We start from the raw sequence: 57671 nt of genomic DNA, 5'->3' as shown, positions 1-57671 counted from the left end.
TGGGAAGGCAAATACCGCGTAGCCGAGTTGTTCTGCGGTGCGTAGTTGATCATAGAACCACGGCTGTACAATTTGCCCCAACAAGGCACTGTAAGCCATACCCTCAATTTCGGTATAACCCGTCGGCACATAGACGGCGGCCAGCGCTGCGTCAGAGCTGCTACCTAGCCGTTCCATATTGGCAAGTTGGGCTTTATCAACAATGACATCCTCACCAGTCCACCAGGTTGTTCCAGTCAAACTGAGTTGTTTTTTCAATGACTCGGCCAGAGATGTCACCTGCTCGGCAGTCATATTGCCTACCGCTAAGACTTCTACCGCAGACTGCTTGAGCAGGTCATCGCGATAAGTCACAACATCTTGCACGCTGATGCTGTCCAGCAATTTACGTCGCTCGCTACGTTCTGAATAAGGGACATGAGACAGTAACTTCGCTGGCTGAATAGCCAATTCATAAGCTTTCCCCTTCTCAGCGACTTCCAATTGCTCACGATACCAAGACTTAGCTTGTGCCAATCTCTCTTTTGTTGGCGTGAAACTGGAATAACCTTCAACCAAAGAAGTCAGCAACTGCGGCATCCGCTGAGTGAAGCCATTAGCACTGACATACAAGCCATTATTCGGCGATGTTGAGAAGCTGATCCCACCGATTGAGGCCTGATAACTCAGCTCATCCAGTGACAGCCCAGCCAGATAGTCAGTCAAAGCAAAAAGAACCTGATGACGGGCGGTGTCCAGAGCATGTGGATTACGGAAAGCAACGGAGATATCGGCTTTCGGTTCGTCAGCAAAATACTGACTTGGCATATAGAACACCCGCAGCCCTGGTTGTTCAGCCACTTTCTGTGGTCGGGTGATATTTTTATCAGCTTTGATTAAAGAGAAGTTATCCGGAATATAGGGGTTAAGTGCCGGTAAACTCAGCGTGATATCTTTCCCCAACTTCTGCCATTCTTGCATCTCTTGCGGGCTGATTTTGTTGACCTGATAAGGAGCATCAACAAAATAAGCGACTTTGTTATGAGGTTCTTCCGGGCTGACAAACCAGATACGGGCATTTTCCGGTGTCATTTCAGCCAGTCGCGCAGCAATGGCTTTTGGATCATACTTGTCAGCCAGATAAGGGGCATCAAGCACATGCTCAACAGGCACCCGCAGCATCATATCCACCAGCCACTCGATGTAATCCATATCCCGCGTGATTGAGGGATAGCGGAAATCCAGATTTAATACATGGGCGATTTCATCAAAATAACTCTTTTTAATGCCATCTTTGTGCAGCATGTTGATGTAATCAAAAATGGCCGCTACCACGACATCCCGATTAGCCAGGCCTTTATCGGTAAGGGATACTGAAATAGAGAATACGCCGCCATTTCTGTCTACCATCGGGTCAGCACCTGCATTGATTGCATCAGCCAACCCTTGTTTTTGTAACCAGTCAGACAAGGTATCTTTGCTACGATTACCTATTAAGTAACTGATATAGGTATCTGTTTTACTGCGAAATTCTGCACTGTTATTTTCAATGCGGAATTCGACTTTCAACTGTTTACGCGGTTGAGCTGGTACATAATGAATAATAATACCGGTTTGGTCCGCGGTGACTGCAGGTACTGTAATCGGTGGTACTTTTGCATCCCGATTCGGAATTCGACCAAAGGTATCAGCGGCTAGTTGTGCTAATTGCTCCAAAGATTGATTACTATACAGTACCCCCACCATCAGATTGGCCGAGTAATACCGATGATAGAAGCTCAGAAGCTCATCATGCAATTTACCATCGGGTTTGTCTTTAAGTGTGTCCAGATTGCCACCGGAGAAACGCGCGCTGGGGTGAGCTGGATTAAGTGTTTCCGCATTCACCTGCGCCATCCGCATTCCATCGCGTGAGCGTGCCATCGTCAATTCTGCATTCACCGCATTGCGTTCACGATCGGCATTAATGGGGTCTAACAGCGGCTCTGCAATAGCATCAGCCAAGCGGTCAACCGCCGGGGCTAATGCATCATTTTCAATTTCAAGATAATAAGCGGTTCGATAAGAAGCCGTACTCGCATTGTGGCTACCACCATGCTTTTTCAAGAATTCAGAAAAACTACCTGGCTCTGGAAAACGCTTAGACCCCATCAGTAACATATGTTCTAAATAATGGGCTAATCCCAGTTGGTTATTAGGATCTTCCAGTGATCCAACAGGCAATGCCAGAGCAGCTAAAGACTTAGGCGCTTGTTCATCAGAGACCAACAACACCGTCATACCATTAGGCAATTTTATTGCCTGATATTTACGCAGGTCATGTTCACTTTTGTGAATGACTTCTGCCAGTGGTTGCCATGCAGGAGCGTCAGCCCAACTCAATGGGGCCAGCAAACCTAATAAGAAAAATATGCCAATGATGCGGGCAAACTGTTTATGCATTCCGTTTCTCCCCTAACCCCTTTAAAATTGCCGCTAAAACATATATCCGGCTTCTGGTATTCAATCTGCACTAAAATCTGGTTTGGTCATGCACAGCTATCACGCCTTATTATGGCGAGCTATTGGTAATAAATAACGTTCAGTTTCATTTAATATCATGTCGAGATGTTGGTTATCCATCAGGCGGAATACCCTTTGTATATAGTTATCCTCACCCTCTCCGGCAATCCGTTGGTCACCTTGCCAAACCTGTAAAAGTTTCATTCGGGCTTTGGTTTGTATTTCTTCATCCCACAAAATTTGACCAGACTCGCGATCAAAACACTGACTCAACCATGCCCAACCGCTTTTACTCAGTAGGAGTAAAGGTTCGCACATACCTTGCTGATAGCCACTGATTAACTGCTGTAAATATTGCCGTGCTTCATCGCAATCCAGTGGCGCATAACGCCATGCAGTGCCTTTACGCCCATACATCCGGCTTTCACCCTCACCGCCTGCGGCGCAATACACCAAATGTTCAATCCACAATAAAAGCCCATCAACCGCCGTAAGTGCCGCTGGTCGCCAACGAACTAAGCCATCTTCCTGAATTTGATGCATCCATCCAGTCAAGGTGGTATCCCCAGACTCAATGTTTAGCTCAATACTGTGACTCTCTTTGCGTTCAGTTCGAATTTGTTCAGCTAATGGCAGCATTTCTTCTTGCTGATTTTCCCAGTAAAGCTCGCCGAAAGAACCATAAGGAAGGTTGCCCGCCGCACGGGCACGGGTGAAGACAGTATTGATATCACTTTCTTCTATCAATGCATTCAATAATTGAGTATTAAACTGATAACGGTTGAGGTTATCCAAAGTAAAAGGTTCTTCATCAGGTAGCTCCGTTTCTTCAATAACGAAATTCACCCCCAACCGGAGTTGGAAAAAAGCCCTCACAGGGTGGCGATAGAAGCGGATTAATTCATCAAGAGTGATTTCAGGTAAGGGTTCTGGTGGCAGAGGCTGATTAAATTCTGGGTGTGCCGCCCCTCTGGACTCAGCAGCAGGTAACCATTCAGCGGCATAACTTTGTAATTCACTATCTTGGGTAAAATTCTCTGCTGCAAACGGCATACGCGCATGCCAGCAGAGTAAATGTTGTATGACCCGTTTGGCACTGTCATCTGCACTGAGTTCTTCATCACCTGGCAAGTGATAACTTTGTGAAATGTATTCAATCAACTCGCTAACCAGAACTGAAGGATAGCGCTTACTGTTGTCTTGAATCGAGCGCCCGATATAACTGATATAGAGCTGCTGCTGGGCGGAGAGTAATGCTTCGAGGAACAGATAGCGGTCATCATCACGGCGGCTACGGTCACCGCGCCGAACCTGTTTAGCCATCAAATCAAAACCCAACGGTGGTAATGTTCGTGGGTAAACACCATCATTCATCCCCAATAAGCACACCACTTTAAACGGGATTGAACGCATCGGCATCAGTGTGCAGAAATTGATTGGCCCCGCGAGGAAACGCTGGCTAATTCGTTCATTGTCCAGGCGCGAAGCCAGTTCATCCCGTAACAGATTCAGTGGCACGATATCCGGATATTGGGCAGCAATACCATAGCTGATAACCTTCTGCCATTGCTGTTCAATCAAAACCAGCACCGCTTCAGTATCATTATCGGGCTCAAAGAAGGTATCTAATAATTGACGGCATAATGGTAGCCATTCACTGAGTGAACGAGATTCGCTCAATTGCTGTCGCCACTGGCTCAATTGCATCAACATATCCGCTAATTGCCCGGCAAGCTCAGCCGCTAAACCACTGGATTCGTCATAGGGCAAAACCCCTTGCCAGTCACCGGCATTGCTGTCCATAGCATAACCCAGCAGCATACGAGTCAGGCCAAAATGCCAGGTATGCTGACCGGTTGCGGGCAGAGACAACTCACGCACATTGTCATCATCTAATCCCCAGCGGATACCTGACTCGTCAACCCATTGCCGCAAACGACGCAATCCATCTTCGGTAATACCAAATTTATTGGCTAAAACAGGCACTTCCAGCAGGGCTAATACCTGCTCAGAAGTAAAACGGCTCTGGGGCAAATCAAGTAGAGAGATAAAAGCCTGAAGTGCAGGATGTGCCTGGCTAGCCTTGCGGTCTGAAATCGCAAATGGCAAATAGCGCTCCCCTGTAGCATTCCCAAATGTGGCCTGAATATAGGGGGTATAGCTATCAATGTCAGCGACCATGACAATAATGTCACGCGGAGTCAGCTCAGGGTCAGCCTCCAATAATCGCAGCAGATTATCTTGTAAGACTTCAACTTCGCGCTGAGGGCTGTGGCAGACGTGTATGCTTAGGGAGCGATCCCTGAGATCTAATACTCGCTTTTGGTGGCTATGCGCTAATGTCTCTGGCGTAGTACCAATAATGGCGTGGTCTTCAAGCTCCAGCATATCGTGTTGAACACCATGTAATAGGTTATCGGGTTCGATATCAACAAATGCATGAACCTCTTGGATCTCATCAACCTGGGATAACAGATACATGTGGTCACGACCAAGTCGCCCCCATGAAGCTAATAACGGGTTACTAAGGTCTTGTTCACCATCAGCATTAAATAGTTGCTCCGCCTGCTCAGGGTCACGGAACAGTTTTACTTCCACCGACTCACGATAATGTCTGCGTTTTCGGCTTTGCAGCTTGGCCAGAAAAGCATAATCCTGAATGTCTCCCCAGAAATAACGGCACGGATTAGTAAACATCAAATGGATATCAATGTGTTTACCCAGTGCTTGTAAGGCCTGTAAATAGATTGGGGGTAAAGCGGATATGCCACAGATGAATACTCGTTTGGGCAGCCCTGTCGGACAAACATCGGATTCGAGAAGTGTGCGAATAAAACGCTGATAGAGATTGGCGCGATGCCACTCCGGTTGTTCTAATTGGCGGGTATAGCGCGTTAATTCAACCCACAGTAAAGCTTGCCACTGCTGGGCATCATCCAAATTATCAATAAGTTGACCTCGTTCCCAACTCTCAAGCCATTCTGGGCGGTACACCAGATATTGGTCAAAAAGGTCAGCGACTCGTGCCGCAAGTTGGTGAATTTTACGTTTATCGCTATCATCACTTAAATAGCGTTTCATCGCAGAAAATACCGGATTCTCCAATAGGTCAGGCAATAACCACATGAGTTTCCATGTCATGGCATCTTTGCTAAATGCGCTTTCTTTTGGGATGCCGGGTAACACGCGGGTAAACATTTCCCAGATAAAGGTCGCAGGCAATGGAAATTCAATATTAGCTGCAATGCTAAATTGTTGAGCCAATTGCATTTGTAGCCATTGGGCCATACCTGGGCTTTGCACCAGTACCACTTCTTGCTGAAAAGGGTTATCCAACGGTTCTCGTTCTATCAGCGCAGTTGTTAGCGCTTTGAGTAAATCCAATTGATTAGAATGATAAACCGTGAACATGATGACTCCCTTAAGGCACTATGGAGAATATCCATAAATGATTAAACCAGCTGATTATCACTTGTGGATAAATCCTGAGGTTTAATACTCTAACTTGATAATGAATGAGCGCAATAGGTTATCGTCATTATCCTATTTATAGCCATACAACTAACTCCCTTCACTCGTATTACAAAACCAGCGACTTAATTCCGCCTGCTGCTTCGGTTGTATTCTCAGGGTAAATGTAAACTCCGTGCACTCCCCATCAATTCGCTTTATAAACTGATGGTATTGCCAGTGAGGTTTGATTCCGGAGATAAGTGCCTTAGCAGGCTTGTCACCACCACTGTCAATATGTTGATTAAGCAAAGACCACGCCTGGCGTTGCTGCCATAAAGAAGAAAAACCCTGCAAAAGTGCCTGATGGTATTGCAGCAATCCCAGCAGCGAGACTGAGAAAAAAAGTGCTGCAATTAAGGCCTCTGGCAGGCTAAACCCCTGTTCAGTATGATTTTTAGCATACCGTCGCCAGACACAATATCTTATTAAAGGCAAAATTTAGCATCCTTGTCCGGGCAAAAATCCAGCCAACCATGAGCAGCTTTCACCAATCGATACTGTCCTTTATTTCCTTGTTCTGCATTCAGTTTAGTTCGTTGGTAAAGCATCAAAGGCGGCTGAGTTCCGAAAGATTGGCTTTCTCCCCTAAGAATAAAAAAGCCAGCCAGCGATGACGGTCTAATGCAGGCTTTTAAGCCATATTGTGGCTGCTCATGACAATGCCATACTCCCCTCCTCTGCCACGGCAAGCTGAATGACCAATTCTGGGTTACTCCCCAATTCAATGATGATGTCGCCTGATTAAAGGCACGCAAGTGGCGCTGTTCCTCCGCGGTAATTTTATGAATATTATCCAATTGTCGATGTAAGGCTGACAGCAAAAATAAGCCCAGCGCAAAAAGGGTAGCGATAGCAGCCAAAGTACTCGCCCCCCGCTGTTGCTCCAGTCTCATAAATTACCCCCATGAATGGTATAAGTCAGTTGACGGTGTATTGTCGGATTACCTCTTTTTTGTCCCGCCAATTGCACGCGATAAACCTGATCTGAGGTTTGCTGTGGCAATCGGCTAACAGAAAAATGCGTAATAGTGATGTCTTTCGGATCAAGCAGCTTTTCCCAACCACCGCCAGAACAATTCAACTCTCCGCGTTGGCCTTCTAATATTTTTTTACGTAGCCGATAACCAAAGTATTCGGACTCCTGATGTTTTGCCCCTTCCCACCGGCCATTGCGGTTGAGGTCATAAGCAACAATCAGGCAAGAGTTTGAGGCTTCACTTGGGTAACTAGCTGTTGTAATTGCCTTTCCCTGACACTCGCCATGACAAAATCCCGCCCGCCGAAGATCCTTTTCCACTACCGCCATAACCTGACTGAGAGCTAACTCCAGATGATAATGTTGCTGCAATATTGATATTTGCTTGTGTAATTGGGGAAAAACTTGTGTGGCGGCCATAATAATCATGCTGCCAACACTCAGTGCCAGCATCATTTCTGGCAAGGTAAAACCGGCCCTGTATTTCTGCGAAAAATAACCTGGTACGGAAGCATCCAGCTTCTTTGCTATTTCTGGCATAAATGAATCCCTGCTATTGATTGCCCCTCACTACATAGCCGGATTCGCCCACGGCTGGAGATAATTAACCGGATATGCCCCACCGGATTACTGAGCATAATATTTCCTGCCTGCGCCGTGTTTCTGATGCCATAAAAACCAATTTCTTTATTTAAAGAAATCGTAATAGAAACATCAGGGTAAGGTGGAATAAATATTTCCCCCTCTAATAAAGAACAGGCTATTGTTGGCTTATTACCACTGCCTAAACACCCCTGTTTGTCTTGCCGTACCCACAATAATGTCGTGCTATTGCTGCGATTAGCCTTGGCCTGTAAATGTGTTAGAAAGGCAAGTAACTGGCGAGCACTGTCCGCGAGCCTCTCCCGTTGCCGGTACTGGTGCCAACTCTGCGCCCCCCATACTGTCATGATACCGGCCAAGGCAATGACTAATAGCAGCTCAATAAGGCTAATACCTTTTTGTTTTTTAATAATATTTCCGCTGATCAAACGCAGTTTATTGAGTCGTAGATTGGTTTTCATGGCGTGAGTTTACGTCGTGAAAAATTGAGATCCAGTAGCCATTAATTAAGGCTGGAAGTGGTACGCAAAATTTTATTTATAGCGACATAAATACCAATAAAGGTACGGCGCGCTTCGCAATTCTTTGCCAATAGACGTAGTAGATAAAATGAAAGGAATGGCTATTAGAGGGGGTGTTGCAGGCTAAAAATTAGTATACCGGAGCCAAATGGCTCCGGTTTAACATCAGATAGCAATCGGGGCTTTGATACCAGGGTGAGGGTCATACCCTTCAATTTCAAAATCTTCGAAACGATAGTCAAACAATGAAGCAGGTTTACGTTTGATAATCAGTTTCGGCAGCGCCCGTGGTTCACGGCTTAATTGCAGATGCGTTTGCTCAATATGGTTGCTGTATAAGTGGGTATCGCCCCCCGTCCAGACAAAATCACCCACTGCCAAATCACATTGCTGCGCCATCATATGTACCAGTAATGCATAGCTGGCAATGTTAAATGGTAAGCCGAGGAACACATCGCAAGAGCGTTGATATAGCTGACAAGACAGCTTGCCATCAGCCACATAAAACTGGAAGAAAGCATGGCACGGTGCCAAAGCCATTTGATCCAACTCACCCACATTCCATGCAGAAACGATGATACGACGGGAGTTTGGGTCTTGCTTAAGCTGTTGCACTACCTTACTCAGTTGGTCAATCTGGCGGCCATCAGCAGCGCCCCAAGCGCGCCATTGCTTACCATAAACCGGGCCAAGATCACCGTTTTCATCAGCCCACTCATCCCAGATTGAGACGTTATTTTCCTTCAGATAACCAATATTGGTATCGCCGTTGAGGAACCATAACAACTCATGAATGATGGAACGCAAATGGCAGCGCTTGGTGGTTACCAGCGGGAAACCATCTTGTAAATTGAAACGCATCTGATGCCCAAAAATTGACAGCGTCCCAGTACCGGTGCGGTCATCTTTAGCAGTGCCTTCTTCCAGCACTTTTTTCATCAAATCCAGATACTGTTTCATGTTACCTCACGAAAGTTGTTGCGCAGGACGGCGATACGCCCAAATCATCATAATGATACCGGCCAGAATCATAGGTACAGAGAGGATCTGCCCCATGCTGATCACGCCGTCGAACAAGCCAAGCTGGGCATCAGGCTGGCGGAAACATTCCACAATAATTCGGAACGCGCCATAACCAATCAGGAACAGGCCTGAAACACTGCCCATAGGGCGCGGCTTGCGGATAAACAGGTTCAGGATGATAAACAGCACCACCCCTTCCAGAATCATTTCATATAATTGCGAAGGGTGACGTGGCAATACACCGTATTGATTGAAGATTGCCTGCCATTTAGCAGGGTCTGCGGCAACAATCGCAATATCTTCGCCCCGAGAAGTCGGGAACAGCATCGCCCATGGAGTATCCGTTGTGACCCGGCCCCACAGCTCGCCATTGATAAAATTGCCCAGACGGCCAGCGCCTAATCCAAACGGAATCAGTGGAGCAATAAAATCAGCAACCTGGAAGAAATGGCGTTTGGTGCGGCGAGCGAACCACAGCATCACACAGATAACACCAATCAAACCGCCGTGGAATGACATGCCGCCATCCCACACCTTAAACAGGTAGAGTGGATTATCGAGGAACAGCGGCAGGTTATAGAACAGAACATAACCAACACGACCACCGACAAATACCCCGAGGAAGCCGGCGTAAAGGAGATTTTCAACTTCTTCTTTGGTCCAGCCACTGCCCGGCTTATTGGCCCGACGAACCGCCAACCACATAGCGAAGACGAAGCCCACCAAGTACATCAGGCCATACCAATGCAGGGAAACCGGGCCAATTGAGAAAATGACCGGATCGAATTTAGGAAACGCCAGATAGCTATTGCTCATCTATCACCACGAAATGTCTCATATTTTGAGAGAATTAATGTTCTTGCCCGGTTAGGGCTTCAGGTTGCGCATAATAGCATAGCCTGGGGGCACTCAGGGGAGCTACAGTAGGTAAAGTTCTGTAACATTACTTTCCACCGCGAATCAAACCGCCTAACCCTCTACGCTCCATAAATGCCGCTGTGAGATGGCGTACATCCGTGGTCATTTGGGCGTTTAATACCCGCTCAGCCAAGGCTTGTGCATCCACTAAGTCTATATTACGCAGCAGATATTTAATGCGCGCCACACTGCGACCATTCATACTGAGGTTGCGATACCCCAGCCCAACCAGCAGCAAAGCACCCATCGGGTCGCCCGCCATTTCACCACATAAACTCACTTGCAGGCCAGACTGTGTCGCCTGAGTTAAAATGTGGCTCAACACTTGTAGCATCGCCGGATGCAAACTGTCATACAGTGAAGCAACTCGTGTGTTATTACGGTCTACCGCCAGTAAATATTGCGTCAGATCGTTGGTGCCAACCGAGATAAAATCGACTCGCGATTTCAGATACGGAAGCATAAATATCATGGCCGGCACTTCAACCATCACACCCAATTTGGGCTGTGGCAATTCGTAGCCCAAAACTTCCTGAACTTCACGGCCAGCACGATCAATCAGGCGTTTTGCCTCATCGACTTCTTCCAAACTGGTGATCATCGGCAATAAAATACCCAGATTACCGGTTCCGGCATTAGCCCTAAGCATCGCTCTGACTTGGATCAAAAAGATCTCTGGCTGATCGAGCGTGACACGGATACCGCGCCAGCCCAGGCAGGGGTTCTCTTCACTAATCGGCATATAAGGAAGCTGTTTATCCGCACCGATGTCCAGTGTTCTGAGTGTGACCGGTTTGTTCGGGTAAAGCTGTAACATGCCTTGATACTGTGCCACCTGCTCTTCCTCGGATGGGAAGCCACTTTGCAGCATAAAGGGAATCTCGGTGCGATAGAGGCCCACGCCATCCACTCGCCCACCCAGCAGTTGTTCATGTTCCGGGCTAAGGCCCGCATTGAGCATCACCTGGATCCGCTCACCACTTTTCAGCGCGGCAGGTTGCTCAACATCATCTTCAGCCAGCTTACTAAGTTCAATCTCTTCCGTGACCAGCCGTTGATACTCTTTGACCAGCACCGGCTCAGGATCAACCAGCACTTCGCCGCGATAACCATCAACGATCAGTAACCGCTGGTTCAGCAACGCAGGTTGAATATCTGCGCCCATTACCGTCGGGATCCCCATAGCGCGCACCAGAATGGCGGCATGGGAGTTAGCTGCACCATCCCGCACCACCACACCGGCGAGGCGATCTTGTGGTACTTCAGCCAATAATGTGGCGGTTAACTCATCGGCAACCAGAATAAAACGCTCAGGCCACTGGCTGGCACCAGAAGTGCTGTCGTCAAGATGAAACAGCAAGCGCTGACCCAATGCCCGCAGATCACTGGCGCGCTCGCGCATATAAGTATCTTGCAAGCTGGCAAACTGCGCGGCAAATTGTTCGACAACTTGCTTAACCGCCCATTCCGCCACTGATCCGGCATCAATTTGAGCGAAGAGTTCACGCTTTAGGCGAGCATCATTAAGCAAGTGAGAATAGAGATCGAAAATCGCCGCGCTCTCTTTTTGTGAGCTGGCGGCGAAGCGCTTACTAAAGCGACGGAATTCAGCTGCGGCTTCCTCCAGCGCTTGTGTTAGGCGTTCACGCTCTTGGGCAGTATCGAGTGTCGAGGCCTCGTAAACCAAATCGAGGGAAGGCTGCGAAGTATCCTGCCAGCCCTCAGCAACCGCAACCCCGGGTGCCGCAGCGAGTGCGCGGATCCGCGTTTGTCGGTATTGGCCAAAAATGGCATTGAGTTGAGATTGAGAAAGAATGCCCGCCAGTTGTGTTGCCAGCGTGACCATGAATGACTCTTCGCTCTCATCAAACTGACGATGTTCACGTTGCTGAACCACCAGCACACCAAGCAATTGGCGACGATAAATAATAGGCACCCCGAGGAACGCCCGGAAGCGATCCTCTTTAACTTGGGGAACATATTTAAAACTGGGGTGACTTTGTGCATCAGCCAGGTTAATAGGCTCGGCCAGGCGCCCTACCAACCCGACAATTCCTTCGTCAAAGGCTAGCGTAATGGTGCGACCACGGGGCTTTTTCAAACCCCGTGTTGCCATTAGGTAGTAACAACGGCGGTCATTATCTGCCAGATAAATCGAGCAAACTTCCGTGTCCATCGCCAGACAGGTTTCATTGACCAACAGCTCTAACGCATCCGTTAGGCTAGTTGCCATCGCCACTTTCTCAACTATTTCTCGCAAACGCGTGAGCATGATCGGCTTAACTTAACCTCTTTTACGGCGATAAGCTGGCGGTACCCGTGGCGGAGCTGCCTCCTGCACAGGCATTACGGTTGGAGCAAATTCTTTCATCACGCGACGATAAACATCCCGTTTAAAGGACACCACCTGACGCACCGGATACCAATAACTGACCCATCGCCAGCCATCAAACTCCGGAGTACTGCTGCGTTGCATGTTGATATCGGCTTCATTACACATTAACTGTAGTAGAAACCATCGCTGTTTTTGGCCGATGCATACCGGCTTTGTATCCCAACGCACCAAACGTTTTGGTAATTTGTAGCGTAACCAGTTACGGGTTGAAGCCAGAATTCGGACATCCTTTTTGTTAAGTCCTACTTCTTCAAAAAGTTCACGATACATTGCCTGCTCTGGTGTTTCACCGGGGTTTATCCCCCCTTGAGGAAACTGCCAGGAGTGCTGACCGTAACGCCTGGCCCACAACACTTCTCCCTGCCGATTACAAATTACAATACCCACGTTCGGGCGGTAGCCATCATCATCGATCACCGGACTACCTCGATAAGCTTAAAACTCAAAGATGCTCTGATTGTTTCACACTAGCAACAGGCGGTAAACCACTGCTTATCCGCCAACGAAACCTGATAACTCTGGGATAACTCACAGATATTGGCAAAGTTATAAACACCCTGAGGACTGCGCCCCCTATTTTATTCACTTTTTCTGTGGATATAGGTGTGCAGAACTCTAGGGAAAAGCAGGTACAACTCATTTTAACGTAATTATACGCCCAAAATATCTAAAAAAATAAGTGATTAATTTCAACAAAATAACAGGTTTCCCACAGGTATTCACGCCACTAAAATGTGATCTACATCCGTTTTAGATCTGAAGCTGGCTAAAGATCCATCAATGTGGTTTTTATCCACAGATAATGAGGCAAAGTTATGCAAAAAACAGCAAAACACGCAAAATAACCTGCCGTCAAGGCTGTAAATTGAACCAGTGATCGTGATTTATTGGGGTTATCCAATAAATCTGTGGATAAATAGGTGTAAGATCCTGTTCATTATTCCTGTCAGCAGGTGCACAAGATAGTCAGAGTAAAAGTATTTACCGGGCGGAAGGAAAGAAAACTTCCGTTAAATCATGCTATTATTTGTTTCTGCTGGACGGGATGACAATACATTTACGGTCACTTTTATTTCAGCTCACTTTTTAACCGACTTTAGCAGGTTTCCATTTTATGTCTGTTTATTCACTGCCCCCGGCACCGCCCACTGATGAACATCAACTTTTTCAACGTGCTGAAGCACTCTCAGGTTTTACTCTCGGCGAATTGGCAAGCAGAGCGGGCTGGAACATTCCAGCGGATTTAAAACGGGTAAAGGGCTGGGTGGGTATGTTGCTGGAATTCTATCTGGGGGCCAGCGCGGGCAGTAAACCTGAACAGGATTTTGCCAATATTGGTATCGAGCTGAAAACTATTCCTATCAGCGCCCAAGGCAAACCGCTGGAGACCACTTTCGTCTGTGTTGCCCCCCTGACCGGTAATAGCGGCATCACTTGGGAAAGTAGCCATGTACGGCATAAATTGGCCCGCGTGTTGTGGGTGCCCGTTGAAGGTGAACGCCAAATTCCGTTAGCACAGCGCCGGGTTGGTGCTCCTTTATTGTGGAGCCCGAATGAGGAAGAGGAAGAATTACTGCGCCGCGATTGGGAAGAGTTAATGGATCTTATCGTTTTGGGCAAAGTTGAAACTATTACGGCTCGTCATGGCGAAGTCTTACAATTGCGCCCGAAAGCCGCCAATAGCCGCGCATTAACTGAAGCCATCGGCGAACACGGACAGCCCATCATGACCTTACCGCGCGGTTTTTATCTGAAAAAAACCTTTACCGGCCCGATGCTGGCCCGTCACTTTTTGCTTTAACAGATGAATCCTATTATTCCGCTTAACCAATAAACGCGTATAATTGTATCTTTGTGTTTCCGCAAACTCCGTAATTTCCGTAAGGTGTAAGGCACAATGTTTGAATGGATTGCCGATCCAAATGCCTGGTTGGCGCTAGGCACACTGACTATCCTCGAGATCGTTCTCGGCATAGACAATATTATTTTCCTTTCTTTAGTGGTCGCTAAATTACCTAAAGCGCAGCAAAACAAAGCCCGTCGTCTTGGCTTGGCCGGTGCGATGCTTATGCGTTTGGCATTACTGGCTTCTATCGCTTGGGTTATCCGCCTGACTGAGCCGCTATTTACGCTGGCAGGTCATGGTATCTCGATGCGGGATATCATTTTGCTGTTGGGTGGCTTGTTCCTGATTTGGAAGGCTAGCAAAGAAATTCATGAAACCATTGAGGGCAGTGATACTGACCACAGCAGTAATGTCAGTTCTTTCTTTGCGGCTATCGTGCAAATCATGCTGTTGGATATCATTTTTAGCCTGGACTCGGTGATAACTGCGGTAGGGCTGTCAGATCATCTGTTCATTATGATGGCCGCAGTCGTCATTGCCGTGGGCGTAATGATGTTTGCTGCCCGGCCGATTGGTGAGTTTGTTAACCGCCATCCTTCCGTCAAAATGCTGGCATTATCTTTCCTGATTTTAGTCGGGTTTACCCTGATGTTGGAAAGTTTCCAGATTCATATTCCGAAAGGCTACATCTACTTCGCCATGTTCTTCTCAATGGGTGTTGAAACCCTCAACCTCATGCGCGGAAAGAAAAATAAGCCAGTAAAATAAAAATATCGCGGGTGCGATTCGTCGCACCCCTTTCCCACTATTTTCTGCACTTTTTCTTTGTCCTCTTCCCCCTGCCGCAGTGCTTAGTTATAGTCGGATAAGGCGGGTTTGACTTAGCCTGATAACTTCAGACACAAAGGAAGGTCGGCAATGCAATATCATCGTATCCCCCACAGTTCATTAGAAGTAAGCCTGCTGGGTCTGGGCACCATGACTTTTGGTGAACAAAACAGTGAAGCCGATGCCCATGCTCAACTGGATTATGCCGTTGCAGCCGGTATTAACTTAATTGATACCGCAGAAATGTATCCGGTTCCCCCAAAACCTGAAACCCAAGGGTTAACCGAGCAATACATTGGTAGCTGGATAAAAGCCCGCGGTAGTCGAGACAAAATTATTTTAGCCAGCAAAGTCTCCGGGCCGTCACGCGGAAACGATAAGCCCATTCGCCCGAATATGGCACTGGATCGAAAAAACATCCGTGTTGCGCTGGAAGATAGCCTCCGACGCCTCAATACCGATTATATTGATATTTATCAGTTACATTGGCCACAACGAGAAACCAACTGTTTTGGTAAACTGAATTATCGTTACAGTGAACAAACCGCTGTTGTCACCTTGCTTGAGACACTGGAAGCGCTGAACGAGCAGGTGCGCGCTGGTAAAATCCGCTATATCGGGGTTTCGAATGAAACACCTTGGGGCGTGATGCGTTATCTGCAACTGGCAGAAAAACATGATTTGCCGCGTATTGTGTCAATTCAAAATCCCTACAGTTTGCTTAACCGCAGTTTTGAAGTCGGTTTGGCTGAGATAAGTCAACACGAAGGAGTGGAACTGCTGGCTTACTCTAGCCTGGCGTTTGGCACTCTGAGCGGTAAATACCTCAATGGTGCACAACCTGCCGGGGCGCGTAATACCTTATTTAACCGATTCACCCGTTATACCGGGCCACAAGCTCAATTAGCCACAGCTGAATATGTGGCGTTGGCAAAACGTCATGGGCTGGATCCCGCACAGATGGCATTGGCTTTTGTACGTCAGCAACCTTTTGTTGCCAGCACATTGCTGGGTGCAACCACGTTGGAACAACTGAAAAGCAATATTGATAGCCAGGATGTGGTGTTGAGTCAGGAAGTATTGAATGCATTGGAAGAGATTCACACCCGCTTTACCTTCCCTGCGCCTTAATTCTGTCTCTCTTCAAATAGCCAAAAGGCCGCTGGATGCGGCCTTGAGGTTAATGACAAAGTGCCCGTAGCGATGAAAACAGGCAGATCGTAAAGACGCAGTCAATACGTCCATGTAGGCTCGACCCGCGCCATCCCTGGCGCGGACGCTTTACTCTTCTGCCTGCCTTCACCTTGCAAAATCGAGTTGTCGAGGTTTGTCTGTAGACAGCTTAATGTAACCTTTCAAATCATTCAGTCGCTTTACGTCGCTGTTGACGCCACTGCCAGCCCCAAAGTAACGCGATTGCCAGTGCGAATATCACGCCGAAGCCAACCCCCACCGCTATCACCGGCACGCCAAGTTTCACCACCACTGAGAATAAGCCCAGCATCAGCAGCATCGCGGTGTTTTCACCGAGATTTTGCACTGCAATAGCATTACCGGCACCGACGCTATTCTTGCCGCGCTCCTGCAGTAAAGCATTAAGCGGAACCACAAAGAATCCGCCCAAAATCCCGATGATAATCAGCAGCAGATAGGCCATCGGCATACTGTGTTGCAGAGCAAAAATCGCCACCGCCACACCAATGAGTACACCAGCCGGTAAGCAACGTTTCACGGTTTTCAATGTGACGAAACGGGCCGCAGCTCCCGCCCCCACAACAATACCAATTGCCACCATCGCATTTAGCAGTGTGGGAGTGGCATTATCCGTAATCCCTAGCGCAATGGGTACCCAGAGCACTAACAGGAAACGCAGAGTAACCCCAGCGCCCCAAAATAGACTGGTTCCCGCCAGTGAGAAGCGAGTTTCACCATCGCGCCATAAAACCCGGCAAGCGGTAAAGAAGCTGCCGGTCATTGCCCGAGGTCGCCATGAGCTGCCTGAACGAGCAGCAGCTAGCTTTGGGATAAACATATTAGCGACCACCGCAATGGCATACACCAGTGCGCACACACCCAATGCCGCGCCCAAGTGCCAGTCTGCCAACACGCCCCCCGCGACCGAGCCGAGTAAAATAGCGGCTATGGTTGAAGCTTCCATCATACCGTTGGCTTTAACCAACTGTTCGCCAGAGGTGATTTCACCCAAAATGCCATATTTAGCGGGTGAATAAGCCGCAGCCCCCACGCCCACCAGGCTATACCCCAGAAACGGATTAAAACCAAAACAGATAACCAGCGCACCGGCCAGCTTCAAGCCGTTCGCCACCATCATCACCCGCCCTTTGGCAAAGCTATCGGCAAATTGCCCGACAAACGGGGCCAAAACGATATAGGTCGCGACGAATGCCATTTGTAAAATAGGCTGACTCCAGTCGGGATATAACTGCTGCTTAATTAATGCCAGGGTGGCAAAAAGCAGTGCGTTATCACCAAAAGCTGAGAAAAACTGCGCACATAGAACCGCGATCATCCCTCTGGATAACAACGGCTTATCTGCTAATGCTTGCTGACTCATGCGCTCATCTCCGGATCTTCCGCCATTTTACTTAATGTCACAAAGTCAGGTTTACCGCTCCCCAACAGAGGCAAGGCTTTCACCACCCGAATGTCGCGCGGTACCGCCAGTTCAGGCACACCGCTTTCCCGCGCTGCTTTAACTAATTTCTCGCGAGTTATCTCACTGTCGGTGGTAAACAGCACCAAGGCTTCCCCTTTGGCGCTATCTGTTTTCGTGGCTGCCGCATGTTGCCCTTCTGGTGAAATTCGCAGTACCAGCTGCTCGACACTTTCCAGTGATACCATTTCTCCGGCTAATTTAGCAAAGCGCTTCATACGACCACGAATGGCGCAGAATCCTTGTTCATCGATAGCTACAATATCACCGGTGTCATACCAGCCCGCCTCCTGCTCACCCTGCGTATTTTCAGCGGAAGGTTGCTCCAGCACGCCCGGTTTCTCTACTCGCAGGTAGCCGCGCATAATATTCGGACCGCGCAATTGTAAGCGCCCGCCCTGTTCGATTCCCGGCACAGGGATCAGGCGAGATTCCATGCCCGGCAAAATGCGGCCCACAGTATTCACTTTTGCCGCCATCGGCACGTTAATTGCCACGACTGGCGCGCATTCCGTCACACCATAACCTTCCAAAATACGAATACCAAACTTGTCCTGCCAAATCTGTTTGGTGCTATCAGCCAGCTTTTCAGCACCAGCCACCACATAACGCAAGCGGGCAAAATCGTATGGATGGGCAAAGCGGGCATAATTTCCCAAGAAAGTGGACGTACCAAATAACACGGTACAGTTACGGTCATACACCAGTTCAGGTACCACTCGATAATGCAGTGGGCTTGGATAAAGGAATACACGGCTGCCGGTCATTAACGGTGTGAATAAACCGACAGTCAGGCCAAAAGCATGAAACAGTGGCAGTGACGACATAAAACGATCACGCGGCGTAAAGTCGGCAATGGTGCGGATCTGCTCAACGTTTGCCAATAAGCTGGCATGTGAATGTACCACTCCTTTAGGGTTGCCTTCTGAACCGGAGGTAAACAAAATCAAGGCACTATCATCGGCTTGTTGTGGCACCATCGCCCGACGCGGGCAGCATAAATGGAATAAAATCCATAACTTATCAGCCAGTGTAACCGTATCTTTTAAATCTTCCAGATAGACCCAATTGGCCTCTGTGACCTGTTCAGGTAAATGTGTCAGCTTGCCTTTTTCCAGGAACTGGCGCGAGGTGATGATAGTCTTCAGGGACGCCGCAGTGATGGCACTTTTCAGGCCTTTGGCACCGGAGGTGTAGTTAAGTAGCGCCGGGATACGGCCACGGAGAGTCGCAGCGAAAATCGCCGCTGCCGTGATAGTCGCATTGGGTAATAGCATCCCAACATGCTCTCCCTGCGCAGTAAAACGTTGCAGGATACGGCTGATACCTAAGATTTTCTTTAGCAACGTTTGATAACTATCTTCTTTAAAGGAAATATCTTCGATGCACGGTTTAAAACGCCCATAACGCGTTTGTGCGGATAGCAACGCTTCAAAAAGTGTTTCACGTGGCACGATAGCCATCCGCGCCGCCATCATAATGGCGTGTAAGCGCTCACCCGCCAGCATCCGACGGTCACGGGCACGCGGCGCTTGTGGCATAGGTAAAGTGGTCGCGGGCAGTACATGAATACTGATTTTCGGGAACCAACGGACTTTTAGCACATCCCCCAGTCGCCCAAAGCGGGTAAATTCAGGACCTTCCAGACGGATGGGAACCACCGCTGCACCTGATTTCGCAGCAACAAATGCTGCACCATCATAGATTTTCATTAATGAGCCGGTCACCGTGATGCGCCCTTCGGGGAATATCACCACCGGCCTGCCCTGTTCGACCATTCTAACCAAGTGTTTAATTGCCATTGGCTTGGTCGGATCAAGCGCAACAAAGTCCACATAGGGTTTCAACCAACGCATATACCAGCTTTCAGTAATGTTGGAATAGACCGCAAACACCGGTTTTATTGGGAGAAACAGCGCTAACAAAGCCCCATCAAGGAAAGAAACGTGATTTGGCGTAATAATCAGTTTTTGGTGCGAAAACTGGTCAGTAATACCATCAATGGTGACGCGAAATAACCCACGGAAAAGAGCGCGCAGCAAACGATAAGCCATGTCTGTTTCTCTATAAGTCGATGAATATACAAAGGAGAGAATACTATAGAATGAGAGAGAATAGCGCGAAGAGGGTGCAGCAGAGAGGACAAATAAAAAAAAACCTACGCATCTGCGTAGGTCGGTGCAAATAAAAAACTGGCTTTAACACACAGCGTATGTTGATTACTCACCAATTAATACCTCTGGGATCACTACTCTATCCGTTTAAGTGAAACCTCAGCCAGCAAGCAATCGCAACATTTACGTGCAAAGTGTAACCAGGAGTGAACATTGTCAGAAAGGCGAAAAGGTTTGTAATTCATTGCGGTACATCCGATACATCAGTACCGCTGAATAAGTACAACTGTATTAATACAGTGCCACCTCAACCAGACAACTCATCGCGTTCGGGCCTTGGGTCAAACGAGAAGTACCAATATCTAATGTCAGGACATTAGGATTACCGGATTGCTCAACTTGATGCTGTTTGCTACCAAAAGGCTGTTTGCCACCAAAACCGGGATCAAACCAGGCCCCCGTTGCCATCAGCACCACCCCACGCGTCACACCGTCAGTAATACGTACCCCCGCCAGACAACTTCCGCGTAAATTACTCACTTTAACCTGGCTACCTTCCGTAATTTCACGATGGGCGGCATCCTGTGGGTGCATATAGAGAGTTTCGCGACCGGCGGTTTTATTCCCCTGCGCCAAGGGAGCAGGATCAAGCTGGCTATGCAGGCGATCACTCGGCTGGATAGAGATCAAATGCAGGGGCCATTGCTCAGCTTGCGGCGCACCCAGCCATTCAATAGGTGGCTTCCATTGGGCATGCGGGGCAAAATCCTCATATTGGTAACTGGCTATTTTTTCACTGAATAATTCAATTTTACCGCTCGGCGTCTGAAGAGGATTAACCTGCGGATCGGCACGGAAAGCATCGAAGAAAACGAACTCTTTCTGCGGAGCCGGTAGATCCACATGCCCCCGTTGCCAGAAAGTCTCAAAATCAGGCCATTCCACCTCATGAGGCTGTTGTGCGACACCGCACTCCTGATAAATATGTTTGATCCACGCCATTTCATCGCGCCCTTCAGTGAAGGTGTCGCGATAACCGAGCCGCTCAGCTAAGTCAGCGAAAATATCAAAATCGTGCCGAGCCTGATGTTGCGGGGCAATGGCCTGATGCATTGCCAATACATAGCGATCCCGAGACGATCCACCAATATCATTGCGCTCCAGCGAGCTGGTGACCGGCAACACGATATCTGCCATTTTCGCTGCGGGTGTCCACCAGATATCCTGCACAATCACGGTATCCGGCTTTTGCCAGCCCTCCACCAGCCGATTCAATTGCTGATGATGGTGGAAAGGATTGCCACCCGCCCAGTGCACCAAATGAATGTCCGGATAGTTATGAGTTTCCCCCTGAAACTGATAAGGCTGCCCCGGTTGCAGCAACATGTCACAAATCCGCGCCACCGGAATCGCCAGCCCCGCTGGATTTTTCCCCACCGGCATACTTGGCCCCGGGGTATCAATTCTGGGATTACCCACGCCATTCATTGAGCCGTGACCAAACGAGAAACCGCCGCCGGGTAAACCCACTTGCCCTAACATTGCCGATAACGCAATGACCATCCAATAAGGTTGTTCGCCGCGATGCGCGCGCTGGACGGAATAGGAGCAAGTCATAAAGCTGCGCACACCAATAAGTTGCTGTGCCAACTGACTAATTCTTGCCGCTGGAATACCTGTAATGTCGCTGGCCCAGTCTGGGGTTTTCGCTATGCCATCATTCACTCCACGAATGTAATCAGCTAATTGCTCATAGCCCACACAATGAGAAGCCAGGAAAGCCTTATCCTCCCCCTCAAGGCGCTGAATTTCATACGCCAGTGCCAGCATCAGTGCCACATCGGTGTTAGGACGAATGGGGATCCATTCTGCATTCACAAAGTCCGGGCAATCATCGCGCATCGGGCTGATGTTGATCACCGGCGTGCCCTTTTGTGCCAATTTCTCCAGCCAGGGTTTTAATGAATGTTCCGCCGAACCGCCAGAGGACACCTGAGCATTTTTCAGCGCCAATCCGCCGAAAGCGATGAACAGTTCGCAATGCTCCACGACACTGGGCCAAGAGGTCACCCTGCCCGTCAGTGGGCTAAAAGTCCCGATGACATAAGGTAAGAAAAACTGTGCCGATCCCCAGCTGTAGTTACCCAGTTGATCAACACCGCCGCCGCCACTGAAATAGAAACGCCTGACTAATGAGCGAGCGTGATGTAAACGCCCAGCAGAAGACCAGCCGTAGGAGCCGGTAAACAGTCCTGATGGGCCATACTGGTCTCTCACACGGCGATTCTCTTCTGCGACTAAATCCAGCGCGACATCCCAGTCCACCTCAACAAAGTCTTCCCGCCCACGCAAAGTACGATCACTTTTTTCACGTTGCTGCAGCCACGAGCGACGTACTGCGGGTTTGCGGATACGTTTGTCGGAATACACCATCGGGGTAATGGAATCCAATAATGGTGAAGGATTGGGATCATCAGCAAAGGGTTCACAGCGGATCAGTTTGCCATCTTCGACAACTGCGGTATAAGCGCCCCAGTGGGCAAGCTGGGGGTAACGGGTGATGGACATGGCTATCTCAGGCAATTGAATAGATCATAAAAGTAACATTCACATAGTGGTAAGCCCAAAGCATAATTTTGACTAAACATAATCGTTTTGGACTAAGCTGCCACTGGCTATTTTGTTGACAGGCATCTGACAGGGTGACTTCGTTTGTCGCCAATCGCGAGCCATGTTCCTAATTTCCTTTTCTTTGGTTTTTTCTCACCAAGTTGCGATCATCCCCCCTTGCGGACAGCTTCATTTTCCGCAAAACTGAGTGATGTAAGCGATTACCCTGAAAATATCTGGAAGAAAAATGGCCACTATTAAGGATGTTGCCAAGTTGGCGGGTGTTTCCGTCGCTACGGTATCTCGCGTTATCAATAATTCGCCCAAGGCCAGTGAAACATCAAGAAAGGCAGTATGCAGCGCCATGGAGCAGTTGCAATATCACCCGAATGCCAATGCGCGGGCGCTAGCACAGCAATCCACAGAAACTGTCGGGATGATTGTTTCTGATGTATCAGACCCCTTCTTTGGCTCTATGGTCAAAGCGGTAGAGCAAGTGGCTTATGCCACCGGTAATTTTCTATTGATTGGAAACGGTTACCATGATGCAGAGAAAGAGCGTCAAGCTATCGAACAATTGATTCGTCATCGCTGCGCTGCGCTGGTGGTTCATGCCAAAAAATTATCTGATGAAGAATTGACGTCATTAATGCAGCAAATCCCTGGCATGGTGTTGATTAACCGCACCCTCCCCGGTTTTGAAACCCGTTGTGTGGCGTTGGATGACCGTTATGGTGCCTGGCTGGCAACCCGCCATCTGATTCAACAAGGGCATAAACGAATAGCAATTATTTGCTCCAATCATCAAATTTCTGATGCCACCGATCGTCTGCAAGGTTATCTGGATGCTCTGGAAGAGTTTGGTATTGCGGTTGATGACCGCTTAATTTCCTACGGTACGCCGGATGAAATTGGTGGTGAACAAGCCATGACTGACTTACTTGGCCGAGGCCGAAACTTCACTGCAGTCACTTGTTATAACGACTCGATGGCGGCGGGAGCATTATCCGTGCTCAGCGATAACAGTATCGAGGTGCCACAAGAGATCTCATTGATCGGTTTTGACGATGTGTTGATCTCCCGTTATCTGCGCCCGCGGCTGACCACCATTCGCTATCCCGTTGTGGCAATGGCGACACAGGCCGCAGAATTAGCACTGGCGCTAGCCAACAACACGCCACTGCCTGAAACCACCAATATGTTCAGCCCAACACTGGTGCGCCGCCATTCGGTCGCCAGCCCACAAACTATTACTCACATACAAACTATGACTAACCCACAAACACCCGCAGATGACTGAGGCGCCTGGTGGTCATTATTAAATCAACTCTAATGCGATAAGTTCTTCAATGGTTTGGCGGCGGCGGATTAAACGCGGCTGCCCCTGTTCAAACAAGACTTCTGGCAATAATGGCCGGCTATTGTAGTTGGAAGACATTGAAGCACCATAGGCACCAGTGTCATGGAATACCAGATAATCGCCAATATTGGCGGCGGGCAATTTACGAGTCTCTAACCCGCCCCCCGCTTCCTGAGTAAACACATCTCCTGACTCGCAAAGCGGGCCAGCAACCACAGTATCAATCAGCGGTTCATTAGCAAGTGAGCGCCCGTCAGCTGGCAACACTGAAATATGGTGGTAACTGCCATACATGGCTGGTCGCATCAAATCATTGAAGCCCGCATCCACCAATACATAATGCCGACGTCCCATATTTTTCACCGCCCGCACCTGCGCGATTAACACTCCGGCTTCAGCAACCAGGAAGCGGCCGGGTTCAATCTCAAGACTGACTGGATGGCCTAAATGCGCGGCAATCCGCTCGCGAGCGCTGTTCCATAAGCCGTAATAATGCTCGGTATCAATCTCATCATCGCCAGATTGATAAGGGATTGATAAACCACCACCGGCAGAAATAGCACTGATATCCTGCCCCAGCGCAATCACCTGTTGCACCATGGCATCACACACTTGTTCCAAATGCTGATAATCAACACCAGAACCAATATGCATATGTATCCCCACCAGCGTTAATCCATATTGCTGAATTTTCTCAATGGCTTGCGGCAAATCCTCATGCCAAATACCGTGTTTGCTGTTTTCACCGCCAGTATTGGTTTTCTGACTGTGTCCGTGGCCAAAACCTGGATTAACCCGCAACCAAACCGGGTGACCGGGCGCATGCTGCCCCAGTTGATCAAGCATATCAATGGAACCCGCATTAACCGGAATGCTTAATTCTGTCACGCGCAGTAAGGTAGCCTGATCCAGCAAATCGGCGGTAAAGACAATCTCAGCAGGTTCCTGCCCCGGCTGAAAACCAGCCTGCAAAGCGCGCTCAATTTCGCCCAGAGATACCGAGTCAACTTTCACACCTTGCTCATGCATCAAGCGCAAAATATGAATATTTGAGCAAGCTTTCTGGGCAAATCGAATTACATCAAAATGCCGCAATTGATTGATTTTTCGAGTGATAATTTCGCCATCATAGGCCCAAACCGGGCAACCAAAACGTTCTGGCAAGGCAATCAGATTTTGGGCCGTCAGTGCCGAAGAGGTGTCATTAAGTGTGCGCGGCATAGCTCTTTCCTAATAATGGGGTCAATATATGGGGCGAAAATAATGATTTCGCTGATGGGTTATTATTAGCAATATCGTGGGTGTGAAGAAAATATCTATTTGCCCTTAGTCTATTCATTTATGATATGGATTAGATTAAACAGTCGCCACCGCAGGAGAGCTGTGATGCCCGCAATTTCCCTACGACAAATAGAAATTTTTCATGGTGTTATGACCACCGGTAATCTGACTGAAGCCGCGTTATTACTCCAAACATCACAACCTACTGTCAGCCGCGAATTGGCTCGTTTTGAGCAATTAGTCCAATTGAAACTGTTTGATCGCGTGCGCGGGCGGCTGCACCCCACAGTGCAAGGCTTGCGCTTATTTGAAGAGGTTCAGCGCTCCTATTATGGGCTTGATCGTATTAAACAGGCTGCCGAAGGGATACGCCAATTCCAACATGCGCAGCTTTCTATTGCCTGCCTGCCAGTATTTTCTCAGTCATTGCTTCCTGCGGTGTGTAAACCTTTTATTGACCGCTATCCGGAAGTTAGCCTGAGCGTTATCCCGCAAGAATCACCTTTATTAGAAGAATGGCTTTCGGCCCAGCGGCACGACCTCGGCTTGACTGAGAATACACAAACCCCTGCGGGCACGGTGCGCCATGCGCTGATGACCGTAAATGAAGTTTGCGTATTACCCTGCGGCCACCCCTTGCTGGAAAAAGCCGTACTGACTCCGCAAGATTTTCAGGGCGAGAACTTTATCAGCCTGTCAGTCACCGACAGTTATCGCCAGTTATTAGATAATCTCTTTACCGAACAAGGTATTAATAGAAGATTAGTTTTGGAGACTCATAGCGCAGCTTCAGTTTGTGCCATGGTGCGAGAAGGCGTGGGGGTCTCTATTGTTAATCCATTAACCGCTCTGGATTATATTGGTGCAGGAGTCAATGAAGGTGTTTGCATACGGCCATTCAGTGTTGACATTCCTTTTACTATCAGTTTGATACAACCGATACATCGCCCATCATCCAGCCTGGTTGATACCTTCATTGAGCATTTAAAACAGCAGGCAATCACCTTCCAACAACGTCTGGCAGCGGTGATTGCCCAACAGTACTCATCTCTTAATTAAAGCGCAGTGGCCTTACCGGCGCGCGCCCGAGAAAACGTAAACAGACATAACAGCAAACCAACAACCGCCAGTGCAGCGGCGGCTAGCGGGACGACGGTCAATCCCAATCCTTTGGCAATCACCACACCTCCGACCCACGCACCTAAAGCATTGCCAACGTTAAAGGCCGCAATATTAAGTGTTGATACCAGATTAGGGGCTTTTTTGCCGTAAGCGACCACGTTAATTTGCAAGGCAGGCACGGCTGAAAATGCCGCAGCAGACCACAAGAAGAGTGTCACTTCCGCGGCCAGTAATGAGTAACTTGTCCAACTGAATAGAGCGGAAAATATCGCGATGAGTAGGAAAGTCGTCGTCAGGCTCACGGATAAACGCCAATCCGCCAACCGCCCCCCCACAATATTGCCCAATGTCAGGCCCACGCCCATCAACAACAAGGTCCAACTGATGCCATGCTCAGAAACCTGAGTCACTTCAGTCAGAATTGGGGCGATATAAGTAAACAGGGCAAACATAGCCGCGGCAAAAAAGACCGTCATCAGCAATGATAACCAGATCCCCCCTCCGCGCAGAGCAGCAATTTCCTTACGTAACTCGGTTGGGGCTTCCTCCTGAGAAGAAGGCAACTTGCGGTAGAGTGCTGCCAATGATAATAAACCGATGACCGAAACAACCCAGAATGTTGAGCGCCAGCCAAAAGCTTGCCCCAACGCAGTTCCTAAAGGAACCCCCAGCACATTGGCGAGTGTCAGGCCGGTGAACATCAGAGCCACTGCGGATGCCCGTCTATTAGGGGCCACCAAATTAGAAGCAACCACGGCGCCAATACCAAAAAAGGCCCCATGACTCAGAGCGGTAATAACCCTGGCTAACATCAGGAAATCATAACTGTATGCCAGTGCGCACATCAGGTTACCAATGATGAAAATCACCATTAATAACAATAGTGTTTTTTTACGTGGCAATTTGGCGGTCAGGACAGCCATGATAGGCGCGCCGATAGCCACTCCCAATGCATACCCGCTGATTAACCAACCTGCCGTTGGAATCGAAATGTGCAGATCACCCGCCACCTGAGGCAGCAACCCCATGATGACAAATTCAGTGGTACCAATAGCAAAAGCACTCAGTGCTAATGCCAGCAGCGCAACAGGCATAATAAAGCTCCCAGGCAGATCAAAATGTTACCAGTAATGATTAATTAACCGGTACGTTGTAGTGAGAAGAAAAAAGGTAGATGAGGGTCGAATTGCCAAATAAAGCCGCAATAACCCTATTATTTATAATTATTTAATTTGCATGCCCAATCGAATTCCAGGTGACGGGTACGATAGAAATAGCATGAGTTAAGGAATAATAACCAGTAATGAACAGAGTTATAACTAGCATGATAAGTAATATATTTTTCTCTTCATTGATAACTGAATGAAATTCAAAATAATTTAAGCTCTGTGCTAATAATAAAAATATGTTTGAGAATGTAACTGCGCTGCTGCGGTTTCAACCAGGCAGGCCCACAAACTAATTGAAGACACAGCAAGGCAGCAAATAAACGAATCCCGATGAGCTGACTCAAGTCAGTGATTCGGGTAAGTGAATGCAGCTAACACCGCTGCGGTTTCAATTAGGCAGGGGGTGGGTAGTAAACCACTCCACCAGAAAGTCTAGCATCGACCTTAATGTGGCTGGCATTTGTCGGCGCGAAGTATAGATTCCATAAATTCCCATCGCCTGCGGCTGATAATCGGGCAATAACCTGATTAACTCACCACTGGCAATATACGGTGCAGCAGAGTAACTGGGCTGCAAAGTGATACCGGCGCCCTCTAGTGCTCCGCTGAGTAAAACAACTGATTCATTGGCACTGAGATTTCCACCTACCGCAACCGATGATTTAACGCCTTGTTGATCAAAATGCCATAAGCTTTTACCAAAATAAGAGTATGTCAGGCAGTTGTGAACGGCCAAATCAGGTGGAGTTTTCGGCATTCCTTTGGCTGACAGGTAACTCGGTGCAGCACAAACAACTGAATGGCAGATAGATAGCGGACGAGCGATTAAGTTTGGATCTAAATCATTAGTAATGCGCAGTGCTAAATCAATACGTTCCTCTACCAGATTGACGGAGCGGTTATTCATTTGTAAATCGACTGCGACCTGAGGATAACGGCGTAAATAGTCAGTAACAGCTATCGCCACTGCACTTTGCCCGAGGGATTGAGAGCAACTGATCCGCAATAAACCGCGCAGTTCTTCATTTTCTTGCCCCTCGACTAAATCCATGTCCTTAGCAAATTCCAGCATATGTCGACAACGCGCCAGGGTCGCTTCTCCCGCATGAGTTAAACTTAGCTTACGGGTTGTCCGGTGTAACAAACGAGCGCCTGCCCACTGCTCCATCTCAGCCAAATATCGTGTCACCATAGCCCGCGACATCTCCAAAGCCTCCGCAGCAGCAATCATACTGCCCCGCTCAACAATGGTGACGAATACCTCTGCTGCGGTAATTCTATCCATAATTAGCTCGATTTAAGCAACAAATAATTGTCCATTATCGGGTTTTTCTATCGATATAAGCAATCTATTATCTAGCCCATACCCCAGCCACTCTCAGGAAAATAAACATGTTAAATAAAACACTATTACAAATGGCCTTTGCGAGCCTGACAACTTTCGCTGCTGTATCAACAGCTCATGCCGCTGAACAGCTAAAAATGGAAGTCTATAATCCCGGAGAAAAAAGCATCTTCCCGGTATCGTCTGAAATTATTAGCGGTAAAACAGAAGTCGCTCTGATTGATGCGCAATTTCAGCGCAATGATGCTGAAGCGTTAGTGAAGAAAATTAAGCAAAGTGGCAAAAAGCTGACCACTATTTATATCAGCCAGGCAGATCCTGATTTCTATTTCGGTCTGGATGTCATTACCAAAGCATTCCCACAAGCCAAAGTCATCGCCACACCGCAAACTATTGAAGAAATTAAGGCCACTAAAGAGGGAAAAATGGCTTATTGGGGTCCTATTCTCAAAGAGAATGCTCCAACACAAGTCATTGTTCCACAAGAGTTGCAAGGCAAAAGCTTTACTGTTGATGGGCAGGAAATTAGTGTCGAAGGCTTAGATGGGCCATCGCCAGAAAAGACATTTGTCTGGATCCCTTCATTGAAAGCCGTGGTAGGTGGTGTCGCGGTCTCAGGCAATATTCATTTATGGGTCGCCGATACTCAAACTCCTGAGTCTCGCCAGAATTGGCTGACAACACTGGAAAAAATCAAAGCCTTAAAACCCGTCACAGTGGTTCCAGGACATTATCTTGATAACGCACCACAAACATTGGAATCAGTGACATTTACTCAAAACTATTTAACCACCTTAAATGCAGAAATTCCTAAATCAAAAGACTCAGCCGAACTGATTACAGCAATGAAAAAACATTATCCCGACCTAAAAGATGAATCCAGTTTGGAATTAAGTGCCAAGGTACTTAAAAACGAAATGAAATGGCCGCAGTAAACTGTTAATGCTTATCGTCACTCAATGAGAGCGCCAGAAAAGACAATAGAGGAAGATACGATGACTGCCACAAAGTTACATTACATTTTCGATCCATTATGTGGCTGGTGTTATGGTGCCGCACCGCTGGTACAAGCTGTGCAAGATATTCCTAAACTCATGTTGGTACTACATGGTGGCGGAATGATGTCTGGGGCTAATCGTCGCCAGATAGACAGCCAGTGGCGTGGGTATGTAATGCCCCATGACCGGCGTATTGCGCAGCTCACTGGGCAAATTTTTGGTGACGACTACTTTAATAAATTACTCAATGATACCTCAGTTATGATGGACTCCACGCCACCGATTGCCGCCATTCTGGCAGCGGAAGAACTTGCAGGTCGCGGTGCAGCGATGCTTCATCGCATCCAACACGCTCATTATGTTGAAGGCCATCGTATTACAGATACCCGCGTATTAACTGAACTGGCGCTGGAACTTGGGCTGAATAGTGATGCATTTATTCATGCCTACAATACTGCACTAATAACATCCGGCCAGCATATTGCTCAAAGCCGCACATTACTGGCTAAAGTACATGGGCACGGCTTTCCAACCTTTGCACTGGAAAACGAGCAGGGAAAAATAACGCCTTTACCTGCTAGTGAATATTATGGAAATCCGTCTGGCTGGCGCGAATTATTAACAACTATCATGGCACATTAAAAACTCACAGCGACCTCCTCATTAATATGTTGAGGGGGGCGTACTGTGGCTGGTAAACAAAAACGCGCCACCGACTGGTTTAGCTGAAGTATTTGTTTCTGCAACACTTCAGAGGATTGAGTGGATTTATCGACTAAATCAGCATTCAATCGGGTAACTTCATTAATCATTCCTACCTGTGCGGTGATATCTTCAATACCTTTACTTTGTTCTTGTGATGCTGCCGATATTTCAGTCATTAAATCAGTCACTTTTATAACCGAGCCAATAATTGCACGTAAATTGTCGCCAGAGCGCCCCACCAGATTGGCACCTGCTGATATGGATTTGGAAGAGTTACCAATAAGGCGTTTAATATTCAGAGCAGAATGACCACTTTGGTGCGCTAATATTCCCACTTCACGCGCAACAACAGAGAATCCCCGCCCGTGTTGACCAGCATGAGCAGCCTCAATTGCAGCATTTAAGGCCAGAATATTGGTCTGAAAAGCTACCGATTCTATCAAAGTGATGATCTCGGCTATCTCCTGCGAGCCCGCAGAAATATCAGCCATCGAATTAACTACGCCAGACATCATATCGCCACCTTGACTGGCAATATTTTTGGCTTCATTGGCCAATTGATTTGCCTGATCTGCACTCCTAGAATTCTGTTTTACACGCTCGGTAAGTTGATACATATTCTGTGTCGTGGCTGCTAATGACTGCGTTTGTGATTGCGTTTGCTCAGAAATACGATGGCTGTCTGCAGCGATTTGATTAACGCCAGTTAGAATAACATCGACGCCACTGCGTACCTGGCTAACCAATACCACTAAGCCTTGTTGCATCTGGTATATGCTGACCGCCAACAGCCGAACCTCCCGGCTAGTAAAAGCGTTATGCTCAATCTGATGAGATAAATCTCCCGCAGCAATCACATGAATTTGGGCAATCAGATAATTAAGTGGCCGAATAACCCAGCGAGTCACACCTAACCAAACCGAGAATGCAAGGTACAATAAAATCACCAATGCAATGATAACGGCCTGTTTTGCCGAGGACAAAGAAGAGAGTAATTGACTATCCATTACCGTGCGGTTATCTTCGCTTTCCTGCAAATATCGGTAATACTTTTCAGTAAAATCACTTTGAAAACCTTGAATAGGGACTTCAAAAAAGGCATCTATATTACTGTTCTTGGCCAATCCCTGACTAATTTCTGATAGACCTTGATACAACTGTAGATAGCTTTCCTTCAAAACAATAAACTCAGGCCGATCATCATTGGCAGAAACCAATAACAACTGACGGAAATTATCTTGTGACTGCTGCATAGATTGTGTTGCTTCACTCAAGAGACTCTGCCAACTGCCTTCAGAACCTGTTTCTTTATCCACCATATAATAGACACCTGCCCGATTGAGTTTATCGCTGGCAATTAATAACTCCATTCTGGAGCGATCCATTAATACTTCTTGCTGATGGCTATGATGTGTTTTTTCAACATTATATTTTGTGTTATCCAATATATTAGATAAATACCCGATGGAAAATAGTTGGAGCAAGGAGAATAAACTAATAACCAAGATAAGGCCTGATAAGATCCCGAATTTTGCATTCGTAAATGAGCTTATAGATTTAATACCAGACACAAGTTTCATAACAAAAGAGCCGATGCGAGAGAACATTTTTTTACACTAAGTTGTGAGTAATAAACCAATATTACGCATCAAATATGACAGATATATTTCAATAAATAGAGCGACATACTCAGGTATCAAATGCGGATTAACAAACGCAAGCTATTAGCAGGGTGCCCCTGTGATTGCTCTATTAAAATAGTATTTTCATTTAACTGATAAAAAATAGGATAACTTACGGCATAAGGTGTATTTAAGAAATCATTCAAATAATAATCTTTGCCATCAGCAATAGAAAGAGACAACACCTTACCAATGAATATATTCCTCTTAACATCTAGTACATTAAAAATGATATCACGTCTAGCCTTCATATAATCATCTCCATCATAGACGTCTGCAGATGCATTTATTTCTCTATCTAAAATACTGACTCTAGAACAAACATGATAACCTTTTCTAAAATTATTAAGGTCATAATTAATCTCCCAGTACCCTTCCAAGCCATTCATGGGATGATGAAATGAATAAATTCGTCCTAAGATATACCCTAGTCCTATACTAACAAAAATACTTGCACACATTATTTGTATTATTTTTTTTCGCATTGCAATGCTCCATTCTGATATTTACAGGCATTGTAATCACCATTTTTTTGTTTTTTTAAAAAGATGTACGGAGATTTGTTATAAGATAACAAAAATTCCTTATCCTGCGTTTCATCTAAATTCACCAAGATCGGTAATTCTTTTACGTTAATTATTTTTACCTGATAATAGTAAAATGTCATACTGAATGAAAAAAACAAACAAAGACAGCATAAAATGAGAGTAATAGTTTTATTAGCTAAACTAATATATTCTGAAGAAGAACTATTCATTTCAATATTAAGGCTATCTGAGGTATTGGTGTTTGTAATAGACAAACTCTTGTCAGTAAAATCTGGCTTGATACCTATGCAGTATCCTTTCTTAGGAATCGTAGTGACTATCTCATGTTCCTTGTCATCCAGAGCATGACGTAAATTACTAATTGTTTGCGTCAATGTATTATCAGTAACATAGCTACCTTCCCATATTTTCTCTTCGATATCTTCACGAGAAAGGGCTTCAGGGTAGTGAGTACACAATAAAGACAACACCTCAGCTTCTTTATTTCTTATTTTGAAAACACATCCCCCCTTAGTAAGAGTCCTTTTTAGTGGAGTAAAAATAATATCTCCAAGAATTATTTCGTCCATTTTATCTCTCATACTTAAAGACATGATTTTATAAACTAACAGAAATAACATCATCAGACCTTAATATAAAGGCATGAAAAAATTAAAAACAACAAATTATAACTAAATTTAAAAATCAGAATAAATTATATCACCACCATGGAAGTCTATCAAAAAAAACAACGAATAACAAAAAACGAATGTCATCAAGAGCTATTTTATAAGGTACAATTTATAAAATAGTAATAAAACTTAACCACATAAAAGGAACATATGAGACTACGACAAGCAAAAATAATTATCTTACTCACTCCATTTCTTTGGGGATGTCAGTTAAATAATAAAAACAGTATAGATAACAAATTCAAATTGGAAAAAATAACAGCGTTGACATCCGGAGTGTTTTTCCTAAAAGAAAACTGTAAAACAGAAAAACTACCAAATGAAAGAGAAATAATTAATACTGCGATGAGAATGATAACTAAAAATGAGATTGATGTTTCAAATGAATTGTACACTCATATAACAATCCTGACAAAAATTAGATATGAAGAAATAAAAAGCAATGAAAAAGAAACAAAAATAAAATGTCGTGAACTTGAAAGTATTATAGCTCCCTTCCTTAGTAAAACAGGAAATTGATATACTTTCCCCAGAACAAATACACAACTCCAGCCAAAGCAATGCAAGGGCCAAATGCTAAATATTTTAGTTTTTTCTTGAGTGATTTATTAATAATAATATATGCAATAATTCCAAAACAGGAAGAAAGCAAAACTAAAAAGGGAATAGCAATGACGCCGAACCAAGCCCCCAAGGCTGCCATTAGCTTAAAATCGCCGTGTCCCATACCATCTATATTTTTAAAAACTTTAAATATCCAATAAGGAAACCACAAAAATACATAGCCAGTAACCGCCCCTAAAACAGAAAATGATAAAGGTGAAAATGAATTGTTTATATTAATAATAAGCCCACACCATAGCAATGGTAATGTAATACAATCAGGAAGAATGTAATATTCAACATCAATAAAAGCCAAGACAATAATAGCCCACAAGAATAACAAGCCACAAAAAATCAAATAGCCTTCTTGAATGAAAAAAAATGAAAATAGTGTCAAAAAAAGAGTCAACAACTCTACAATTATATATCGGGGATTGATTCTTTGGTGACAACACTGAGTCATACCACGTAGAAATAACCATCCCAACAGAGGGATATTATGTTCCAATTTTAAAGGCTGATAACAATTTGGACAAAAAGATCTCGGGAAACATAAGTTAAATCTGTTTTTAAAAAAATTCACATCTTTACTGTTCATTGTATTTGTAGAGTCGCTATTGATAACCATTATAGGGAGACGATAAATAACAACATTTAAAAAGCTCCCCACACATAGACCAAGCACTGTATAAAACAAAACATTAATTAAAAAAAACATATCAAATGACATTTCCAGATACCTTACTATGATTTTTCCGCAGCATTATATCGCAATTAATATAATCACCACCTTCAACAAACCTTATATCCAAATAACTTATTTCAATATTTTCATTCTGTTTCAGTGCGAAGAAAACATCAATAAATTTAATAATGTGACTATTCTCAATAGTGAGATAAATATAGTCGTGAGCCATATTAATAAGTTTAACATTAATATCATTATCATTATCATTATCATTATCATTATCATTATCATTAAACAATGTATTTAAAACATTACTAACATGATCATCTAAATGACCATTAACCTTAGATTTCGAAACCTTTTCCATTTTTATCCTTTCAGCTAAAGATGAATGACTAACAAGTTTGCCATTCAATAATGAGTGTTTTTCTAATAGCACTTTAACCTCCAAGGAGGTATTCACACTAAAGCCAAAAAAGACAAGTGCTATAATCAATGTAGAAATAGTCACAATATTTTTTAATATCATAAGTTATAGTCAAGTATAATGTTACATGTTCCATCCTTATTAGTTATTTTATTGATATTCAGCTGATTGTTTTTTTGATATATTTTATTTAACACTTGATCTATTCCATCTATGTTTATAGCTCTTATATTAAAGTTGGCTTTGTTTTTACCATTGGTGAAAATGATACTTTTTATCGTGATATCTAATTTGTCAAAATTTTCAACTAAGCCATGCAGTAAAAAAATCAAATCCGGCTTAATTATATTCCTATCTAAATGATAAAAATCTTTATTGACATTAATACTATCTTCATCTGCATATTGTTGCACTAATGGATATTTAATATGGAAACCTTGCAAAGTTACATCTAGCATATTAATATCTCTCAATATATCATTTTTGTAACACCAGGAATTCAAACACATCACGATAGATAATAAAAAAAACAAGTAAACAGATCTAAAAAAAGAAGCACTACTAATAGTCTTTTTCCTATGGCGATAATATCGACCTGTCAGCAAGTTAACATGATTATTTTCAATATTATTTGCCATAATGCGTAATACATCGCAATAGTCCGTAGCATGAAGGCCCGAAGCTTGGTTATAAACATGACTAAATCTATTTTCAGGACAAAATATTAGAGTTGATAAACATAATTTTTTAAATATATCATCATTAACTGAGAAACCCGATACTTCACTGTTCCTTACTAACCATTCATCACCCAGCTTCACTGGAACGCATCTTCCATCATCAAATGGTAGCGCTAATACATCTGGAATCATGACGGTGGGAGAGATTCCTACATTTGCTAACCATCCCAACCAACGGCTCATTAACTCATGCTCAACGGCAACTACATAACAAAAATTGCCATCTGATTTCAATATCACAGTGTGGAAATTCTCTATATTACTAACAATTGTTTTTTCAATAGAGAACGCAAGTGATTGTTCACTTTTTAAAATTTTCCTGTCTATTACATCTATTTTCCTAAAAATAACATAACTCGTTGAAACTAATATCTTCACATTATAATTCGAAAGAAACGGGATATTATCTAATTTTGTATGATCACATAACTTCCCTGATTTTCTATGCCCCCCATCTACCACTTCGGTATACCAGTAAACAGGGTCAGTTGCATAACTACCCAATCTAATAATCAAAGTTTTAGAGGATAAACCTGCATTTCTTACGTTATTCATTATAAGATAAACCTTCGGTGTAATACGGAAATAGTATTCCCCTTTACATGAAAAAGACTCATCAACTGAGAATCACCATTATCAACTTTAAAGTTAGATGAAAAATAATATTCATTATTAGAAAATTTCAACATTTCAACATTTTTCAATTCATTTATTCTATCTATGTCAACCGATGAATTATTTGCAAGGAATTCAAAGAAAGATTCAACTGTTAACCATCCTTGAGCAGGTTTAGATAAAATTACCTTATACATATCACTTCCCGTAATTTCGTTCATAAAAATAGCTTGTACCAGATAACTACTTTTAGCATTCAACATATTTACATTGATAAGCAATTTATTATCATTTCTAGAGCAAATTAGTGGGGCGATATACAAGAAACTCTCACTGCTAATATTGAGTATTTTATCAATTGAGTTACCCCTCTGGAAAGCTTGTCCTATAGCTAAAAAAAAACTATCAATATGGTCTAAATTAGATGGATATTGGATAAATATTGTCATTAATTTATTGCTAACAGATGAAACAATATTATTTAACTGTAAGATGTTATCTAATACCAGCCACGGATAATATTTATTATATTTATTCATATTACTAAAAGAGTCATAAAGAGTATTTATATTGAAGCAACTTGTTCTGTCAATTAAGCTATAATATACATCTCTATTATTTATACTGATAGCTGAAGGAGAGGTTAATAACTTAGAATAGGCACCACCAAACCCCTCTCTATTTAAAATCTCTTTGGCTATATTATTAAAAAAAACACCCTCAGAACCTAACAGTAACTGTTTATCATCTTGTTTGGTTCTGCTATCTCCAACAAAATAGAGCATATTTGATAGATATAAATAGGTGGTAGAAACCATTGTACTCATCAGCAGAATTCCAGACAGAACAAGTAATAGGGCAGCGCCTCTCTGTTTCACTTTTTTCACCATTTGCTAAATAGTATAGTTCAATAAGATTATTTTTTTCCTGAGAATCCCGATATTTTCCATCTCAATAATTAATTCAACTGCCTCGGGTAAAAAATTCATATCGGTCCACTCATTTAACCATCTATTTTTATGATAGATATTAATGCGGAATGCCGTAACGCCATTTAATATTTTTAACACTTTAGGCTGTTTAATATTCAAACTATATGTCAACTTTTCCAAATAACCATTTCGTAGACGATACCCAAACATTTGTGATTGTGAATAATATGCCAAGTCTGTATTGATACCTATATCACATAAAAATACAATACCAAAATCGTCACTATCCAGAAATGATGCCCCACTTCTAATGCCATTGTGAATTATTTCTTTATCATTATGTTTAGAGTATATAACCGCATGTGAGATATCCTGTTCCAACATGTTAAAAATCCTTTGCAGCCTATTAACTTGCATTGCTTTTATATTAATGGCACGGCTTCCGATGCTGGTAACGGTAATGGCCTGGTAAACAGTCAAACTTATCAAAGTGAATATAATTGTGGCAAGTAAAATCTCTAATAGCGTTAAACCCTGGATGTTTTTTTTATTCATTAACAATACGGTATCCTTCCAGAGTTAAATCAGGAACCTTGCTATTTTCTTGGCTGCGAACTTCAATAGTAATAACACTAATAGATTTCATTTTTATTTCCTTTGACTGCCAATACCATAAATTGTTAATGATAAAATCACTTCCCTTTTGCCAATTTTCACTTTGACGATTTTTTGTTAATTTAATATCCACTAAAATATTCTCAGCCACCAAAGAAGCCACTATTTTATTTTCTAGTTTTTTTACCTGTATCAATTGTTCACTAATAACAAGCATAAGACTAATACCCACTACGGAAAAAATAGCCATCGAGAGTAGAGATTCTAATAATGTAAAACCATTGTAACTTGGCAAATAATCACCTGTTGGCTTTCTATGGTTCTCAGTTTTATCAGTCTTTATCTTTTTTAGTTTCAGAAAATGATGTAGACCAATTACCTATATCATCATCAGTCCCTATTTCTCTATCTGGTCCTGATGAGAATATATCAATTTCTTCATGCCGACCGGGATTATTTATCAAATATGGATTACCCCATGGATCGCTAGGTAAACGCCTAATATAGCCATTTTTAGGATAAATATTAGGTATCGGTAATTCTATTGGTTTGATAACCAGTGAATTAACACCTTGAGACTCCGTTGGATAATAACCATTATCTAACTTGTACATATCCAGAGCATTTTCTATGGCGGCAATATCACTTAACGCCTTTAGCTGATCAGCTCTATTTTTATTACTCATTACACTAGGTATAGTCAAACTAGCAAGTAACCCTAATATTATAATGATCACCATCATTTCCAATAATGTAAACCCCCTGCATTTTACATTCCTCATATATATCCTTAAGTTAAAATCAAAAAATCAAATTATTCATTTCAAGTATCGGTTGAAAGATTGCCAATACAATGAAGAATATAAAAGAAGCCATAGATATCATTATTACCGGCTCCAGTAATATCACAAATACATTTATCTCTTCAATTATCTCTTGCTCTTGTATATCTGTTATTTTTTTTAAAATATCATCTAATTTCCCACTACGTTCGCCTGAAGCGATCATATGTATAGTTATGGGAGAGAAAATACGACTATTTGATAAAGATGATGATAGGCTATCGCCCTCACTGACTAATATAACTGCATCATCTAATCTCTGTTTAATATATAAATTCGTAACTACGCTAGTACTAATATCCATCGCTCTGATCAAGTTAACTCCATTGGAACTTAGAATTTCCATCATTCTCATATATCGAGAGATATTTAGCTTGAATATTAAGCTACCAAATATGGGCAATTTCAAATAGAAAAATTCAATAAACCTATTTACTTTTCTTATTTTGGATACTCCATAGAGACTAAATAAAAATATAACTAAAAATATAATAATAGATAAAATATTGTTCTCAATCCAATGACTGGTAACCATGAGTACTCTGGTAGATAACGGTAACACTTTATCATAGGAAACAAACTGCTCAATTATATTAGGGATTATCAGCGTTAACAGTATGGCAATAACCCCTATAGATACCGAAACTAAAATCGCTGGATATATTAACGTTTGAGTTATTTTACTTTTTACCTTTCGCGCTTGCTCAATATGATCAGCAAGATTAGATAATACGAGACCTAAATGACCCGATAATTCCCCTGCTGCAATCATAGATCGGTAAAGAGAATTGAAAATGGCCGGAAACTGTGAGAGAGAATCGGAAAGAGAATGTCCCTCAAGGATTCCTTTCCTTATCTTATGAATCACACTATCTACTTTCCTCTTCGTACTTTGATTTTCAATTAGTGCCAAAACTTCGTCTAATGGGATTGCCGCATTGACTAAAATAGACATTTGCCTGGTAATTAAAATAAGATCTCTATTATTTATAGTGTTTAAAAATATCATCCATTGCGAAAATCTATTGATGCGTTTTATCTTTATATTTAATAAATACAGTTTCTTTTGATAAATAATTTGTCTTGCGACTAATAAATTTTCAGCCTCAACACTCCCTTTTATTTTAATTCCTTTATTACTTTTAGCTGTATATTCATATACAGTCATATTTTTCCTCTAAATTTATTCTCATGACTTCTTCTATTGTTGTAAAACCTGCAATAACTTTTTCAATTCCATCTTGTTCTATGCTACGCGTATATTTTCTTGCTAACTGATTTAAATCAAGCTCGCTTTTTTCTTTATAAATAGCTTCACGCAAATGGGTATCAATAATCAGCAGTTCATGTAAGGCTATTCTTCCTCTATAGCCTACTGTATTGCACTTATCACAACCTATTGCGCTAAATCCGTATCTATCTGTAGATATGTTCTCAGGGCCAATTAACTCTTGCAATATTGCATGTGGGGAATCATATTGCTTTCGGCATTCAGTGCATAACTTGCGAACCAGGCGTTGAGATAATACAGCCAATAATGAACTTGATAACATAAATGGTTCAATCCCCATATCTTTGAGTCTGGTGACGGCACCGATAGCACTGTTGGCGTGCAATGTTGATAATACCAAATGCCCAGTCAATGAGGCTTGTACTGCTATTTGTGCGGTTTCGACATCTCGTATTTCACCTATAAGAATAACATCAGGATCTTGACGCAAAATTGCTCTTAAACTGCGTGAGAAAGTCATATCTATTTTCGGGTTAACCTGCGTCTGCGAAATACCATCGATGTCAAATTCAATAGGATCCTCTACTGTCATGATATTCCTTTCACGGGCATTTATTCCCATTAAAGCAGCATAAAGTGTGGTACTTTTCCCCACACCTGTTGGGCCAACAATCAATATTATTCCATGAGGTTTGAGAACCAATGTCTTCATGAGATGGCAGTATTTTTGTGACATCCCCAAAGACTCTAAATCTAATTTGAGGCTATGTTTGTCTAGCAACCGCATGACGACACGTTCACCATGATTTACTGGTAATATCGAGACTCGAACATCCAAAGCTTTACCGGCTAAACTCAGTGCGATACGCCCATCCTGTGGGACTCGTTTTTCAGCGATATCTAACTTTGCCATGATTTTAACCCGTGAGACTAATAATAATGCAACTCGTCGCGGTAGCTCTAATATATTTTTTAATACGCCATCAATACGAAACCTTATCGTGATTTTTTCACCGAAAGACTCTATATGGATATCTGATGCTAACTCTTTAATTGCCTCGGCCAAAATTGTATTTATTAGCTTTATTACTGGTGCTTCATTATTGCTATCGAGTAAATCTTCACTCACAGGGAGTTCACCATTAAATGAGTAAATGGCTATTTCATCACTGATAGAGTTCATTATTCTATGCGATTGCATTGAGCTATTCTGATATACTGCCGCAAGGCTATTATCAAATTCATCGTCTGTAACGAAATTAATTGAAATAGGTTTATTCCCAACTCTGTTACCTTCCAGTATTGCGTCGAGGGAAGCGGAATTACGGCAGATAAGTTGATATCCTTTGTCGGCAGGAGATAAGATCACTCCATTATCCTTTGCCCAGCTAAAAGTGAGTGGTAGCGATTCTACTTTATCTTGGCTCATATTTTTATCTCAACCATCTCATAAAATTTTATTATGTCACTCTTGAGTGTATTAAAAGCATCATAGTTAATTCTATCCGATACAATATCAATTGGTCTTTCCATACTGGAATTAATAGAATATAAGTTATTATATTCAGCATATTTATCTACTGTAACTTGACTGTAGTCACTGGTATCCCTGAGTATTGTTGGCCTAATAAAGAGAATTAAATTACTTTTTTCAATCTTTTCTTTGCTCTGTCTAAACAAACCGCCGATAAAGGGGATATCACCCAATAAAGGAACTTTATTGATTATTTTATTGATTTTTTTATCCAGTAACCCCCCCACTACCACTGTCTCTCCACTTTTAACTAATACAGCATTATTAACAACCCTCTTGTTAAAGACCGAACCTAGATTATTTGCATTAACATCAGAACTATCAGCAACACTTGATACCTCTTGCCGGATTTCTAACAGAACTGAATCACCTTTATTTATCTGTGGTTTGACCTTCAACATGACCCCCACAGATTGCCGCGAAATCGAGTTATAGACTTTGTCTGTCGCTGTAGTTTGCGTTGAGGTAAGGACTGGAACCTCTTGACCTACATTAAATTCAGCCTCCATATTGTCCAGAGTGACAATACTCGGAGTAGCAAGAATATTATTATTTGAATTAGTTGCCAGGGCAGTGAAAAGACCATCCCAGTTTCCTTTATAAAAGCCGGCCGTCAACCCTGCAATCATCATTGGTATAGGGTTTCCACTGCTATTATTTGTTTGTATGCTGTTCGGTTTTTGAAGGAAATTGGCTCCACCATAAAGTTTATTAGCCCATTGAATTCCAAGATTTAGACCTTCTCCATTTTGAGTCTCAACTATAATGGCTTCTACCAGAACCTGGGCCCGTCTAACATCCAATCTTTCAATAACTTGATCCAATTCTTTCATTACTTTTGGATCAGCAGTAATCACTAAGGCATTGGTTTGGTCATAAGCCTTAATTGAAACATTCCTGATGTGACTCTTCCCCGAATTTTTTTTAGTCTTATCACTCTGGCCCCCCTGACTGACACCGTTCAACACATCCAATAACTTTGATGCCTGCGCATATTTCATATAAACAACTTTAGTACTGCCATGACTGTCTTGTTGATGATCCAGCCTCTTTATCATTTGAATAGCTGTTTTCCTGATATGGCGATCACCACTGATTATCACTGAATTCGTTCGGTCATCCGCAATCACTGTTGCGGTATTGAATGACTCTTGTTTGGCTGTAGTATTTGCTGGATTAATAACTTGATTAACTAATTTAATAATATCAGCGGCGACAGCATGATTCAGTTGATAGAGTTCAACTTCTGTCTCTCCCGGTTGATCTAATGTACTAATAATAGCGTATAAACGGTTTACTACTGCAGCACGTCCTGTAATTAATATTACATTTGAAGGGTCATAATTAACAATACTGCCAGATTCCGAATTATCATTTAACTGACGTAGTAACGGAGCTAAGTTTTTAGCTAGTAGATGTTTAAGTTTAAATACGCGATTAATGAGCTCATCGCCTTGAGGGTTTTCCGCCTTATCTTGCAGAGGAACAACGGAACCTTTGGCACGTTTTGCGGGAATAACTTTTAAGATATTATTGGGCATTTCGACCACGGTATAACCATAAACATCCAGTACATTCAAAAAAAATTGATAGTATTTTCCCTCATCTAATAGCTCATAGCTACGAACGCTGACTAAACCTTGTACTTTTGGGTCCATAATTATAGTTTTATTTATGTTTTTGCTTACAGTATTAATAAATTCTTTTATATCAGCATCTCTAAAAGAAGCAGAGAAGCTCTCTGCATATCCTACTATAGGAAAAATAGCAGAAAAAACAACAAACTTAAATAAAAACAAAATTGAATTGCAAAGTATACTTATATTATTTCGGTACATAAAAACCCCATTACATTGGTAACGTAGAATTCGTAACTATAATATATTCAGAGAGTAATATAATTTGTTTTTATTAATTATAATTTTATCATTTAATATTCTAACAATAGTAATACCCGTATCATTCTCTATTTCGTCACCCACGAAGTATAAATTTTGTTTTCCACTATTTTCTATAATTGCAATAGATTTTTCTTCTTTCGTATGCTCTAACACACCAACTAGTTTTAAAGTCCCTATATAGATCGAATAGTCATATAAATCAGTGCCATCTCTGGTTTCATTTTTTGATTTATTATCACTATTTTTTTGTTTGAAAAAATAATATTTTTTAATTTCATCTATCATTTCAACTTTTTTGTTAAAATCATTAGTTCCAGCACTCTCTCCTTCATATAATACTGGAACAGTTCGTTTATCCTTACCCATTACCCGATTAAAACCAACATAAATTTGATAAAAAATACATAATATAATGGCAATTTCCAATATATACCTTTTATTATCAATTAGTATTTTATAGGGTGTTATGACTATCTGATTAAAAAGTGATAACACCCTTACCTCTCAAACATCGTAAATTCAACATAAAAACAGAATAAATAACCCTCTATTATTAATAGCCGGTAAACCTATCTGTCATCTGATTAGATACCATTGCACTAAGTATCCCCGAGTCTAATCTCAGCCCATATCTATTAATGGTTTTAACAATACCATCTGGAATACCTGCATTTTTCAAATGCACTCTAAATTTATGTATCAATTGATGGTAATTATTATCAGAAATGCTTTTATGGTTTTCATACCAAACAACTTTAATAATGTCTTGTTTCCTATTAACATCATTAAACAAACACATTACCAATCTCTTTTGTTTTTCATTAATATCAATAGTCAATTTTTTAGAGTGGAAGTGTATTTTGTTCATACAGCAATCCAGTGATATCTCTTTTTCATAATCAATCACTCCTTTACCATTAATATCAATGAATTTACTGCCAGAAACAACAGAGACTGTATCAACATACATAAATAACCCCTACAAATATATTCACTCAGTTAATAAAAATAAATCACACTATAGATGTGATAAGAGAACTAGTGATTAGTATTGCGTTTACTTAATGAATAAAACCAATTAAATTATATTTTTTAATTATATTTAATATAGTAAATGTATTTTTAATGCAAAACCGCACCCCTAGCGTGGGTATGAAATCAGTAGCAATATCATAATATAATGAAACCAATCAATACATTACCGATTATAATTAAATAGCTCAGAACAATGAAGTAGACATTTCCATTTTGAGTGTCTACTCTTTGTTTTATTCACTTCGAAAACTGCAGGCAATCACTGAGTTAACATACAATAATAATTAAAAAACTCAAGGAATAAATATTATTTAATAATATCAAATCAAGTTATTTACTATTAATACATAACAATAACATTACAGGCTCTCTTTACACCTATCTATAAAATTTATTTATTAATCATACCGTTTATATAACGAAGCAGTGAGTCAATGCCTTCTCATTACTCTATAGAGATTACTGCCTTATCGTGCACGTTTTACTTTCATCATATAACCACAAAATTTAATTTCTACCAAGAGTGTTACGTCAACAAAAAGCATTATAGGATTGATAAATTACTGCTAACACTGTGATTTATTTCCACATTCCCCTTGATATATCCAAGGGGAATAGAAAATGCAAGTTATTACATGAAGAAATCTACTTTTCCGCCATTTAGATTATACATGCTACCCACTATTTTTATTTTCCCTTCTTTCTCTAATTTATTAATTATTTCACTATTTTTACGTATCTCATCAATAGTGTTCTTCACATTATTTTTCGCTACAGCATCAACATACTTTTCGTTCTTCCCGCTCTTCTCACCATCAAATTGTGTCGAATCGATTGCAGGTTTAATTTTATTGAGAAGACCAGTCAGATTACCAAGTTCAACATTATCGATAGCCCCTTTGACGGCCCCGCAAGCAGTGTGCCCCATAACCAAAATGACTTTTGCCCCCGCAGCAGCACAAGCAAACTCCAGGCTACCTAACAAATCGTCATTAGAAATGTTGCCGGCAATTCTGGCATTGAATGTTTCACCAATCCCCGTATCGAAAATAATTTCCGCAGGCGCTCGGGAATCAATACAACTCAAGATAACGACTGAGGGGAATTGCCCCTCTGCACTACTGCGCTTTTGTGCGAGATAATCGTGTTGCTGCATTTTTCCGGAAACGAATCTTGTATTACCTTGCTTCAAACCTTCCACTACCTGCTCGGGCGTTAATTTATCCCGCTCTTCTCGTGTTAGAGAGGCAGCATATGATACTTGAGGCAGCCCTAGCCCAATTCCACCAATAACACTTGCCGCGGTGATGCCCAAAGCGGCTTTTAGCACTTTCCTTCTGCTATTTGGATGACTATCTTCTGAACAACAACCCGTTATCTTACTCATACTCTCTCCTTGAAACTATTGTTGCCATTTTCGATACTGCATAATTAATGAGCAGCATATTAAATGTAGTACATCCAACTTGCTTTACGCGATAGCCAAAATCTAGATTGCGAAAAATCAGCCTTTTCTCGATTTTCTAATAACCTGCGCTATAAACCGCTATTAAGCTCCCTATGATGGTCCCTCATCCACTGCGCCAGGGAGTCCAGTGTTGGCTTTAGTGTTCTCCCCAATGAAGTAATCTCATATTCAACCCGCGGTGGTACTTCGGCATAGATCTTGCGATAAACCAGCCCACGTTGCTCGAAAGCACGTAGCTGGCGAGTGAGCTCTTTTTGGGTAATAGGGGCAATCGCCCGTTGAAGCTCACCAAATCGAATAGGCGCGGCAGTCACTATCAAACGATAGAGAATAGGTATTGCCCACTTCCCAGCAATAAGTTCTACAAATTGCACCATTGGGCACTTTTCTTGCTCGATGGCACTATCAGGTACCGATTTATTTTTAGGTGTCAGGGGCTGATAAGTGGTCATTACATTCCTATTGCATCATTAGTATCAAATTGGTACCTACTATACTTTAGATACTTTTGTATTAAAAATGGTCTTCCACTGCTACCAAATGGAAGGCTCACCATGAATCGTTTAAAAGATAAATATGCGCTGATTACCGGGGGGACTAGTGGTATTGGGTTGGAAACTGCGCGCCAGTTCCTGGCTGAGGGGGCGACTGTCGCCATCACTGGCCGAAGTGAAACAGCATTGCAGGCAGCACATGCTGAACTCGGAGAGCCTGTTTTATTGCTAAAAAGCGATGCCAGCAATATCGCTGACCAATTGCAACTGGCCGCTAAACTAGCTGAAAACTGGCCACGTCTGGATATCGTTTATATCAATGCTGGTGATGTTACTCATCATCCAATAGAAGAATGGGATGAATCTAGCTTTGAACGGGTGCTCTCAACCAACCTGAAGGGCCCTTTCTTCCTGTTACAATCATTGCTTCCCCTGCTGGCTAACCCAGCCTCTGTCATTCTCTGCGGTTCAGCAAGTGTTCATATAGGTTTACCACAAAGTAGTGTTTATGCCGCCAGCAAAGCAGGATTGCTGTCACTTGCTCGAACCCTGTCTGGAGAATGGGCTGAAAGAGGAATTCGGGTTAATGGATTAAGCCCCGGGCCGACACAGACTCCTGCATTACAAAAACTGGGGTTATCGGGTAGTGAAGAAGAAAAACTGACTGAACAAATTCGCCAATTGGTGCCAATTAAAAGAATGGGTACTACAGCTGAAATTGCTCACACGGCAGTATTTCTGGCTTCAGATGAATCCAGTTTTGTCGTCGGTACCGAGTTTCGGGTCGATGGCGGTGTGAGCAGCCTTTAAGTAATACCCGCTCTGTGATAGAGGCAATACGGGTTGGACCAGCAACCCGTGTTTGTCTTATTAAGATGTTTGAACAAAACGATCAAGTTGCCTACGCAATTGGTCGTTTTCTTTCTTTAGCTGCTCAATACGCTCAAGCAGCGTCAAGGTCATAGCCACACCAGACCAGTCCAAATCCAACTCATGTTGCAAGCGCCGGGCGCGTTTAAGGTTGTTTAATGCATCCGCATCAAACACCCAAACCGTGGCCTCGGGTTCTAATGGCATAATGACACCTAACCCTACAACCTCGACCAATTCATCTTGCATGATCCCCGTTGACTGGCATAACTCAGTCACAGTGTAGGTTATCTCTATTTCAGCCATAATCTGTTACTCCCATCCATTCCGAGGATTAAATGCTGCCTGCTCTGACAATTGTTGCCAAAGCGCCCGCGTTTTCTCGTCTGGTTTCGGTGGCATGACCACTTTGAGAATGGCGTACAGATCGCCCGTTCCTTTTTTGCTGACCAGACCTTTGCCTTTAATGCGCAAACGCTGCCCACTTTGGCTACCCGCAGGGATGGTTAAGGCAATTTTCCCCGTCAATGTCGGTACCTCGACACTGGCCCCCAATGCCGCTTCCCACGGGGCTAACGGCACCACTATTTGTAAATTCTGGCCATCAATATCAAACAACGGATGCGGTGCAATGCGAATGATCAGGAATAAGTCACCATTGGCTCCGCCTGCAATGCCCGGTGCCCCCTGCCCTTTAAGGCGGATACGTTCGCCATCACCCACTCCGGCAGGGATTTTTACTTTCAATGTCTTAGAGGTTTCAGCACCAGGGAAGCCCGATGCATCAATGGTCGGGATCTTGTAAGAGATAGAACGTGTTTGTTCAGTTAATGTTTCTTCTAAAAAGATGGGTAATTCCATCTCAAGATCCTGGCCACGCATCCCATGAGATGCCCGACGAGATGAGTGTTGAGCTGAAGAAGCGCGGTTACCAAAGAAGGATTCGAAAAAGTCCGAGAAGTCATTAGCGCCGCCACCTGCATTGCTGTGCCACTGTTGACCACCAGTATTGTATTGATCAAACTGATGTTGGCCAAACCCTGGGTCATTACGGTGCAATCTTAATTGATCATATTCAGCTCGCCGCTCGCTATCTTTTAATACTTCGTAAGCCTCAGCAACTTCTTTAAATTTACTTTCAGCATCATCTTCTGAACTGACATCTGGGTGGTACTTACGTGCCAGCCTGCGATAGGCTGTTTTAATCTCTTTTAGGGAAGCCGTGGGCTCGACACCCATTACGGCATAATAGTCTTTGAATTCCATGCGGTAATATCCTTAAATTCATTACTTGATTAGGTATATCCCCATCAGACTTAGATAAAACCTATTTATGTCTATTTTCAATTTTTTCAACCCCATCAAGTGGGTAAACCTAACAGTAAACTATAGCGCTAACTGTCTACTTGTGGGCTATCAGTATCTATTTGTAGCGATATATTCATCCTATAAGCATTACAAATCATATAACTGATCTGAGCACTTATTCTCCGCAGGCAAGGTTCTTTTCTGATTAATTTGCCTTACCGAAGAACGAAGCACTAATTTGCCTTGCAAGAGGGTATTACTGATAGGGGCGTCGGGTCGCAATAAACGCCGTTGCAATAACTGGATAGCTTCCGCTCCCAACTCATCACGCGGAACATGCACTGCCGTTAGCGGAACATCATGAATTTCGGCCAAATTAAAACCGTCCATGCTCATCACTGAAACTCTTCCCGGTACGTTTATATTCAATTTATTCAGCGCATTAACGGCGCCCACTGCCATATAATCGCCCCCTGCCAAAATAGCCGTGGGCAGTTGGGTGTTATCTTCACAACCCGCAATAAATGCGGCAATCGCCTGCTCGGCTTCCGCTGCGCCGAAACCGTGAGTGGTCACCAGATGTTGGTTATCATCAAAATGCATATTATTGTTGGCGAAGGCCTCTTTAACCCCCACCAGCCGCAGTTCCATGGTGTTACGACGTAAACATTGTAATGTCAGAATACGCCGATGCCCTTGCTGTATCAGATAGTTGGCAGAAAATTCGCCAATCGATTGATGGTCAGGAGAAACACTGTCCAATGACATTTCCTGGTCGCGACAATTAATCAAGACCGACGGTTTATGCACTCCCGCTGCTAATGCATGAATACGCGGGTCATCGATGCCAATAATGATGGCTGCTTCCGTCTGAGGAGTCGTCATTTTCTCCAGAAATAGGGAGATATCGCTGTGCGTTTCAGATAATCCGCAGTAGCGAATCATCACCTCATGTTGACTGACAGCTTCAGTTATTCCCTGAATGACTTTGTAATAAAAGATATCAGTGCGCACATCAAAAGCTCGGTGTGGCGCAAATACCATAATGTTATTGAGCATTAACCGCCCGCTGGATAAATTCTGCAAAATTCCCTGTGACTGCGCATAGGCCATAACTCGCTGTTTTGCCTTCGCGCTGGTATTCGCTTTGCCGGCTAATACTCTGGATACTGTGCTAATTGAAAGGCCAGTCTGATTAGCTATTTCTTGTATTTTTAGCTTTCCATTCATTTTGTGATCTCTCTCAAATTAGCAAATGAAAAAATTTTCATAGCCGGTAAATAGCCTATTTAGGGCGTTACAAAATATAAATGCTGAAATATCACTCAGCTTATGAAAATTTTTTCAAAAAAATGCGTATTAAAGCGAATTTAAGCTAGTTACCTTGTTTTCACCAAAATAATCAAGTTTTGGTAAACCAATTTTAAAAACTTATCAGTCCGGTTAATTTTGATTAAATATAAAAATACCAACAATATCAGATAACTGTATTTTATTAGTCAGCTTTAGTGTGATTAATATCACATTAAAACTCGGCGTAATCTTAATAACCAAAAATGGATCTTACCAAAACAATAAGTTGGTCAGGTTAATTTACTACTGACCAACACCAGGAGGCTGGGATGAGTGTTGAGATTAATCAAACCGAGAAAGTTGTCGGGCGACGAAAAATAAAATCATTGCGCTGGTGGATGCTGGCGCTATTTCTACTTGGGGTCACTGTTAACTATATTACCCGTAACTCACTAGGCATTTTGGCCCCTGAGTTAAAAACCAGCCTGAATATGACCACTGAGCAGTATTCATGGATAGTGGCATCATTCCAGTTGGCTTACACCGTGTTTCAGCCACTCTGTGGTTGGTTAATTGATGTTATCGGTTTAAAAATGGGGTTCCTGATTTGCGCCAGTGTTTGGGCCGTGGTGTGCATGATGCACGCCGGAGCAGGCACCTGGTTCCAATTAGCCGTATTGCGCTTCTTTATGGGCAGTGCCGAAGCTGCAGCCACACCGGCCAACGCCAAAGCGATTTCTGACTGGTTCCCGAAAAAGGAGCGACCTATTGCGGCGGGCTGGGCTGGCGTGGGCTTCTCCATTGGCGCAATGTTAGCACCACCCATTATCGTATTGGCCCATGTGGCGCTCGGCTGGCAAGGCGCATTTCTCTTCTCCGGTGCCTTAGCCATGGTTTGGGTGCTGTTATGGTGGCGCTTTTACCATTCACCGGATACTCACCCCAATCTGAGTAAAGAAGAGTTTGAACTGATTCATCAGGATAATGAGCCAGTATTGCCACGGCTGCCATTCCTTAAATCGTTAGCTATCCTTAGCAAAAACAAGAAATTCTACGGCATTGCTATTCCCGCATTTCTGGCAGAACCCGCCTGGGCCGTGTTTAGCTTCTGGGTTCCGCTGTATTTGGCGACCGAGCGCGGTATGGACTTAAAACAAATCGCCATGTTTGCCTGGTTGCCTTTCCTCGCGGCAGATATCGGCAGTGTTGCCAGCGGCTACTTAACCAAACTTTATCAAAAATGGTTCGGTTGCAGCCGCATTAACTCGGTGGTCGCCAGCTCAGTCACCGGTGCCTTCATGATGGTCTCACTGGCCTTTGTGGCTATCACTAAAGACCCGTATCTGGCGATTGCGTTGATCTCTATTGGCGGCTTTGGTCATCAGGTTATCTCCTGCATGCTCAGTGCATTAGTGGTTGAATCTTTTGATAAAAACCAAGTGGCCACTGTCAACGGGCTACGAGGCTCTTCAGCCTGGATAGCCAGTTTCCTGTTTACTTTATTGATTGGCGCTGTGTCCGACACCATCGGCTTCAACCCACTATTTATCGCCATGGGCTTCTTCGATTTGATTGGTGCCGTATTCCTGGTTTCCCTGTTTGCTGAGCGCCGCAATAAAAATCAACCGGCCGCCTGATGTATTCCTTTAAGAGATAAGCTGTAATGAAAACATTAAAAAATTGGCTGTTAATCAATGAATACCCCGACCATCTGGAACTGCTGGTCGATGACCGTCATATATTTTGTCTGTATGTGTTAGAACCAAGCCTCTGCCGGGTGCTGATTAAACGCAATGGCGAACTGGCACTGAATCGCACCTGGAGCATAGCACCAGAGGGTGACGTGCCGTGGTCTGGGCGTGATCGTCTGAGTTTGGCGGGCTTTTCTATGCCGGGTTATCAGTTGGAGCACCATGAAGATAAGTTAATGGTGACCACTGACTGTTTGCGCATCACCATTCATCAACCGTTGTACTTGGAATGGGAATATAAAAATCAGCACGGTGAATGGCAGCCACTGGCGGCAGACAGGCCAACCAGTGCTTATCTTCTCAGCCCACAAGGAGAAGCGATTGCTCACTATCAGCGCCGCTATCCCAATGAGCAATATTACGGGCTGGGTGAGAAAGCTGGCGATCTTAACCGCGCGGGTCGCCGCTTTGAAATGCGCAATCTGGATGCTATGGGCTATAACGCCGCCAGTACTGATCCGCTCTACAAGCACATTCCTTTCACTATCACCCGTCGTGATGATGTCAGCTTTGGTCTGTTTTATGACAATCTCAGCAGTTGCTGGTTGGACTTAGGTAACGAGATTGATAACTACCATTTAGCCTATCGGCGTTATCAGGCCGAAGCTGGCGACCTTGATTACTATATGTTCCTCGGCCCGAAAGTGCTGGATGTGACAAAAGCCTTTGTGCGCCTGACCGGTAAAACGCAATTTGGCCCTAAATGGAGCCTCGGCTACAGCGGCTCCACCATGCACTACACCGATGCCCCCGATGCTCAGGTGCAGTTACAAAAGTTCATTACTTTATGTCAGCAGCATGATATTCCGTGTGACTCATTCCAGCTTTCGTCCGGCTATACCTCCATCAACAATAAGCGCTATGTGTTTAACTGGAATGACGAAAAAGTGCCGCAGCCAAAGGTAATGAGCCAGGCATTCCTGCAAGCCGGTATCAAATTAGCCGCGAATATCAAACCTTGTTTATTGCAAGATCACCCAAAATATCAAGAAGTTGCCAAGCGTGGACTCTTTATTCGCGATGGTGAAAGTGGGCTACCAGAGCGCTCGTCATTTTGGGATGACGAAGGTTCTCACCTTGATTTCACTAACCCAGAAACCGTGGATTGGTGGCAGGAAAATGTCACTAAACAACTGTTAGAACTGGGAATTGGTTCAACCTGGAATGACAATAACGAATACGAAGTGTGGGATGGCGCAGCGCAATGCAATGGATTCGGTGAAGCTATTGCCATCAAATACATCAGACCGGTGATGCCTTTGCTGATGATGCGAGCCTCAATGGAGGCTCAACAGACATTTGCACCAGAAATGCGTCCATATCTGATATCACGCTCTGGTTGTGCCGGAATGCAGCGTTACGCCCAAACCTGGAGTGGCGATAACCGCACCAGTTGGCAAACCCTGCGCTATAACATCCGCATGGGGCTGGGTATGAGTCTGTCCGGGCTCTATAACCTCGGTCACGATGTGGGTGGTTTTTCGGGCGATAAACCAGAAGCAGAATTATTTATTCGCTGGGTACAAAACGGCGTAATGCATCCACGGTTTACCATTCACTCATGGAATGACGATAACACCGTCAATGAGCCATGGATGTACCCCGCTGCCACACCAATGATTCGCGATGCAATGGCATTGCGCTATCGACTATTACCTTATTTTTACACCTTGCAATGGCAAGCGACCCATGATGATGAGCCGATGTTACGCCCAACTTTCCTCGATCATGAGCACGATAGCTGCACATTTAAGGAAAATGACGATTTTATGTTGGGTCGTGATTTGCTGGTCGCCAGTGTGGTGGAACCGGGTCAGCGCCAACGTCAGATCTATTTACCGGATAATCATGTGGGTTGGTATTGTTTCCATACCGGTCAATGGTATAGCGGCGGGCAAACTATTGTTTTAGATGCGCCACTCGAGCGCCTGCCTCTGCTGGTGCGCGCCGGTGCAGCACTGCCACTGTCACGACGTATTGCTTTCGTGAATGCAGAACAAGATACCCAACGCGAACTGGCGCTTTATCCCACCAAAGGAGGCGGCCAATCCAGCGGGATGCTGTTTGAAGATGATGGTGAGAGCCACCGTTGGCAGCAAGGGGCAGCATTGTGGTTGAGCTGGCAAGTTACGACCGACAATCACCGCATTGATATCAATTTTGAACGCACGGGAAGCTATCAACCCGCCTGGCATGAATTGACCATTAACTTGCCAGAACATGAGCATCGCGAGTTATACATCAATGGCGTAGCCAGCCGTCAATTGCAGTTAAGTCAGCTCAGCTAGTACGTTGATTGGTAGGACATTGATTGGTAGGGAAATACAGCGGCGGGTTCTATTCCAGAGCCCGCTTATTTCTCATATCAATCACTAGTTGATTAGCGCAACAGTTTTAATGCACCAGTCAATGAACGCACCCACTTCTCCGGCCCAACCAATCCCAAACCGTCCAATTGCTCATCAGCTAGCGAACGTAATGGAAATGCCGCTTCGTAATCTTGAAAACTGTGCATCGAGCGCGCAAATGCAGGAAAAGGCACAATTGCCCGCTCATGAGTGGCTGCTAAAGCTTTCAGCAATACTTCTCTCATCTGCACAGCATTCGCCTGCAAGATAGGTACCGGCAATTTTGAACTGACATCAATCTCTTGCCCCGCCGAATCGGACAATGCCGTGCCTGCCAATTGCGGAAATTTAGCCGCCAGGCCAATCCCCACCGCACTGGTGGTATTGGCAATCAAGCCCACTGGAAGCTCGGGATTAACGATAATTGCGATACGTATTTGATCTGCCACAGCCATGCCCTTTTGCCCATAATGATGTGCACAAGATCATATCTCTCCCGCGTGGGTAAGTGCTTTCTTTTATTAGCTCCATTCAGCTAATATTGGTAAAATATACCCAAATAAAATAATAAACAGGTAGAAAATGCCATCATCATTAATAACATCGGCAGATATAAAAATTCTCAAACAATTACAGCACTCTGGCCGGATGACCAACCAAGAGTTGGCCGATAAAGTAGGGATGGCGACTTCTCCGTGTTGGCGGCGGGTGAAGCAACTTGAAGAAAGCGGCATTATTACCGGCTATCAGGCCAATATTGATCGTCGGAAAATAGGTTTGGGGATTTTGGCCTTTATTCGGGTGAAAATTGACAGCCACAGTGAGGAAGAAGCGAAGTTGTTTGAAATGCAGGTTGGGGCGCTAAAACCGGTGATTGCTTGCTATGCCGTCGCAGGGGATGCCGACTTCCTGCTACAAGTGGTTGCCGAAGACCTCGACAGTTTCTCCACCTTCGCTATGTCGGTTATCCGCCGACTTTCGGGGATTAAAGAGATGCAAACAACATTCGTTCTGCGCGAAGTAAAACCGCTGGATCATTTGCCGCTGGAATAAGCCGCACTGTAAGGCATCAACCGATGCCTTTTATTGACTTGCCTGGTTTCTATGCAGCCAGCACTCTATTACGCCCTGACGCTTTGGCACGATAGAGCGCCTCATCCATGCGTTTAAACAAACTATCAGTATCTTCACCCACCTGATGTTGCGCGACCCCGATGCTGACCGTGAGCTGTGGCAAGTTAGGTTGGCAGATCATTTGAATAGTTTCTCTAATAGATTCAGCTAATTGCAATGCCCCGTCCAGATTAGTTGAGGGCAGGAGAATGGTAAATTCCTCACCGCCCCAGCGAAACACGATATCGCACTCGCGGATGATAGACTCTAGTGTTCTTGCCAGGAAAATCAGAACCTCATCGCCCTTATGATGCCCAAGTTGGTCGTTAATATTTTTAAAATGATCGACGTCCAATAAAATCAAACTGAAATTTTGGCCGTAACGCTGGCTCTGAGCATGCGCATGTTCGACCAAAGGAAAGAACTGACGCCGATTGCCTAAGTCTGTCAGTGGATCTTTCAAAGCAGCATGTTCTAGCGCCTGTTCAAGCCGTTTTTGCTCAGTAATGTCATGAATAATACAAAGCATCAATCTTATGCCATCTAACTCAACTGGCCCGGCATAGGTTTGGACATGGCGGGTATTTCCATCCGCTAATTTATGAATAAAGTTAAGTGGCTTATGCCCACCCGGTAATTTGGCGACCTCATTCATGACAGGCAACACATCCTTTCCCATACTATTAATTTCCCAGGTGTGTTTCCTGCACATTTCATCCCGCGAATAGCCATAGAAACGGGTTGCCGCTTGATTAGCATCGACAATCAGCCCCTCTTTCGACGGATCAATCAGTAGCATTGGCGCTGTATTGGTACTAAAAAATTGCTCGTAAAAACTCTGTTCGCTGCGGGAATAAGCTTTTGCCATTAGCTTAGGGCTGGTCGGCTGGGTTACCACACTTTCTGAAATATAAAGCCCTTCAAAAATAATAACCACGCCATAGGGTTCTAGCTGAGTTAAGGAGAGACGGCAACTCAGTGGAAAAGCATTTTCTTCTGTCTGAATAGTCCAAATTTCAATAACGTGGTCATCAACAGCCAGAGCAGGGAGATAAGCATGCAAATGCTGCTGCGCATGTGCTGAAAAGCGCCCATTACGCATGTGCGGCAACTGGATGTCTCCAGCAATTTTTCGAGCTTCCTTGTTAGCAAACAGTATTTCCTGATTTTTGGGTAATACCACCCAAATCGGGGTACTCAAGATATTCAATGTATCTAAGTCAGTTGCAACCATAGGAATACCGAAAGATATTTGGCATGAAAATAGAATACAGCTAATTCATATTTTTAGAACAATAGTTTTTCGACAACCACTCCTAGCCATCCAGCAGCGAAGTACCATAAGAGTTGTCAATCGTGCAGATCCAACTACCCTCGTTTTCATGACGAAATACATAAGTCGCGCGCCGGGTTGTGGTCGCCACACCTCCCTGCTCATCAGGAAAATGCAACACCGTTTCCATAATAACCAAAGCATCCCCAGCACCTTCGATAACCTGCATCTCCCCCTGTTCAACCACGAGTTGATTTTTAAAATGGTCAGAGATAGCGATAAAGGCTTTGCGGATATTATCCTTGCCTCTGACAATCATCCCAGGCTTGATGACCAGCGCGGCATCTGGCGCATAATACTTCATCAACTCATCAAAATTCCGCTCAGATATTGCTTTGTCACATGCTGCGATAACTTGACGTATTGGATGCGCACTCATTGAAATTAACTCCATAAATTGTTGGATAGATATGGCCGGAAATATTTAGTCGATGAATCTAAATCAAACATCAGTTATCAATAATCTCTTTTTCTCTCGTATGTCAGGAGCGACAAAGGTGAGCCAGGAACAGCTTCCTTGAGTTTTATTTCAGTCGTTTACCCGCATCATCAATAACTTTCTCACCGTCTTCCTTGGTAAAAGCCCCCTTTTGGGCATCAGAAAGAATCTCCAATACCACTTCTGACGGGCGGCACAACCGAGTTCCCAACGGCGTCACCACGATCGGACGATTAATCAGGATTGGATATTGCAGCATAAAGTCGATTAACTGGTCGTCAGTAAAGCAATCTTCAGTAAGCCCTAGTGTTTCATAAGGCTCAACGTTTTTACGCAGCAGCGCCCGTGCGCTGATCCCCATGTCGGCAATAAGTTTCATCAGTACATCGCGTGAGGGCGGTGTTTCAAGATAGTAAATAATGGTCGGTTCTGTACCGCTGTTACGGATCAGCTCCAGCGTGTTACGCGAGGTGCCGCAGGCCGGGTTGTGATAAAGAGTAACATTGTTCATATCAGTATCTCATTACAGATTAAGGGAGAGGCGCAGCGCCAGTGCGGTCAGTGTGACAAACAGCACAGGTAGAGTCATAATAATCCCAGTGCGAAAGTAGTATCCCCAGGTGATCGTCATGTTTTTCTGTGAAAGCACATGCAGCCAGAGCAGTGTCGCCAGGCTACCAATCGGCGTAATTTTTGGGCCCAGATCGC

General features: G+C 44.0%; 54 protein-coding genes (2 of these 54 cut by a window edge). 12 read left to right on the top strand and 42 right to left on the bottom strand.

Going from position 1 to position 57671, the window contains the following annotated elements:
• The 10 genes from ptrA to rppH form a co-directional block, all read right to left on the bottom strand.
• A protein-coding gene (ptrA, locus tag QSV56_RS17620) for a pitrilysin (protein ID WP_046694626.1) crosses the window boundary here: on the bottom strand, positions 1-2421 show its 5' portion. It extends 471 nt beyond the left edge of the window; only the first 2421 of its 2892 coding nucleotides appear in the window; it begins with the start codon at positions 2419-2421; its stop codon lies beyond the left edge, outside the window.
• Positions 2422-2520: 99 nt separating this feature from the next.
• On the bottom strand, positions 2521-5892 hold the full coding sequence (gene recC / locus QSV56_RS17615; protein WP_050880345.1) for an exodeoxyribonuclease V subunit gamma: 3372 nt from the start codon (positions 5890-5892) through the stop codon (positions 2521-2523).
• A gap of 150 nt (positions 5893-6042) precedes the next feature.
• Positions 6043-6429, bottom strand: coding sequence for a prepilin-type N-terminal cleavage/methylation domain-containing protein (locus tag QSV56_RS17610; protein ID WP_046050344.1), 387 nt, complete (start codon positions 6427-6429; stop codon positions 6043-6045).
• Positions 6420-6887, bottom strand: a complete 468-nt coding sequence (locus QSV56_RS17605) for a YgdB family protein (protein ID WP_301213023.1) — start codon at positions 6885-6887, stop codon at positions 6420-6422. Before QSV56_RS17605 ends, QSV56_RS17610 begins: the two co-directional genes overlap by 10 nt.
• Positions 6884-7510 (bottom strand): prepilin peptidase-dependent protein, encoded by a 627-nt coding sequence (locus QSV56_RS17600; RefSeq protein WP_301213021.1) that lies wholly within the window; start codon positions 7508-7510, stop codon positions 6884-6886. The genes QSV56_RS17605 and QSV56_RS17600 overlap by 4 nt, the downstream gene beginning before the upstream one ends.
• Positions 7498-8034, bottom strand: a complete 537-nt coding sequence (locus tag QSV56_RS17595; RefSeq protein WP_050130456.1) for a prepilin peptidase-dependent protein — start codon at positions 8032-8034, stop codon at positions 7498-7500. The genes QSV56_RS17600 and QSV56_RS17595 overlap by 13 nt, the downstream gene beginning before the upstream one ends.
• A gap of 225 nt (positions 8035-8259) precedes the next feature.
• Positions 8260-9054 carry a thymidylate synthase gene (gene thyA / locus QSV56_RS17590; protein WP_050078654.1) on the bottom strand — a complete coding sequence of 265 codons (795 nt, stop codon included), beginning with the start codon at positions 9052-9054 and terminating at the stop codon, positions 8260-8262.
• Between the two features lie 6 nt (positions 9055-9060).
• Complete coding sequence (gene lgt, locus QSV56_RS17585) at positions 9061-9933, bottom strand: prolipoprotein diacylglyceryl transferase (protein ID WP_011816984.1); 873 nt, start codon at positions 9931-9933, stop codon at positions 9061-9063.
• A 127-nt stretch (positions 9934-10060) separates the two neighbouring features.
• On the bottom strand, positions 10061-12307 hold the full coding sequence (gene ptsP, locus QSV56_RS17580) for a phosphoenolpyruvate--protein phosphotransferase (RefSeq protein ID WP_046050339.1): 2247 nt from the start codon (positions 12305-12307) through the stop codon (positions 10061-10063).
• A 12-nt stretch (positions 12308-12319) separates the two neighbouring features.
• Complete coding sequence (gene rppH, locus QSV56_RS17575; protein WP_005165374.1) at positions 12320-12847, bottom strand: RNA pyrophosphohydrolase; 528 nt, start codon at positions 12845-12847, stop codon at positions 12320-12322.
• A gap of 697 nt (positions 12848-13544) precedes the next feature.
• Here rppH and mutH point away from each other — a divergent pair.
• The 3 genes from mutH (at position 13545) to QSV56_RS17560 (ending at position 16235) form a co-directional block, all read left to right on the top strand.
• Complete coding sequence (mutH, locus tag QSV56_RS17570; RefSeq protein ID WP_050163195.1) at positions 13545-14231, top strand: DNA mismatch repair endonuclease MutH; 687 nt, start codon at positions 13545-13547, stop codon at positions 14229-14231.
• A gap of 96 nt (positions 14232-14327) precedes the next feature.
• Complete coding sequence (locus tag QSV56_RS17565) at positions 14328-15044, top strand: TerC family protein (RefSeq protein WP_019078932.1); 717 nt, start codon at positions 14328-14330, stop codon at positions 15042-15044.
• 150 nt (positions 15045-15194) lie between these two features.
• On the top strand, positions 15195-16235 hold the full coding sequence (locus QSV56_RS17560) for an NADP(H)-dependent aldo-keto reductase (protein ID WP_301213018.1): 1041 nt from the start codon (positions 15195-15197) through the stop codon (positions 16233-16235).
• A gap of 12 nt (positions 16236-16247) precedes the next feature.
• On the opposite strand, the gene QSV56_RS21990 is transcribed toward QSV56_RS17560, so the two are convergent.
• The 4 genes from QSV56_RS21990 to QSV56_RS17545 all read right to left on the bottom strand — a co-directional run bounded on the left by QSV56_RS21990 (position 16248) and on the right by QSV56_RS17545 (position 22460).
• A complete protein-coding gene (locus QSV56_RS21990) occupies positions 16248-16349 on the bottom strand; it encodes a gluconate 5-dehydrogenase (protein WP_102895907.1) in 102 nt (33 codons plus the stop codon).
• 115 nt (positions 16350-16464) lie between these two features.
• Positions 16465-17679, bottom strand: coding sequence for a lysophospholipid transporter LplT (gene lplT, locus QSV56_RS17555; RefSeq protein WP_019078934.1), 1215 nt, complete (start codon positions 17677-17679; stop codon positions 16465-16467).
• Positions 17676-19832, bottom strand: a complete 2157-nt coding sequence (gene aas / locus QSV56_RS17550) for a bifunctional acyl-ACP--phospholipid O-acyltransferase/long-chain-fatty-acid--ACP ligase (RefSeq protein ID WP_301213017.1) — start codon at positions 19830-19832, stop codon at positions 17676-17678. Before aas ends, lplT begins: the two co-directional genes overlap by 4 nt.
• Before the next feature lie 351 nt (positions 19833-20183).
• Positions 20184-22460 (bottom strand): molybdopterin guanine dinucleotide-containing S/N-oxide reductase, encoded by a 2277-nt coding sequence (locus QSV56_RS17545; protein WP_050122829.1) that lies wholly within the window; start codon positions 22458-22460, stop codon positions 20184-20186.
• A 289-nt stretch (positions 22461-22749) separates the two neighbouring features.
• On the opposite strand from QSV56_RS17545, the gene galR reads away from it, so the two are divergent.
• The gene (galR, locus tag QSV56_RS17540; RefSeq protein WP_046050333.1) at positions 22750-23802 is read left to right on the top strand and encodes an HTH-type transcriptional regulator GalR; all 1053 of its coding nucleotides are present in this window, start codon (positions 22750-22752) and stop codon (positions 23800-23802) included.
• Positions 23803-23820: 18 nt separating this feature from the next.
• On the opposite strand, the gene lysA is transcribed toward galR, so the two are convergent.
• Positions 23821-25083, bottom strand: coding sequence for a diaminopimelate decarboxylase (gene lysA / locus QSV56_RS17535; protein ID WP_046050332.1), 1263 nt, complete (start codon positions 25081-25083; stop codon positions 23821-23823).
• 165 nt (positions 25084-25248) lie between these two features.
• On the opposite strand from lysA, the gene QSV56_RS17530 reads away from it, so the two are divergent.
• Positions 25249-26202: a LysR family transcriptional regulator gene (locus QSV56_RS17530; protein WP_046050331.1), complete on the top strand. Its 954-nt coding sequence runs from the start codon at positions 25249-25251 to the stop codon at positions 26200-26202.
• On the opposite strand, the gene QSV56_RS17525 is transcribed toward QSV56_RS17530, so the two are convergent.
• Both QSV56_RS17525 and QSV56_RS17520 read right to left on the bottom strand, forming a co-directional pair.
• The gene (locus QSV56_RS17525) at positions 26199-27359 is read right to left on the bottom strand and encodes an MFS transporter (RefSeq protein WP_050163198.1); all 1161 of its coding nucleotides are present in this window, start codon (positions 27357-27359) and stop codon (positions 26199-26201) included. The two genes, QSV56_RS17530 and QSV56_RS17525, sit on opposite strands and share 4 nt — an antisense overlap.
• A 463-nt stretch (positions 27360-27822) precedes the next feature.
• The gene (locus tag QSV56_RS17520; RefSeq protein ID WP_046050330.1) at positions 27823-28719 is read right to left on the bottom strand and encodes a LysR family transcriptional regulator; all 897 of its coding nucleotides are present in this window, start codon (positions 28717-28719) and stop codon (positions 27823-27825) included.
• A 107-nt stretch (positions 28720-28826) separates the two neighbouring features.
• Between QSV56_RS17520 and QSV56_RS17515 the strand changes: the two genes are divergently transcribed.
• Complete coding sequence (locus QSV56_RS17515) at positions 28827-29714, top strand: MBL fold metallo-hydrolase (protein ID WP_046050329.1); 888 nt, start codon at positions 28827-28829, stop codon at positions 29712-29714.
• A gap of 60 nt (positions 29715-29774) precedes the next feature.
• Positions 29775-30419, top strand: coding sequence for a DsbA family protein (locus tag QSV56_RS17510; RefSeq protein ID WP_046694615.1), 645 nt, complete (start codon positions 29775-29777; stop codon positions 30417-30419).
• Here the strand turns inward: QSV56_RS17510 and QSV56_RS17505 are convergent.
• The 3 genes from QSV56_RS17505 to QSV56_RS17495 form a co-directional block, all read right to left on the bottom strand.
• Positions 30416-32089 carry a methyl-accepting chemotaxis protein gene (locus QSV56_RS17505; RefSeq protein ID WP_046050327.1) on the bottom strand — a complete coding sequence of 558 codons (1674 nt, stop codon included), beginning with the start codon at positions 32087-32089 and terminating at the stop codon, positions 30416-30418. The two genes, QSV56_RS17510 and QSV56_RS17505, sit on opposite strands and share 4 nt — an antisense overlap.
• Before the next feature lie 89 nt (positions 32090-32178).
• Positions 32179-32649 carry a hypothetical protein gene (locus tag QSV56_RS17500; RefSeq protein ID WP_301213012.1) on the bottom strand — a complete coding sequence of 157 codons (471 nt, stop codon included), beginning with the start codon at positions 32647-32649 and terminating at the stop codon, positions 32179-32181.
• Positions 32634-33281, bottom strand: a complete 648-nt coding sequence (locus tag QSV56_RS17495) for a transcriptional regulator (protein ID WP_072083067.1) — start codon at positions 33279-33281, stop codon at positions 32634-32636. The genes QSV56_RS17500 and QSV56_RS17495 overlap by 16 nt, the downstream gene beginning before the upstream one ends.
• A gap of 252 nt (positions 33282-33533) precedes the next feature.
• Here QSV56_RS17495 and gspS point away from each other — a divergent pair, with 252 nt between their 5' ends.
• Complete coding sequence (gene gspS / locus QSV56_RS17490) at positions 33534-33902, top strand: type II secretion system pilot lipoprotein GspS (RefSeq protein WP_046694614.1); 369 nt, start codon at positions 33534-33536, stop codon at positions 33900-33902.
• Here gspS and QSV56_RS17485 read toward each other — a convergent pair.
• The 14 genes from QSV56_RS17485 to QSV56_RS17420 all read right to left on the bottom strand — a co-directional run bounded on the left by QSV56_RS17485 (position 33883) and on the right by QSV56_RS17420 (position 46466).
• A complete protein-coding gene (locus QSV56_RS17485) occupies positions 33883-34716 on the bottom strand; it encodes an A24 family peptidase (protein WP_046694613.1) in 834 nt (277 codons plus the stop codon). The two genes, gspS and QSV56_RS17485, sit on opposite strands and share 20 nt — an antisense overlap.
• Entirely contained in the window at positions 34706-35113 is a 408-nt protein-coding gene (locus QSV56_RS17480) for a hypothetical protein (protein ID WP_301213007.1), read from the bottom strand. Before QSV56_RS17480 ends, QSV56_RS17485 begins: the two co-directional genes overlap by 11 nt.
• Positions 35114-35199: 86 nt before the next feature.
• The gene (gene gspL, locus QSV56_RS17475) at positions 35200-36396 is read right to left on the bottom strand and encodes a type II secretion system protein GspL (protein ID WP_050130447.1); all 1197 of its coding nucleotides are present in this window, start codon (positions 36394-36396) and stop codon (positions 35200-35202) included.
• The gene (locus tag QSV56_RS17470; protein WP_046051977.1) at positions 36396-37334 is read right to left on the bottom strand and encodes a type II secretion system protein GspK; all 939 of its coding nucleotides are present in this window, start codon (positions 37332-37334) and stop codon (positions 36396-36398) included. Before QSV56_RS17470 ends, gspL begins: the two co-directional genes overlap by 1 nt.
• A gap of 15 nt (positions 37335-37349) precedes the next feature.
• The gene (gspJ, locus tag QSV56_RS17465) at positions 37350-37943 is read right to left on the bottom strand and encodes a type II secretion system minor pseudopilin GspJ (protein ID WP_046050322.1); all 594 of its coding nucleotides are present in this window, start codon (positions 37941-37943) and stop codon (positions 37350-37352) included.
• A complete protein-coding gene (gene gspI / locus QSV56_RS17460) occupies positions 37936-38298 on the bottom strand; it encodes a type II secretion system minor pseudopilin GspI (RefSeq protein ID WP_071843354.1) in 363 nt (120 codons plus the stop codon). Before gspI ends, gspJ begins: the two co-directional genes overlap by 8 nt.
• A 37-nt stretch (positions 38299-38335) precedes the next feature.
• Positions 38336-38785, bottom strand: a complete 450-nt coding sequence (gspG, locus tag QSV56_RS17455) for a type II secretion system major pseudopilin GspG (protein WP_046050320.1) — start codon at positions 38783-38785, stop codon at positions 38336-38338.
• Between the two features lie 19 nt (positions 38786-38804).
• Positions 38805-40013 carry a type II secretion system F family protein gene (locus QSV56_RS17450; protein ID WP_050163204.1) on the bottom strand — a complete coding sequence of 403 codons (1209 nt, stop codon included), beginning with the start codon at positions 40011-40013 and terminating at the stop codon, positions 38805-38807.
• Complete coding sequence (gene gspE, locus QSV56_RS17445) at positions 40000-41505, bottom strand: type II secretion system ATPase GspE (RefSeq protein WP_046050318.1); 1506 nt, start codon at positions 41503-41505, stop codon at positions 40000-40002. The genes QSV56_RS17450 and gspE overlap by 14 nt, the downstream gene beginning before the upstream one ends.
• Positions 41502-43448: a type II secretion system secretin GspD gene (gspD, locus tag QSV56_RS17440; RefSeq protein WP_050163205.1), complete on the bottom strand. Its 1947-nt coding sequence runs from the start codon at positions 43446-43448 to the stop codon at positions 41502-41504. Before gspD ends, gspE begins: the two co-directional genes overlap by 4 nt.
• A gap of 36 nt (positions 43449-43484) precedes the next feature.
• Positions 43485-43937, bottom strand: a complete 453-nt coding sequence (locus QSV56_RS17435) for a type II secretion system protein N (RefSeq protein ID WP_046051976.1) — start codon at positions 43935-43937, stop codon at positions 43485-43487.
• A gap of 127 nt (positions 43938-44064) precedes the next feature.
• Positions 44065-44481, bottom strand: a complete 417-nt coding sequence (locus tag QSV56_RS17430; RefSeq protein WP_005165122.1) for a hypothetical protein — start codon at positions 44479-44481, stop codon at positions 44065-44067.
• Positions 44482-45177: 696 nt separating this feature from the next.
• A complete protein-coding gene (locus QSV56_RS17425; RefSeq protein ID WP_046694607.1) occupies positions 45178-45933 on the bottom strand; it encodes a carbonic anhydrase in 756 nt (251 codons plus the stop codon).
• Between the two features lie 149 nt (positions 45934-46082).
• Entirely contained in the window at positions 46083-46466 is a 384-nt protein-coding gene (locus QSV56_RS17420; protein ID WP_019078962.1) for a helix-turn-helix domain-containing protein, read from the bottom strand.
• A 102-nt stretch (positions 46467-46568) separates the two neighbouring features.
• Between QSV56_RS17420 and QSV56_RS17415 the strand changes: the two genes are divergently transcribed.
• Positions 46569-47318 carry an SDR family oxidoreductase gene (locus tag QSV56_RS17415; RefSeq protein ID WP_046694606.1) on the top strand — a complete coding sequence of 250 codons (750 nt, stop codon included), beginning with the start codon at positions 46569-46571 and terminating at the stop codon, positions 47316-47318.
• Between the two features lie 60 nt (positions 47319-47378).
• Here the strand turns inward: QSV56_RS17415 and cbpM are convergent, their stop codons facing one another.
• From cbpM to QSV56_RS17400, 3 genes are all read right to left on the bottom strand, one after another.
• Entirely contained in the window at positions 47379-47684 is a 306-nt protein-coding gene (cbpM, locus tag QSV56_RS17410; protein WP_005165131.1) for a chaperone modulator CbpM, read from the bottom strand.
• 6 nt (positions 47685-47690) lie between these two features.
• Positions 47691-48644 carry a curved DNA-binding protein gene (gene cbpA, locus QSV56_RS17405; protein ID WP_046050313.1) on the bottom strand — a complete coding sequence of 318 codons (954 nt, stop codon included), beginning with the start codon at positions 48642-48644 and terminating at the stop codon, positions 47691-47693.
• Positions 48645-48833: 189 nt separating this feature from the next.
• Positions 48834-49916 (bottom strand): LacI family DNA-binding transcriptional regulator, encoded by a 1083-nt coding sequence (locus tag QSV56_RS17400; RefSeq protein ID WP_301213001.1) that lies wholly within the window; start codon positions 49914-49916, stop codon positions 48834-48836.
• Positions 49917-50308: 392 nt separating this feature from the next.
• Here QSV56_RS17400 and QSV56_RS17395 point away from each other — a divergent pair, with 392 nt between their 5' ends.
• Both QSV56_RS17395 and QSV56_RS17390 read left to right on the top strand, forming a co-directional pair.
• Entirely contained in the window at positions 50309-51616 is a 1308-nt protein-coding gene (locus QSV56_RS17395; protein WP_046694605.1) for an MFS transporter, read from the top strand.
• Positions 51617-51642: 26 nt separating this feature from the next.
• Positions 51643-54018, top strand: a complete 2376-nt coding sequence (locus QSV56_RS17390) for a TIM-barrel domain-containing protein (RefSeq protein ID WP_050876754.1) — start codon at positions 51643-51645, stop codon at positions 54016-54018.
• Between the two features lie 92 nt (positions 54019-54110).
• Here QSV56_RS17390 and QSV56_RS17385 read toward each other — a convergent pair whose 3' ends face one another.
• Positions 54111-54533, bottom strand: a complete 423-nt coding sequence (locus QSV56_RS17385; protein WP_019082428.1) for a DUF2000 domain-containing protein — start codon at positions 54531-54533, stop codon at positions 54111-54113.
• 127 nt (positions 54534-54660) lie between these two features.
• Here QSV56_RS17385 and QSV56_RS17380 point away from each other — a divergent pair, with 127 nt between their 5' ends.
• On the top strand, positions 54661-55131 hold the full coding sequence (locus tag QSV56_RS17380) for an Lrp/AsnC family transcriptional regulator (protein ID WP_019078968.1): 471 nt from the start codon (positions 54661-54663) through the stop codon (positions 55129-55131).
• Between the two features lie 49 nt (positions 55132-55180).
• Here the strand turns inward: QSV56_RS17380 and QSV56_RS17375 are convergent, their stop codons facing one another.
• From QSV56_RS17375 to QSV56_RS17360, 4 genes are all read right to left on the bottom strand, one after another.
• Positions 55181-56425, bottom strand: coding sequence for a sensor domain-containing diguanylate cyclase (locus QSV56_RS17375; protein WP_050130426.1), 1245 nt, complete (start codon positions 56423-56425; stop codon positions 55181-55183).
• Between the two features lie 82 nt (positions 56426-56507).
• A complete protein-coding gene (locus QSV56_RS17370; RefSeq protein WP_046050309.1) occupies positions 56508-56903 on the bottom strand; it encodes an SgcJ/EcaC family oxidoreductase in 396 nt (131 codons plus the stop codon).
• A 145-nt stretch (positions 56904-57048) separates the two neighbouring features.
• Positions 57049-57474, bottom strand: a complete 426-nt coding sequence (gene arsC / locus QSV56_RS17365) for a glutaredoxin-dependent arsenate reductase (protein ID WP_019082427.1) — start codon at positions 57472-57474, stop codon at positions 57049-57051.
• Positions 57475-57486: 12 nt separating this feature from the next.
• Positions 57487-57671, bottom strand: partial view of an arsenic transporter gene (locus tag QSV56_RS17360; protein WP_019082426.1) — the end only. It continues 1105 nt past the right edge of the window; only the last 185 of its 1290 coding nucleotides appear in the window; its start codon lies beyond the right edge, outside the window; its stop codon occupies positions 57487-57489.

This window comes from Yersinia sp. 22-579 (assembly GCF_030433455.1).
GTDB lineage: Bacteria > Pseudomonadota > Gammaproteobacteria > Enterobacterales > Enterobacteriaceae > Yersinia > Yersinia enterocolitica.
The sequence above is the reverse complement of the archived record's forward strand: the minus strand, read 5'-3'. Positions and strand labels throughout refer to the sequence as shown.

Coding starts and splice junctions, on each gene's coding strand:
- QSV56_RS17515 (WP_046050329.1), top strand. CDS start 28,827: ATGTTAAATAAAACACTATTACAAATGGCCTTTGCGAGCCTGACAACT.
- lysA (WP_046050332.1), bottom strand. CDS start 25,083: ATGCCGCGCACACTTAATGACACCTCTTCGGCACTGACGGCCCAAAAT.
- gspL (WP_050130447.1), bottom strand. CDS start 36,396: ATGAATAACGTAAGAAATGCAGGTTTATCCTCTAAAACTTTGATTATT.
- cbpA (WP_046050313.1), bottom strand. CDS start 48,644: ATGGAATTCAAAGACTATTATGCCGTAATGGGTGTCGAGCCCACGGCT.
- aas (WP_301213017.1), bottom strand. CDS start 19,832: ATGGCTTATCGTTTGCTGCGCGCTCTTTTCCGTGGGTTATTTCGCGTC.
- QSV56_RS17495 (WP_072083067.1), bottom strand. CDS start 33,281: ATGGACGAAATAATTCTTGGAGATATTATTTTTACTCCACTAAAAAGG.
- gspS (WP_046694614.1), top strand. CDS start 33,534: ATGAGACTACGACAAGCAAAAATAATTATCTTACTCACTCCATTTCTT.
- QSV56_RS17370 (WP_046050309.1), bottom strand. CDS start 56,903: ATGAGTGCGCATCCAATACGTCAAGTTATCGCAGCATGTGACAAAGCA.
- QSV56_RS17505 (WP_046050327.1), bottom strand. CDS start 32,089: ATGTTCTCTCGCATCGGCTCTTTTGTTATGAAACTTGTGTCTGGTATT.
- ptsP (WP_046050339.1), bottom strand. CDS start 12,307: ATGCTCACGCGTTTGCGAGAAATAGTTGAGAAAGTGGCGATGGCAACT.
- mutH (WP_050163195.1), top strand. CDS start 13,545: ATGTCTGTTTATTCACTGCCCCCGGCACCGCCCACTGATGAACATCAA.
- QSV56_RS17390 (WP_050876754.1), top strand. CDS start 51,643: ATGAAAACATTAAAAAATTGGCTGTTAATCAATGAATACCCCGACCAT.
- gspE (WP_046050318.1), bottom strand. CDS start 41,505: ATGAGCCAAGATAAAGTAGAATCGCTACCACTCACTTTTAGCTGGGCA.
- QSV56_RS21990 (WP_102895907.1), bottom strand. CDS start 16,349: ATGGACGTATTGACTGCGTCTTTACGATCTGCCTGTTTTCATCGCTAC.
- lplT (WP_019078934.1), bottom strand. CDS start 17,679: ATGAGTCAGCAAGCATTAGCAGATAAGCCGTTGTTATCCAGAGGGATG.
- QSV56_RS17595 (WP_050130456.1), bottom strand. CDS start 8,034: ATGAAAACCAATCTACGACTCAATAAACTGCGTTTGATCAGCGGAAAT.
- gspJ (WP_046050322.1), bottom strand. CDS start 37,943: ATGAATAAAAAAAACATCCAGGGTTTAACGCTATTAGAGATTTTACTT.
- QSV56_RS17415 (WP_046694606.1), top strand. CDS start 46,569: ATGAATCGTTTAAAAGATAAATATGCGCTGATTACCGGGGGGACTAGT.
- QSV56_RS17430 (WP_005165122.1), bottom strand. CDS start 44,481: ATGTATGTTGATACAGTCTCTGTTGTTTCTGGCAGTAAATTCATTGAT.
- QSV56_RS17395 (WP_046694605.1), top strand. CDS start 50,309: ATGAGTGTTGAGATTAATCAAACCGAGAAAGTTGTCGGGCGACGAAAA.
- QSV56_RS17545 (WP_050122829.1), bottom strand. CDS start 22,460: ATGTCCATCACCCGTTACCCCCAGCTTGCCCACTGGGGCGCTTATACC.
- QSV56_RS17520 (WP_046050330.1), bottom strand. CDS start 28,719: ATGGATAGAATTACCGCAGCAGAGGTATTCGTCACCATTGTTGAGCGG.
- QSV56_RS17450 (WP_050163204.1), bottom strand. CDS start 40,013: ATGACTGTATATGAATATACAGCTAAAAGTAATAAAGGAATTAAAATA.
- galR (WP_046050333.1), top strand. CDS start 22,750: ATGGCCACTATTAAGGATGTTGCCAAGTTGGCGGGTGTTTCCGTCGCT.
- lgt (WP_011816984.1), bottom strand. CDS start 9,933: ATGAGCAATAGCTATCTGGCGTTTCCTAAATTCGATCCGGTCATTTTC.
- QSV56_RS17385 (WP_019082428.1), bottom strand. CDS start 54,533: ATGGCTGTGGCAGATCAAATACGTATCGCAATTATCGTTAATCCCGAG.
- thyA (WP_050078654.1), bottom strand. CDS start 9,054: ATGAAACAGTATCTGGATTTGATGAAAAAAGTGCTGGAAGAAGGCACT.
- QSV56_RS17530 (WP_046050331.1), top strand. CDS start 25,249: ATGCCCGCAATTTCCCTACGACAAATAGAAATTTTTCATGGTGTTATG.
- QSV56_RS17375 (WP_050130426.1), bottom strand. CDS start 56,425: ATGGTTGCAACTGACTTAGATACATTGAATATCTTGAGTACCCCGATT.
- QSV56_RS17500 (WP_301213012.1), bottom strand. CDS start 32,649: ATGCGAAAAAAAATAATACAAATAATGTGTGCAAGTATTTTTGTTAGT.
- QSV56_RS17420 (WP_019078962.1), bottom strand. CDS start 46,466: ATGACCACTTATCAGCCCCTGACACCTAAAAATAAATCGGTACCTGAT.
- QSV56_RS17380 (WP_019078968.1), top strand. CDS start 54,661: ATGCCATCATCATTAATAACATCGGCAGATATAAAAATTCTCAAACAA.
- QSV56_RS17600 (WP_301213021.1), bottom strand. CDS start 7,510: ATGCCAGAAATAGCAAAGAAGCTGGATGCTTCCGTACCAGGTTATTTT.
- cbpM (WP_005165131.1), bottom strand. CDS start 47,684: ATGGCTGAAATAGAGATAACCTACACTGTGACTGAGTTATGCCAGTCA.
- QSV56_RS17510 (WP_046694615.1), top strand. CDS start 29,775: ATGACTGCCACAAAGTTACATTACATTTTCGATCCATTATGTGGCTGG.
- QSV56_RS17400 (WP_301213001.1), bottom strand. CDS start 49,916: ATGAATGGAAAGCTAAAAATACAAGAAATAGCTAATCAGACTGGCCTT.
- recC (WP_050880345.1), bottom strand. CDS start 5,892: ATGTTCACGGTTTATCATTCTAATCAATTGGATTTACTCAAAGCGCTA.
- QSV56_RS17425 (WP_046694607.1), bottom strand. CDS start 45,933: ATGAGTAAGATAACGGGTTGTTGTTCAGAAGATAGTCATCCAAATAGC.
- QSV56_RS17485 (WP_046694613.1), bottom strand. CDS start 34,716: ATGTCATTTGATATGTTTTTTTTAATTAATGTTTTGTTTTATACAGTG.
- gspG (WP_046050320.1), bottom strand. CDS start 38,785: ATGAGGAATGTAAAATGCAGGGGGTTTACATTATTGGAAATGATGGTG.
- QSV56_RS17560 (WP_301213018.1), top strand. CDS start 15,195: ATGCAATATCATCGTATCCCCCACAGTTCATTAGAAGTAAGCCTGCTG.
- gspD (WP_050163205.1), bottom strand. CDS start 43,448: ATGTACCGAAATAATATAAGTATACTTTGCAATTCAATTTTGTTTTTA.
- QSV56_RS17525 (WP_050163198.1), bottom strand. CDS start 27,359: ATGCCTGTTGCGCTGCTGGCATTAGCACTGAGTGCTTTTGCTATTGGT.
- QSV56_RS17565 (WP_019078932.1), top strand. CDS start 14,328: ATGTTTGAATGGATTGCCGATCCAAATGCCTGGTTGGCGCTAGGCACA.
- QSV56_RS17605 (WP_301213023.1), bottom strand. CDS start 6,887: ATGAGACTGGAGCAACAGCGGGGGGCGAGTACTTTGGCTGCTATCGCT.
- arsC (WP_019082427.1), bottom strand. CDS start 57,474: ATGAACAATGTTACTCTTTATCACAACCCGGCCTGCGGCACCTCGCGT.